47 protein-coding genes (2 of these 47 cut by a window edge) are annotated in these 57,671 nt (G+C 69.0%); 22 read left to right on the top strand and 25 right to left on the bottom strand.

Annotated features, from left to right (window positions below):
- Positions 1 to 812, top strand: partial view of a helix-turn-helix domain-containing protein gene (locus tag ACLJQ7_RS15655; RefSeq protein WP_410648933.1) — the 3' portion only. The gene continues 163 nt to the left of window position 1, outside the view; 812 of the gene's 975 nt are visible here — the last part of the coding sequence; the start codon falls outside the window, past its left edge; the stop codon is at positions 810 to 812.
- Between the two features lie 424 nt (positions 813 to 1,236).
- Positions 1,237 to 1,644, top strand: coding sequence for a hypothetical protein (locus ACLJQ7_RS15650; protein WP_410648932.1), 408 nt, complete (start codon positions 1,237 to 1,239; stop codon positions 1,642 to 1,644).
- 127 nt (positions 1,645 to 1,771) lie between these two features.
- Here ACLJQ7_RS15650 and ACLJQ7_RS15645 read toward each other — a convergent pair whose 3' ends face one another.
- The 3 genes from ACLJQ7_RS15645 to ACLJQ7_RS15635 are packed head-to-tail and all read right to left on the bottom strand — an operon-like array spanning position 1,772 to position 4,331.
- Positions 1,772 to 2,248: a hypothetical protein gene (locus ACLJQ7_RS15645; protein ID WP_410648931.1), complete on the bottom strand. Its 477-nt coding sequence runs from the start codon at positions 2,246 to 2,248 to the stop codon at positions 1,772 to 1,774.
- Entirely contained in the window at positions 2,245 to 3,660 is a 1,416-nt protein-coding gene (locus ACLJQ7_RS15640) for an ATP-binding protein (RefSeq protein ID WP_410648930.1), read from the bottom strand. Before ACLJQ7_RS15640 ends, ACLJQ7_RS15645 begins: the two co-directional genes overlap by 4 nt.
- Positions 3,657 to 4,331, bottom strand: a complete 675-nt coding sequence (locus tag ACLJQ7_RS15635) for a response regulator (protein WP_410648929.1) — start codon at positions 4,329 to 4,331, stop codon at positions 3,657 to 3,659. The genes ACLJQ7_RS15640 and ACLJQ7_RS15635 overlap by 4 nt, the downstream gene beginning before the upstream one ends.
- A gap of 141 nt (positions 4,332 to 4,472) precedes the next feature.
- On the opposite strand from ACLJQ7_RS15635, the gene ACLJQ7_RS15630 reads away from it, so the two are divergent.
- Positions 4,473 to 5,648, top strand: a complete 1,176-nt coding sequence (locus ACLJQ7_RS15630) for a DUF418 domain-containing protein (RefSeq protein ID WP_410648928.1) — start codon at positions 4,473 to 4,475, stop codon at positions 5,646 to 5,648.
- Between the two features lie 375 nt (positions 5,649 to 6,023).
- On the opposite strand, the gene ACLJQ7_RS15625 is transcribed toward ACLJQ7_RS15630, so the two are convergent.
- Both ACLJQ7_RS15625 and ACLJQ7_RS15620 read right to left on the bottom strand, forming a co-directional pair.
- Complete coding sequence (locus ACLJQ7_RS15625) at positions 6,024 to 6,230, bottom strand: amidohydrolase family protein (RefSeq protein ID WP_410648927.1); 207 nt, start codon at positions 6,228 to 6,230, stop codon at positions 6,024 to 6,026.
- Between the two features lie 145 nt (positions 6,231 to 6,375).
- Entirely contained in the window at positions 6,376 to 13,026 is a 6,651-nt protein-coding gene (locus ACLJQ7_RS15620) for a LamG-like jellyroll fold domain-containing protein (protein WP_410648926.1), read from the bottom strand.
- A 727-nt stretch (positions 13,027 to 13,753) separates the two neighbouring features.
- On the opposite strand from ACLJQ7_RS15620, the gene ACLJQ7_RS15615 reads away from it, so the two are divergent.
- From ACLJQ7_RS15615 to ACLJQ7_RS15605, 3 genes are all read left to right on the top strand, one after another.
- A complete protein-coding gene (locus tag ACLJQ7_RS15615) occupies positions 13,754 to 14,869 on the top strand; it encodes an FAD-dependent monooxygenase (RefSeq protein ID WP_410648925.1) in 1,116 nt (371 codons plus the stop codon).
- Positions 14,870 to 14,918: 49 nt separating this feature from the next.
- Positions 14,919 to 15,353 carry a nuclear transport factor 2 family protein gene (locus tag ACLJQ7_RS15610; protein WP_410648924.1) on the top strand — a complete coding sequence of 145 codons (435 nt, stop codon included), beginning with the start codon at positions 14,919 to 14,921 and terminating at the stop codon, positions 15,351 to 15,353.
- 101 nt (positions 15,354 to 15,454) lie between these two features.
- Entirely contained in the window at positions 15,455 to 16,081 is a 627-nt protein-coding gene (locus tag ACLJQ7_RS15605) for a TetR/AcrR family transcriptional regulator C-terminal ligand-binding domain-containing protein (protein ID WP_410648923.1), read from the top strand.
- Between the two features lie 141 nt (positions 16,082 to 16,222).
- On the opposite strand, the gene ACLJQ7_RS15600 is transcribed toward ACLJQ7_RS15605, so the two are convergent.
- Together ACLJQ7_RS15600 and ACLJQ7_RS15595 are read right to left on the bottom strand one after the other, a co-directional pair.
- Complete coding sequence (locus ACLJQ7_RS15600) at positions 16,223 to 16,534, bottom strand: hypothetical protein (RefSeq protein ID WP_410648922.1); 312 nt, start codon at positions 16,532 to 16,534, stop codon at positions 16,223 to 16,225.
- 300 nt (positions 16,535 to 16,834) lie between these two features.
- Positions 16,835 to 17,692 carry a DUF4394 domain-containing protein gene (locus ACLJQ7_RS15595; protein WP_410648921.1) on the bottom strand — a complete coding sequence of 286 codons (858 nt, stop codon included), beginning with the start codon at positions 17,690 to 17,692 and terminating at the stop codon, positions 16,835 to 16,837.
- Positions 17,693 to 17,837: 145 nt separating this feature from the next.
- On the opposite strand from ACLJQ7_RS15595, the gene ACLJQ7_RS15590 reads away from it, so the two are divergent.
- Together ACLJQ7_RS15590 and ACLJQ7_RS15585 are read left to right on the top strand one after the other, a co-directional pair.
- Positions 17,838 to 18,368, top strand: coding sequence for a sigma-70 family RNA polymerase sigma factor (locus ACLJQ7_RS15590; RefSeq protein WP_410648920.1), 531 nt, complete (start codon positions 17,838 to 17,840; stop codon positions 18,366 to 18,368).
- Positions 18,365 to 19,024, top strand: coding sequence for an anti-sigma factor family protein (locus tag ACLJQ7_RS15585; RefSeq protein ID WP_410648919.1), 660 nt, complete (start codon positions 18,365 to 18,367; stop codon positions 19,022 to 19,024). Before ACLJQ7_RS15590 ends, ACLJQ7_RS15585 begins: the two co-directional genes overlap by 4 nt.
- Before the next feature lie 185 nt (positions 19,025 to 19,209).
- On the opposite strand, the gene ACLJQ7_RS15580 is transcribed toward ACLJQ7_RS15585, so the two are convergent.
- The 3 genes from ACLJQ7_RS15580 to ACLJQ7_RS15570 form a co-directional block, all read right to left on the bottom strand.
- Complete coding sequence (locus tag ACLJQ7_RS15580) at positions 19,210 to 19,794, bottom strand: dihydrofolate reductase family protein (protein ID WP_410648918.1); 585 nt, start codon at positions 19,792 to 19,794, stop codon at positions 19,210 to 19,212.
- A 471-nt stretch (positions 19,795 to 20,265) separates the two neighbouring features.
- On the bottom strand, positions 20,266 to 21,195 hold the full coding sequence (locus ACLJQ7_RS15575; protein WP_410648917.1) for a phosphotransferase: 930 nt from the start codon (positions 21,193 to 21,195) through the stop codon (positions 20,266 to 20,268).
- A 34-nt stretch (positions 21,196 to 21,229) separates the two neighbouring features.
- Positions 21,230 to 21,829 (bottom strand): helix-turn-helix domain-containing protein, encoded by a 600-nt coding sequence (locus ACLJQ7_RS15570; RefSeq protein WP_410648916.1) that lies wholly within the window; start codon positions 21,827 to 21,829, stop codon positions 21,230 to 21,232.
- Positions 21,830 to 21,851: 22 nt separating this feature from the next.
- Here ACLJQ7_RS15570 and ACLJQ7_RS15565 point away from each other — a divergent pair, with 22 nt between their 5' ends.
- Positions 21,852 to 22,856 carry an FG-GAP repeat domain-containing protein gene (locus ACLJQ7_RS15565; protein WP_410648915.1) on the top strand — a complete coding sequence of 335 codons (1,005 nt, stop codon included), beginning with the start codon at positions 21,852 to 21,854 and terminating at the stop codon, positions 22,854 to 22,856.
- A gap of 48 nt (positions 22,857 to 22,904) precedes the next feature.
- Here ACLJQ7_RS15565 and ACLJQ7_RS15560 read toward each other — a convergent pair whose 3' ends face one another.
- Positions 22,905 to 25,601: an ATP-binding protein gene (locus ACLJQ7_RS15560; RefSeq protein WP_410648914.1), complete on the bottom strand. Its 2,697-nt coding sequence runs from the start codon at positions 25,599 to 25,601 to the stop codon at positions 22,905 to 22,907.
- A 76-nt stretch (positions 25,602 to 25,677) separates the two neighbouring features.
- Here ACLJQ7_RS15560 and ACLJQ7_RS15555 point away from each other — a divergent pair, with 76 nt between their 5' ends.
- The 4 genes from ACLJQ7_RS15555 to ACLJQ7_RS15540 all read left to right on the top strand — a co-directional run bounded on the left by ACLJQ7_RS15555 (position 25,678) and on the right by ACLJQ7_RS15540 (position 29,973).
- Positions 25,678 to 27,042, top strand: a complete 1,365-nt coding sequence (locus tag ACLJQ7_RS15555) for an MFS transporter (RefSeq protein ID WP_410648913.1) — start codon at positions 25,678 to 25,680, stop codon at positions 27,040 to 27,042.
- A 26-nt stretch (positions 27,043 to 27,068) separates the two neighbouring features.
- Positions 27,069 to 27,917 carry an SDR family oxidoreductase gene (locus ACLJQ7_RS15550; RefSeq protein ID WP_410648912.1) on the top strand — a complete coding sequence of 283 codons (849 nt, stop codon included), beginning with the start codon at positions 27,069 to 27,071 and terminating at the stop codon, positions 27,915 to 27,917.
- A 12-nt stretch (positions 27,918 to 27,929) separates the two neighbouring features.
- A complete protein-coding gene (locus ACLJQ7_RS15545) occupies positions 27,930 to 28,379 on the top strand; it encodes a Dabb family protein (RefSeq protein WP_410648911.1) in 450 nt (149 codons plus the stop codon).
- 340 nt (positions 28,380 to 28,719) lie between these two features.
- On the top strand, positions 28,720 to 29,973 hold the full coding sequence (locus ACLJQ7_RS15540) for a DUF222 domain-containing protein (protein WP_410648910.1): 1,254 nt from the start codon (positions 28,720 to 28,722) through the stop codon (positions 29,971 to 29,973).
- 734 nt (positions 29,974 to 30,707) lie between these two features.
- Here the strand turns inward: ACLJQ7_RS15540 and ACLJQ7_RS15535 are convergent.
- Positions 30,708 to 33,095 (bottom strand): ATP-binding protein, encoded by a 2,388-nt coding sequence (locus ACLJQ7_RS15535; protein WP_410648909.1) that lies wholly within the window; start codon positions 33,093 to 33,095, stop codon positions 30,708 to 30,710.
- 24 nt (positions 33,096 to 33,119) lie between these two features.
- The gene (locus tag ACLJQ7_RS15530) at positions 33,120 to 34,091 is read right to left on the bottom strand and encodes a helix-turn-helix transcriptional regulator (protein WP_410648908.1); all 972 of its coding nucleotides are present in this window, start codon (positions 34,089 to 34,091) and stop codon (positions 33,120 to 33,122) included.
- Between the two features lie 77 nt (positions 34,092 to 34,168).
- Between ACLJQ7_RS15530 and ACLJQ7_RS15525 the strand changes: the two genes are divergently transcribed.
- Entirely contained in the window at positions 34,169 to 34,507 is a 339-nt protein-coding gene (locus tag ACLJQ7_RS15525; RefSeq protein ID WP_410649205.1) for a YybH family protein, read from the top strand.
- 55 nt (positions 34,508 to 34,562) lie between these two features.
- On the opposite strand, the gene ACLJQ7_RS15520 is transcribed toward ACLJQ7_RS15525, so the two are convergent.
- From ACLJQ7_RS15520 to ACLJQ7_RS15510, 3 genes are all read right to left on the bottom strand, one after another.
- Positions 34,563 to 35,297 carry a hypothetical protein gene (locus ACLJQ7_RS15520; protein WP_410648907.1) on the bottom strand — a complete coding sequence of 245 codons (735 nt, stop codon included), beginning with the start codon at positions 35,295 to 35,297 and terminating at the stop codon, positions 34,563 to 34,565.
- A 293-nt stretch (positions 35,298 to 35,590) separates the two neighbouring features.
- Positions 35,591 to 37,012, bottom strand: coding sequence for an amino acid permease (locus ACLJQ7_RS15515; RefSeq protein ID WP_410648906.1), 1,422 nt, complete (start codon positions 37,010 to 37,012; stop codon positions 35,591 to 35,593).
- Positions 37,013 to 37,101: 89 nt separating this feature from the next.
- Positions 37,102 to 38,217, bottom strand: a complete 1,116-nt coding sequence (locus ACLJQ7_RS15510) for a BTAD domain-containing putative transcriptional regulator (RefSeq protein WP_410648905.1) — start codon at positions 38,215 to 38,217, stop codon at positions 37,102 to 37,104.
- A gap of 70 nt (positions 38,218 to 38,287) precedes the next feature.
- Here ACLJQ7_RS15510 and ACLJQ7_RS15505 point away from each other — a divergent pair, with 70 nt between their 5' ends.
- Together ACLJQ7_RS15505 and ACLJQ7_RS15500 are read left to right on the top strand one after the other, a co-directional pair.
- The gene (locus tag ACLJQ7_RS15505; RefSeq protein WP_410648904.1) at positions 38,288 to 39,304 is read left to right on the top strand and encodes a hypothetical protein; all 1,017 of its coding nucleotides are present in this window, start codon (positions 38,288 to 38,290) and stop codon (positions 39,302 to 39,304) included.
- Positions 39,304 to 40,497, top strand: a complete 1,194-nt coding sequence (locus ACLJQ7_RS15500; RefSeq protein WP_410648903.1) for a hypothetical protein — start codon at positions 39,304 to 39,306, stop codon at positions 40,495 to 40,497. Before ACLJQ7_RS15505 ends, ACLJQ7_RS15500 begins: the two co-directional genes overlap by 1 nt.
- Position 40,498: 1 nt before the next feature.
- Here the strand turns inward: ACLJQ7_RS15500 and ACLJQ7_RS15495 are convergent, their stop codons facing one another.
- The 3 genes from ACLJQ7_RS15495 to ACLJQ7_RS15485 are packed head-to-tail and all read right to left on the bottom strand — an operon-like array spanning position 40,499 to position 43,345.
- The gene (locus ACLJQ7_RS15495; RefSeq protein ID WP_410648902.1) at positions 40,499 to 41,881 is read right to left on the bottom strand and encodes a serine/threonine-protein kinase; all 1,383 of its coding nucleotides are present in this window, start codon (positions 41,879 to 41,881) and stop codon (positions 40,499 to 40,501) included.
- A gap of 26 nt (positions 41,882 to 41,907) precedes the next feature.
- Complete coding sequence (locus ACLJQ7_RS15490; RefSeq protein ID WP_410648901.1) at positions 41,908 to 42,531, bottom strand: DUF2238 domain-containing protein; 624 nt, start codon at positions 42,529 to 42,531, stop codon at positions 41,908 to 41,910.
- Between the two features lie 34 nt (positions 42,532 to 42,565).
- Entirely contained in the window at positions 42,566 to 43,345 is a 780-nt protein-coding gene (locus ACLJQ7_RS15485) for an isocitrate lyase/phosphoenolpyruvate mutase family protein (RefSeq protein WP_410648900.1), read from the bottom strand.
- A gap of 99 nt (positions 43,346 to 43,444) precedes the next feature.
- On the opposite strand from ACLJQ7_RS15485, the gene ACLJQ7_RS15480 reads away from it, so the two are divergent.
- Positions 43,445 to 43,759 (top strand): effector-associated constant component EACC1, encoded by a 315-nt coding sequence (locus tag ACLJQ7_RS15480; RefSeq protein WP_410648899.1) that lies wholly within the window; start codon positions 43,445 to 43,447, stop codon positions 43,757 to 43,759.
- A 3-nt stretch (positions 43,760 to 43,762) separates the two neighbouring features.
- On the opposite strand, the gene ACLJQ7_RS15475 is transcribed toward ACLJQ7_RS15480, so the two are convergent.
- Positions 43,763 to 45,007 (bottom strand): PucR family transcriptional regulator, encoded by a 1,245-nt coding sequence (locus ACLJQ7_RS15475; RefSeq protein WP_410648898.1) that lies wholly within the window; start codon positions 45,005 to 45,007, stop codon positions 43,763 to 43,765.
- 89 nt (positions 45,008 to 45,096) lie between these two features.
- Here ACLJQ7_RS15475 and ACLJQ7_RS15470 point away from each other — a divergent pair, with 89 nt between their 5' ends.
- Genes ACLJQ7_RS15470 through ACLJQ7_RS15460 form a run of 3 tightly spaced genes read left to right on the top strand, consistent with a single transcriptional unit; the run spans position 45,097 to position 48,331 of the window.
- Positions 45,097 to 46,590, top strand: coding sequence for a flavin-containing monooxygenase (locus ACLJQ7_RS15470; protein ID WP_410648897.1), 1,494 nt, complete (start codon positions 45,097 to 45,099; stop codon positions 46,588 to 46,590).
- A complete protein-coding gene (locus tag ACLJQ7_RS15465; RefSeq protein WP_410648896.1) occupies positions 46,587 to 47,486 on the top strand; it encodes an alpha/beta fold hydrolase in 900 nt (299 codons plus the stop codon). Before ACLJQ7_RS15470 ends, ACLJQ7_RS15465 begins: the two co-directional genes overlap by 4 nt.
- Positions 47,483 to 48,331 (top strand): SDR family NAD(P)-dependent oxidoreductase, encoded by an 849-nt coding sequence (locus tag ACLJQ7_RS15460; RefSeq protein ID WP_410648895.1) that lies wholly within the window; start codon positions 47,483 to 47,485, stop codon positions 48,329 to 48,331. The genes ACLJQ7_RS15465 and ACLJQ7_RS15460 overlap by 4 nt, the downstream gene beginning before the upstream one ends.
- On the opposite strand, the gene ACLJQ7_RS15455 is transcribed toward ACLJQ7_RS15460, so the two are convergent.
- From ACLJQ7_RS15455 to ACLJQ7_RS15445, 3 genes are all read right to left on the bottom strand, one after another.
- Positions 48,328 to 48,972, bottom strand: a complete 645-nt coding sequence (locus ACLJQ7_RS15455) for a TetR/AcrR family transcriptional regulator (protein WP_410648894.1) — start codon at positions 48,970 to 48,972, stop codon at positions 48,328 to 48,330. The genes ACLJQ7_RS15460 and ACLJQ7_RS15455 overlap by 4 nt on opposite strands.
- Positions 48,973 to 49,059: 87 nt before the next feature.
- Positions 49,060 to 50,370: a lipase family protein gene (locus ACLJQ7_RS15450; RefSeq protein WP_410648893.1), complete on the bottom strand. Its 1,311-nt coding sequence runs from the start codon at positions 50,368 to 50,370 to the stop codon at positions 49,060 to 49,062.
- An 87-nt stretch (positions 50,371 to 50,457) separates the two neighbouring features.
- Positions 50,458 to 51,633 carry an MFS transporter gene (locus tag ACLJQ7_RS15445; RefSeq protein ID WP_410648892.1) on the bottom strand — a complete coding sequence of 392 codons (1,176 nt, stop codon included), beginning with the start codon at positions 51,631 to 51,633 and terminating at the stop codon, positions 50,458 to 50,460.
- Positions 51,634 to 51,686: 53 nt separating this feature from the next.
- On the opposite strand from ACLJQ7_RS15445, the gene ACLJQ7_RS15440 reads away from it, so the two are divergent.
- Positions 51,687 to 52,430, top strand: a complete 744-nt coding sequence (locus tag ACLJQ7_RS15440; RefSeq protein WP_410648891.1) for an AraC family transcriptional regulator — start codon at positions 51,687 to 51,689, stop codon at positions 52,428 to 52,430.
- 54 nt (positions 52,431 to 52,484) lie between these two features.
- Here ACLJQ7_RS15440 and ACLJQ7_RS15435 read toward each other — a convergent pair whose 3' ends face one another.
- Entirely contained in the window at positions 52,485 to 53,645 is a 1,161-nt protein-coding gene (locus ACLJQ7_RS15435; RefSeq protein WP_410648890.1) for a Cys-Gln thioester bond-forming surface protein, read from the bottom strand.
- Positions 53,646 to 54,447: 802 nt separating this feature from the next.
- Here ACLJQ7_RS15435 and ACLJQ7_RS15430 point away from each other — a divergent pair.
- The gene (locus ACLJQ7_RS15430; protein ID WP_410648889.1) at positions 54,448 to 56,526 is read left to right on the top strand and encodes a tetratricopeptide repeat protein; all 2,079 of its coding nucleotides are present in this window, start codon (positions 54,448 to 54,450) and stop codon (positions 56,524 to 56,526) included.
- A gap of 299 nt (positions 56,527 to 56,825) precedes the next feature.
- Here the strand turns inward: ACLJQ7_RS15430 and ACLJQ7_RS15425 are convergent, their stop codons facing one another.
- Positions 56,826 to 57,671, bottom strand: the 3' portion of a protein-coding gene (locus tag ACLJQ7_RS15425; RefSeq protein WP_410648888.1) for a hypothetical protein. The gene runs 372 nt beyond the window's last position; 846 of the gene's 1,218 nt are visible here — the last part of the coding sequence; its start codon lies off the right edge, out of view; its stop codon occupies positions 56,826 to 56,828.

Below are 57,671 nucleotides of genomic sequence, written 5' to 3'. Positions count from 1 at the left end.
TGTCGACGATGACCGGCACGGTGCCGTCGATGCTCCTTCGGCGTACGCCGGCCATCGTCGCACGCGCTGAGACGGAAGAGATTCGGCTGTCCTTCTCCGTGGAATCCCGGAGCATCGGGATCGGGAAGGACGAGGTCGTCCTCCGCCCGGGCGACTGGTCGGTCGTGGATTCCGCTCTGCTCTACGACATCCCGGTGGCAGGCGGAACCCACACCGAAACGTCAATAGGGGTGCCCTATGGTCGGATCCCCGTGCGACGGCGCCGGATAGAGCAGTTGGTCGGCCACCCGATGGACGGAAAATCCGGGTACGGCGCTCTCCTGGCCGAAGTGCTGACCCAGATCGTGCGGGACGCCGCCTCGTATCGCCCCGAGGACGCGTCACAGCTGGAGACAACGGTCGTGGACCTGGTGACCGCGCTCTGCTGCCGGACTTTGGACAGTGGCTCGTCCGTGCCGGCCGAGAGCAGGCGCCGCAATCTCGTCTTTCGGATCCGGAACTTCGTGCGAGAGAACCTGCACGACCCCGGGTTGACACCCGGCTCGATCGCCGCGGCTCACCACATCTCCCGCAGCCACCTGCACAACCTCTTCAAGGACCAGGAAGAGACAGTCGCGGCCTGGATCAGACGACAGCGTCTGGAACGGGCCGCCCACGATCTGGCCGACCCCGCCCTGCTCGACACACCCGTGCACACGATCGCGGCCCGCTGGGGATTTCCCCGGTCGGCCGACTTCACCCGAGCGTTCCGAGCCAACCTCGGAATCACTCCCCGCGAACACCGTCGGCGGCACATTCTTCCGCCCGGATAAACCAGCGGCACAACCGGCCAGCGCCCGCGATCCCCATCAGCCGAGCGTTTGCTCTTGATAGCAACACACTGCACAGTCGGGGTGAGTAGTTGAGCACTGCTCGAGTGGTTCGACGTCGTTGAGTGCGGCTGTGATCGACGTTGTGCTCCAGATCTGCGGCAGCAAGAGCCGCCGCAAAGGAACACAGCACCTGACTGCTGGAAGGTGCGGAGGCGACGTGCCGGGCTGGTTAGCCGCGCTCTAGGTGGCTGGCATGGGTTCTGGACAGTGTCCGTTCATGTTGAGATGAGAGTGTGTCCCTGTGCCCAGGTCCGACGCTCTTCAGGGGAGAGATCGGTGATCGCCCCGATGTGGCGCGGTTCGGAGGGTAGTAGTTTCGGCAATTGCCGGACCCCGACGAGGGGACTGTGCGTTCGATGTGACCATGGGGGTCGAGATGGCGGATGTTCGTCGGTGGGCAGCTGGTGCTGCCGCGTTATATGTGCTGTGGGGCCTGCTGCACATGGGGCTCGGTGTCTCGATGGTGATCGGTGGTCTCGCCGACGGTGGGCCCGGTACCGAATTGGCAGCTGAGAGCCTTCTCTTCTTCCTCTGCGTGACCGTGCTGGGTGCGCAGGCCATCTTCGTCGCGGTGGCCATGAATCGCGTCAACAGCCGTTCGGGGTATTGGCTCAATGTCGTCGTGCTCGGTGTGGTCGACGTGGCGTTCCTAATCTTTCTCGTGGTTCCCGGTCATGTCGACCTCATCGGCGGAATCGCGGGACCTGTCATCTGGCTGCTCGCCACCGTGTGCGCCACGCTGGCATTTCGCCGTGAGCCGATGAGCGTCTAGCTCACGGATCATCGAGCGCGCTCCGGACCTGGTGGCAGACAAGCGGGGGAGCACAAGCCCAGGCCTGATGGCCTGTGTCCGGGGGCTATTCAGTGTCGATTTGACGTCTGCCCACGCGCTGATCGGCTTACTTGATCAAGGGGCACGTCCGCGACGTGTCCGCTTCGGTGGTCCCGATGGTGAATCCGAGCCGCACTTTCGCTGTGCGCGCACCGCCGCCCTGCACGTGGACGCCGAGCGCGGTGCAGACGATCTGATCGATCCCCAACGGCGAGACCTCTCTGCGCGCCAGGGGCAGCGTGAGCTGGATGAGTTCGAGTTCGGTCGTCACCGTGACCCGGGGGAGCGCGGACAGCGCGATCTCGGTGTGCAGGCCCCGGCTGGGAGCGACTCCGCTGAACAGCAGCGCGAGCGCGTCGGCGATCGAACCCAGTCTGCCGCTCTTCCGTTCGTCAGGCTGCAATCGCTGCTGGGCGTCGACGAAGTACAGCGTTACGCCGGGTGCGACTCCGGTCGGGGCGTCACCGCCGGGTGTCGGCCCGTCCGGGCTCACGCCGCAGCTCGTGAGCAGCAAGCAGACGGCCAATGCTCGAAGGAGTTTCACCTGGCCTCCGGATTCCTGGGCAGCTCGAGGACGAAGCGGGCGCCGGCGCCCGGGATGTCGTCCGCGTCGAGTTCGCCACCGTGCGCGCGGGCGTTCTCCTTGGCGATCGCCAAGCCGAGCCCGTTGCCAGGGGTACGGGCGCGCCCGGTGTCGGCCTTGTAGAAGCGATCGAATACGTGCGGCAAAACCTCTTCGGAGAGCCCGGGGCCGTGGTCGGTCACCTCGACGAACACCCTGGCGGCGGACGTGGAGACGCGCACGCGGACGGGTTGCGCGCCGTGGCGCAGGGCATTGCCGACGAGGTTGGCGACGATGACGTCGAAACGGCGACGGTCGGCGAGCAGACGGATTCCGTCCGGTGCTTCGAGTTCGACCTCACCGAGCCAGGCGCGAGCACGTAGGCAGCGGCGCACGGCGTCGGCGACGTCGAATTCCTCCAGCCGTAGCTGAGCCGTTCCGGCGTCGAACTGGGAGATCCCCATCAGGTCTTCGACGAGGTTCACGAGCCGGTGGGTTTCGGTGATGGCCAGTTGCGCGGATTCCCTGGCGTCGGGCTCCATCCCGTCCGCGGTGGTCGCGAGCACTTCCACCACCGCGGTGAGGGTGCTCAGCGGGGTACGCAATTCGTGGGAAACGTCCGCGGCGAACCTCTTGGCGTCATTGCGCATCCGCTCCATCGTGGTCATCGACGTCTGCACGGACTCGGCCATGTCGTTGACGGTCATGGTGAGTTCGGCCAGTTCGTCGGCGCCCTTCGGTTCGGTGCGCGCCCCGAGGTCACCGCGGGCCAGCCTGCGCGCGGTGTCGCGAAGCTGCCGGACCGGGCGCAGGACACCGCCCGCGGCCAGCAGGGCGAGCAGGATCGACAGCGGGAGCGTGGCCGCGGCGGCGATCGCCGCGGCCCGGGTCAGGGCGTCGGTTTGCTGCCGCACACCGGTGAGATCGTGGGCGGAGTAGACCTCGATCCCCGACGGGGTGCGGGTTCCGTCCAGGGCGGTGATCACGATGGGGGTGCCGATCACCAGCCACGGGACGCCGTCCACGCTCAGCCGCTGGGTGACGAGCCGCTGTCGCGACCGGACCTCGGTGTGCAACGCTTCGGTGGCCAGGCGAGAGGCGGTCCCGTTTTCGGACCGCAGGGCCGCGTAGGTCACCAGGGTGTCCGGACCCAAAGCCGACCGCAGCCGGTCGAGTGCGTCCTGGTCCGGTGGATAGTCCAGCTGTGACGTGAGCGCGCCGAGCTGATCGGTGACGGTCTTGGTGAGCCGCTGCTGGGCGGCGTCGACCAGTGAGCTGCTCGCCGACCCGGCACTCGCCGCGCCCGCCGCCGCGGCCACCAGCACCGTGGTCAGCACGAAGGCGAGGAGCAGCCGCGCCCGCAGCCCGCGTGGCCACAGCCGCCACGCGGTCACAACGGCCCGAACCGGTAGCCGAACCCACGCACCGTCTGGACGTAGACGGGGGTGGCCGGATCCGTCTCGATCTTCGCCCGCAGCCGCTGCACACAGTTGTCGACCAGCCGCGAGTCGCCCAGGTAGTCGTGTTCCCAGACCTCCTCCAGCAGTTGCGTGCGGGTGAAGACCCGGCCGGGCGTGCGCGACAGGGTCAGCAGCAGACGCAGTTCGGTCGGGGTCAACCGCAGCGGGTCCCCACGCACGGTCACGGTCAGCGCGGCGGCGTCGATACGCAGGTCGTCGTGCACCCGTACGTCGTCGTCGGCACCAGTGCCGCGCCGCAGCACCGCCCGGATCCGCGCGTCGAGCACCGCCGGCCGCGCCGGCTTGACGACATAGTCGTCCGCGCCGACCGCCAGCCCGGTGACGACGTCGAAATCATCGCCGCGGGCGGTGAGCATGATGACCGGCACCTGGCCGTCCGCCCGGACCCGGCGGCACACCTCGAACCCGTCGATACCGGGCAGCATCACGTCGAGCACCACCAGGTCGGGCGAGGACGCGCGGAACTCCGCCAGCCCTTTCTCACCGGTCTCCGCGACGCGCACGTCATGCCCGTGCTTGGTCAGCGCCAGCTGAAGACCGCGTCGGACCAGCGGATCGTCCTCGATCAGCAATATCGACACCACCTGTCCATTATGGATACGCCGTCGACGCGCGGCGACCCCGGCGAAGTTCTGCGACAGAACTGCGACACGATTTCCACTGTCCCCGGATGTCCGGTCCGCAGCATGAAATCCATGATTCCAGCCACTCCCGAAAATCCCATAGTGTCCACAGTGCACACGGCCGACCACGGGCACCGGGTGCCGAGGGGGCGCCTGCTCGGTATCGACGTCGTGCGCGCACTGGCGCTCCTCGGTGTGTTCGTCGAGCACTTTCGGACGAACGGATGGTTCCGGGCGGGACCGGTTCACGACACCGGTCCGGCGCTGCTGAACTGGGTGAACGTCGAAACCTCCTCGCGGGCGATGAGCCTGTTCGTCCTCCTCGCCGGGGTCTCGCTGGCGCTGATGACGGGAGGATCCCGCCCCTATCAAGGGAAGCAGGCGCACACGGCCGCACTGAGAGTGGTCGTCCGCGCGGTGACGCTCTGGTTGATCAGCCTCTGCATCGACGAATTCGCTCCGTCCGTCATCGCCGTCTACGCTGTACTGCTGGTGTTCCTGCTGCCATTCACGCGCCTGCGGCCGAGGACGCTGTTCATCCTCTCCGCCGTTTCCATACCGCTTGTCACCGGTTATGCGATGTGGGTGCTTTCGGCGCATATGGATTGGATGCGGGCCGATACTCCGGAGGGTCTCGCGTTGCTGGCGCATCCGGGCAGCTGGGGCGAATACTTCGTCATGCTCGTGTCGGTCGGAAGCGGTTTCCAGTTCAGCTACGGAATTCCGCTCGTGCTGGCGGGGCTGGCGATCGGCAGGCTCGATCTGTACAGCCGGTCGGTCCGGATCAGGATGCTGGTCACCGGGCCGTGCGTCGCGCTCGGCGCCGTCGCCCTCTACCTTGTGGCGTCGAAGCTCTTCGGCGTCGACAAGCTGCTCGAACGGAGGTCGCCGGGTGATCTGGTCTGGCAAGAGGTGTTCGCGATGCCGGGCCCCGATTCCGGGTACGCCACCAGTATCGTCGGGATCGTTTTCATGATCGGTGTGGCGCTGGGATTGCTCGGCGGTTTCCTGATGCTGACGGACCGACGGATCTGGCAACGGCTCCTGTGGCCGCTCGCGGCGGCCGGTGGTATGACGATGACGTGGTACGCGGGGCATTTCCTCTACAAGGCGGCGATCGGCCAGCCGAAGACCTACTCGTTCGTGTACTTCTGCGCGATAGTGATGGTGACGCTCGCGGCATCGGTACTCTGGCGGCGCTGGATCCGGCGCGGCCCACTGGAATGGCTGGTGCACAAGGTGATCATGACCGTCGTCCCCCGTCCGAAACTGCCGTGACCCGGTCGCGCTCGGGCGTCATTCCGGCAGTCCTGGGCATCTGGAGCGGGTGAGGCAGAGGTGACGTGTTGTGAAAGCCACTTTCGCAACCTTCAACGTTGCGAAAGTGGCTTTCGCAACACATCGGCGAGGTCGCGGAGACTTACGCCTCGACAGAATCCGAAGTACCCCACGGTGGCAAGGGGGTCGAAAGCGTCCGGCTTCCACGACCCGAAGTTTGTGACCGAGCGGTCGGTCGCTGCTCGGAGCTGTCGCGACGACCGGCCGGTCACCGTGCGGTTCCTTGATGGTGACAGCCGGCCCGGTGGTAGCAGGTCCTTCGGAGGTGAGGTCCTGGTCCGCACCTGAGGGCCCGCGCGGAAGCTCGTGGTGGGGTCACAGGTGTGTGTTTTCGACACCGCCGCACCAGACGCGGCGGATGTGGCGAGTGGCACGGATGTCGGCGAGCGGGTCGCCGTCGATCAGTACCAGGTCGGCGCGCAGGCCTGGCGCAATGGCCCCTCGGTCGGCCGGCTCGAACGTGCGGGCTGCTGAGATCGCGGCTGCTCGCAGCGCTTCCGCGGTGCTCAATCCGTCGTCCACGAGGAGTTCGAGTTCGTGATGCAGGCCGGCTCCCGGCTCGGGGACTGGCGCTCCTTCGTCGAAGGTTCGGCACTGCTGCTGGAGGTGCGCGCCCGGCGGGGAGCACAGAGTTCCTCCACGAAAACCCAGGCCTCGGGTTCAAGCTCTAAGGGCGATTCAGTGTCGATTTCGACGCCTGCCCAGTGCGCGACCGACGCGTTGTCTGCGTAACCCGCACGGGAGCCGGTGTGCTCGCCGTTTCCGACGTTCGCGGTGCCGGGACGAGGTGCCCGCCGGGACGGCTTTCCGGCCGGGGCAACAGCCCGGAGGCGTATCCGGCTTGGAAGTACGCCACGGTGTCGGTCAGGATCCGGTTCAGCAGCGCCACTTTCACCGGATCCGGCTTCGGCCGCCGGGTCGCGGCGAGGAAGGCCGCCCACCACGGCACGAGATTCCCGAGCTTCGACGCCGTCCGGCCGTCCAGCGGCGCCAGGACATTCGCCACCCCCGTCCCGATGTCGGCGGGGGAAGGAGTCCCGGTGGTCACTTCGTCCTCGACCAGTTCGATCAGCAACGGGTTGTCGGCGAGGTCGATCACCTGTGCGGGCTCCGGGGCGACCGTCTGGTCGGGATTGGTGTCGAACAGCGGTGGTACCCGGCTGACGTAGGTGACCCGGTGCAGCAGCCGCCACACGCCCTGCCCGGTCAGCTGGACGTTGCGCAGGGCCACCGCGTCCGGGTCACTGCTGGAAGTCAGCCATTCCCGGTCGATCACCTGGTTGTGGAACGTGTCGCCGTTGTCCACCGAAGGCGGAAGATAGATCGACATGAACCGGTAGGCGTCGACTTTGCCGGGGCAGTATTCGGGGGTGTAGCCGGTGCCCGCGTGGTATCCCTGCAGCATCGGATCACCAGTGCAGGTCACCGCCAGGGAGAAGTCCAGCGATTCGCTCTCCGACTTGCCGACCTGGACCTTGACGTGGCCGCCGAACAACGCGTCGATAGCGCCGTACAGACCGTACTGGGCGGTGAAAGCGATCTCGCCGGTGAGGCCGGTCAGATGCGTGTAGTCGCTGAATCCCGTGTAGACACGTTCGTGGGTGGCGGAGAACTGCTCGGTTTCGGTGTGCAGGCCGCCGGACGCGGTCCAGACGTACCGGTTGGCGATCCCGCGCGCCGGGACGTCCCGGCCGAAGTCGTAGTACTGCTTGTCCTTGATGCCGTCCAGATCGGCGCTGCCTCTTTCACCGAGACTCTCCGCCTTGAACTGGTTGTACCTGCTTCGCATGTCCGTGTCGGACTTCGCTATCTTCGCGGCCAGCCGGTAGGCCTCGTCCGGCTTGAAGTAACTGCCTCTGGCGACGTCTGCCCGTGGGTAGTCGGGGTCGTTGACCAGACCGACCTTCCCGTCCAGCGTCCCGTTCTTCACGTAACGCGGGTCGATCTGGAAGGTGATGATGTTGCGGTCGGGCGGGATGCCCAAATCGGGCAGCACCACCTTGCCGACCATCGCCCCGGTGGCGTGCAACCGCATCGCGTACAGATCGGCCGTCATCGACTCGACGAGCGCGTACCCGACGTTCAGCGGCTGGTAGCGGCGGCCGACCACCGGGTTGAGGTAGTCCGACCGGTCGGTCCGCGCCTGCTCCCACATTCCCCGCAGCCCCAAAGTGTCCGTCGTGGTGCGGGTCCACGCCGACAGGTACGTTTCATCCCGCTGCCGGGCGATTTCCAGGTTCGACTTGTGCCGGGCGCCGATCTTCCCGGTACCGGCCGTGAGCAGATGTGTCCACGCCAGCACGGACGCGCTGTCCGCCCATTTCGCGGCGACCCCGGCCTTCGTGTCGATCTCCATCTTCAGCGCGGTCTTGTAGTCCGACGAGGTGAACTTGACCGACGTGCTTTCCCCGGACCGCAAGGTGACCGTGGAGGCGTCCTGATAGGAGTTGTAGCCGAACGGGCTGTCGTAGAGCGGACGGGACAGGTTCTCGCTCGGCACCGGCGGCGCACCCTCGATGTAACCGATCAGCCTCGGCTGGGTCTGTACCTGGCCCAGGTACACCAGGTCCGTCTCGCCCATGCCATAGCCGGTGGACAACGTGAGGGCGTTGTCCACGAAGAAGTAGGCCCGCCGCATCACCGCGTAGGGTGTGCCGTCCCCATGGTTCTCCATCTCCGGGTATTCGACGACGGCGGCTCTGCCGGAAAGCGGGCGCTGGAACCGGGTCCGCGGGCCTTGGTAGACGTTGGTGAGCTGAGGTCCCTCATTCGTGACCGGTGCGGTGGAGGCGACATAGCCGGGGGAGCCGACGAGATGCCCGTTCGCGCCCCGGCCGGTCAAGTCCGCGCTGGTGTTGTCCAGGGACCAGTAGCCCGCCAGGTCCGTCTCATCGCCCTTCAGCTTTCGGTACAGGGTCGACGTGACCTGGGAGCGGGTGCGTGCGGAGCGCCAGATCCGTACCTCGGCCAACGATCCGTTGAGGTTGCCCTGGTATTTTCCCGCTTCCTGTTCGTAGGCACCGACGGTGCACTGGTCGTACCCGCGATAGCCGACGACCTCGCCGGCGGGCGCGGGTATCACCGACCCGATCGGCTGACCGTCGTGGTAACACTCATACCGGCCGACGCTGTTGAGCACGCCCCACAAGTCCGTGTCGGTGAGCAGGAAGTCGTTGTCGTTCACCGAATCCGCGGCGACATTGCCGGAACCTTCGGTGAACCACCACGCTGAAACCACGCCGTCGTCGGCGTCGGCGGCCTGGTCGCGTCGCATCACCGACCGAACCTGATCGAGCGGCAGACCGATCGACCAGAATCGCAGCCCGCTCAAGGCACCCGCGAATCGCCCTTGTGCTTCCAGTGCCACCCGTCCGGCCTTCGACGGCAGGCTGCCGATGCCGAGCGTCAGCGGTGCCGAGGTATCGACGGAGGTCACCGTTTTCGTGCCGGTCAGGGTCGCCTGCGCTGTTCCGCTCGCGAAGCCGTTGACGTAGATCGTGAGGGTGCACCGCAACGCTTGCTTGCCGCTCACCTTGACCTGGGCCGAAGTCAGCGTCACCGCGATGTGGGTGGCCATGCCGTCCGGGGCGGTCGCCTTGCCCCGTACGGTCAGCCGGGTCCGGGCACCACTCGCCGGGTCGACGAGCCCGACCGTGCAGAACGGATAGCCGTCGGCGTCCAGTGCGAGCCGGAACGATTGGTCCTTCGCGGATTCTCCCCACTGCGAAAGGATGGTCTGCCACAGGCCGGTAGTGCCGACCACCTGCACCCAGCAGTCGATGCTGAACTGGCCGTCGAACGTGAGGTCGCCGGGTTCGGGGCAGACGCCGTAGGCCGGTGGACCCGAGGTGGCGCCCGCGAGGTTCAATTTCAGGGCACGGGCAGCCTGATAGCTGACGGCCACGTGGTTCCACTCGCCGGGACGCAGGCGCGCGCGGGCGCGAACCGGTGCCGTCCCGCCGACTCCCGCGACGATGCCGATGAACGGGTCGTCGTCGCTCGAGCCGACCGCCTGGGACTTGGTGAGCTTCAGTTGTGCGTCGAGCGCGGATCCGGTCGCGGTCGCGTGATTGGCGAACACCGATTTGGCCGCGGTGTGCGCCTCGGCCAACGACCAGGCTCCTTCCAGTCCTGGTTCACTCCCGGTCAGCGCGGCGGTGTTCGTGTACCGCAGTTCCGCGGGGGTCCTCGCGAACGACCAGAGACGCACATCCGACAGCGCGCCGAACATGCTGACGTGCGGGCCGATCGCCGCGCCGATCGCCAGCGTCGGTGAGGTCGACTTCGACGGTGGTTGAAGCTTGACGTTCCGCACCGTCTTGGCCAGCACGGCGCCGACGTAGATACTCAGCGTCCAGGTCCCGTTCTGCCAGGAACCGGTCGCCGCGACATGCGACCACACGCCGGCAGGCAGGGCGGTCGCCGCCGTGAGGTACTCCGACTTCGGCTCGTGGCTCTGCGGCCGGTAGCCCAGTGTCAGGTGGCGCCCGAAGTCGAGACCGAGGTTGAGCAGCGGCTTGCTTTTGCTCTTCGTGTCACAGACCTGCAGGATGCTGCCGAGCCGGTTCGTCTTGGGGCACGGTCTCGCGTCCGGTTTGATCCACGCCTCCCAGGTGAAACCGGTGGGGCCCGCGGTGAACGCCGGGTTCGAAGGCACCGCGAGGTAGGAGCTCTTGGCGTTGTTCTTCTGGATGAAGGCACCGAAGCGCACCGTGGGCAGTCCTGCGACACCGAGGTAGTAGGACGGGGTGAGCTCGCCCAGCCCTTTCGCCGGACCGTTGTCATAGGTGAACACCGTCGCCGGGTCGCTGCCCTTCGGCCGAATCCAGGCTTCCATCGTCCAGGTCGGCCGTGGTGCCAGCTGGGTGTTGGTGAGCGCGACGCTCATCGCCTGATGGCCGTTCAGCGCGAGCGCCTTCGCCTGGTGCGCGGCCAGCCACTTGCCGTTGTCACCCGTCACCGTCCGGGTGCTCGTACAGTCCGCCGCCCGCGGCTCCCGACCGAACAGCGGGCTTTCCGGTGGGAGCGCGGCCATGGCGATCATCGCCCGGCCAACGGTGCCGTCCGGTGGCGTGGGGGTCAGCGAACGTCCTTGCCAGTCCGCCGCGTCGACCTGCCCGGGCGCGAGATCGCCGACGTCGGCCGGGGTGAGCACATCGAACAGCACCGAGCCGCCGCGCAGATCCAGGGGTGTGGTGAAGGACTGGTCGGCGACCGGCCCGGGTTTCGAGTCCTCGGAGATGGCGGCGAACACCGCGTCGGCCGCGCTCCAGGCACGCAACCGGGCGACGAAACCCGCCTGCTCACGCGGAACGTTCTCGAGTTCCACGGCGGCGTGCGTCCCGATGGTGAGGGAAACCGTGCAGTGGGCCGGATCGCCGTCCGCCGGTGAGATCGTCAGCGACAGGTCCTCGGCCGCCTTGCCGAACAGCAGGATGCTGCCGCCATGGGTGCTCAACGCGTAGACGGGTGTGTCGGTCGCCGCCCGTTGATAGGAGTAGGTCGCCGGGTCCGCGTCACCGCTCAGAATCGGCGTCGCGTTGGCGGTGCCGACCGGCACCGCTCGCCAGGTCTGCACCGCGGTCGCACCGGTGTCGGAGGTGTAGCGCACGGTCAGATCCACCGTTCCGTTCGCCGCCGCGGTGATTTCGACCCGGGAGAGCGGCATGTCGGGGCGGTGGGAGACGAGTACGAGCCTGCCCGCCGAGGCCAGGGGCAACCGTGCCGAGGGCTGGTGACCGAGGAAGTCGTAGAACGGCCGTGCGCCGGACAGGACCGCCTTGTCGGCGGGATCTTCGGAGAAGGCTCCGTTGAGGATCGAGACCATGGTCCGGACGTCTCGCGGAACCCCGCCCCAGCTCTCACGCGGCAGGCCCGCGCCGGTGCCGTAGTCGATCGTCACGTCGCAGAGGTCCGGTGCGGTGACACCGCCACGGACACAGGGCGCCACGGTCGCCACCACGTTGTCGAACGTGCTGCCACTGCGCAGGGCGATCAGCGTGAACGTGCCGGTGAGGTCGTCGTCCGCCTTCCAGGGCAACGTGATCTGGGTCCTGGTCACCGTGGGGTCGAACTGGGCGACCGCGAAGGCTTCGGTGTCCGTCGAGCCGGACGGCTGGGGGAAGTAGCAGTGCACGAGCCCGTCGGCACTGTCGATGACGGTGGGTGTGGCGGCCGGTCTCGGCGTGCCCAGCAGAACCGCGCTGACCGTGCCGGCATCGGCCGAGCGGACCGCCTTGCCGGGGACGGAATGGTCGCCGGTGCTCGCGGTGAACCGGCCGTCGTGCAGCGTGCCGTCGATCAACACACAGCCGATTCCCGCCGGGAACACCGGGATGGTTCCGTCCGGCAGCACGCCGAAGTCGTAGACCGCCAGTGCCCCCGGCAGCCCGGCCCCGGTGACCGGGACGGTGACGCTCAGCCGGACCGCCCGGCGCAGGCTCGCTTCCGTGCCGGTTCTTTCCTGCTCGGCGTACAGGCTGACACCGGCGCCGGCGGTCGGCGTCAGCGCGGTGCTCTCGCCCGAGTTCCACAGCGTCGGGGTGATCGTGAAGGTGCGTGCCAGCGCAGGATCGACTGCCATGCCGCCTGTGCCGTCCTGCGGATACGAGACGAAGGTGAGGACTTCGCCGGTGACGGCGACGATGTGCCAGCGGCTGATTTCGGCATCCGAAGTGGGCGCGAGGAGGACGTCGAACCGGCCGCCGGTGATACCGGACAGAACCGGCAGCTCGATGGTGGGTTCGTGGAAGGGCTCGTCGATCATGTTGCGGAACCCGAGTTCGTCGCCGGGACCGGCCGGCGCGTCGCGGCGCTCACTGCGCCGGTACCGCACCTCCCACACCCGCTCCATCCGCCAGCCGTCAAGGGTTTCGCCGTCACGCGAGCCACTGGTCTGCTGTGGCGGAGTCCGCACCAGCGCGAAGCGATCCATGTAGAGGCTGCCGGTGGCGGACTGGCGAAAGCACGAAATGTACCTGCCGTCGGTCACGGCGCGAAAAGGCGCGTTCGCGGGCTTGGGCGCGGCGACGGCCGAGTCGACGGTGATCAGGTCCATGCCCGCGATCCGCAACAGCGGGCGGTCGTCCGCCGACGCGGTGGTATTCCCGTCAAGACGAAGTTCGTTCCAGCCCGCCCATTCCTGCGGAACGCCGGGATCCGCCCCGGAGATACGCACGTTGTAGTACAGCGTGTCGACCACGGCGGCGGCTTTTCGGGCAAGTACCACCACTGTTCCCGCCAAGGTGAGACCGATGGGATCGACGAGCGTAATACCGTTGCAGTCGGTCGAGGGCCAGGTCTGTTCCGATGTCGTCATAACCATCCCTCGGTTCGCATCCGCCTTTGTGGAATGTCGGCGACTCTTGATGCTATTGACGGCCACCCACGCGGACACCCCCCTGGAATAGTGAAAGAAGGTGACGCAAAGTTCTTTCGGGCGGTGGTCGTTGGGCTGTTCGGGATGATGGCTTTCCGACAGTGTGTTTCTCGAGGTTTCCATCCGGGAACAGGGGAAGCGAAGACGACAGCGTTCTCGGCGCGGCCGCCTCCGGATCCGCCGTATGGCGCCTGGCCCGCGGTTAGGAGTCTGTCCGGCTCACTCGTTTCCCATGCCCGGTCGCGCCGACGGCTGCGGTGGCGATTGTGCGGAAACCAGGAGCCCACGGTTTCCGTAGCCGGTGGACGAGTTCACCACCACACCGCGGGCGGACCGCTACGCGGGATCTTTCTCCGAACTTGGCCGTGATCTTCGACCGGTCGGCCTCGGTGGTCAGGAATCTGTTGTGAGGGTGGGCATTCCTTCGCGTTCGGGCCGGCCTGACCGCAGCGGGAAGCGACGAGCTTCAGCCGCGTTGGGGTCAGCGGAAGTCGGGCGGCCAAGCAGTTCGCGTGCGTTCCTCGAACCGCGGCGGCCGAGGATGATCAAGAAGTCGACGACGGTCCCCACCCAAGTGACCTGCCTCGGCTGCCCGTCCATATTCTGTCGCGGCCCAACGCTAAAGCAACATTTTGTTGCTATAGTGGGGGGCGACCCGAGGGGAGACATGATGAAGATCCTGATCAGTGGCGCGGGAGCGGCTGGGCTGTGCGCGGGCACCAACCTCGCGCGGGCCGGGCACACGGTGGAGATCGTGGAGCGGGCGGCCCATCTGCGCGTCAACGGCTCACCCATCGACGTTCGCGGCGACGCGCTCGAGACCGCGCGCGACATGGGCATCCTGGACGCGGTACGCGAACACCGGATCCCGATGACCGAGCAGACCAGGTTCGTCGACCGGTCCGGCGCGGCCGTCGCCCCTTTGGCAGGGCAGGAGATCAACGATTCCCCCGAGGACATCGAGCTCCCTCGCGAAGATCTGATGACCATCCTGCGGCAGGTCCTGCCCGAGCAGGTGGACCTGCGCTTCGAGGAGTCCATCGTGACGCTGGCCGACGACGGGAAACGGGTCGCGGTCACCTTCGCCTCCGGCCGTGAGGGTGCCTACGAACTCGTCGTCGGCGCCGACGGAGTGCACTCCGCGGTGCGCCGGATGGTGTTCGGCCCGGAGAAGGAGTTCACCGAGCACCTCGGGGTGTACGTCGCGATCGGGGACGCGCCCGGCCAGGCGACGCCCGGCCATCGCACGACGGAGATCCTCAACCTGCCGGGGCGCTTCGCCGGCGTGGCCCGCTACCGTGACAAGGCGCTGGGAATCTTCGAGTTCCGGTCCGGGCCGATCGACTACGACCACCGCGACTTGGGCGCGCAGAAGCGCATCCTGGCCGAGGCCTTCGCCGGCATCGAGGACTGGAAGGTCCCCGAGCTGCTCAAGGCCGCCCAGGACGACCCCGAGCTCTACTTCGACGCGATCGCCCTGATCCACCTGCCTGCCTGGCACCGGGGCCGGGTCGTGCTGATCGGGGACGCCGCGCACTGCGCGACCCCGATGGCCGGGCGCGGCACTTCGCTGGCCCTGCTCGGGGCGTGGACGCTCGCCGAAGAGCTCGATCGCCACGGCGACGACCTCGCGGCGGCCTTCAGCGCCTACGAACAACGCCAACGCCCGTACGCCGCGGCGGCCCAGGAGTTCGCGCGCGGCGGGGCCGACCTCATGGTTCCCGCCACCTGGGAAGCCATCGAAGCGCGTGACACCCGGCTGCGCTTGGCCTGGCCGCGGTAGCCGACGTGGCTTCCTCACCGGTGATTCGCCGTAATACGAAGGAGTGGTCATGCGACGCAGTCCCCGCGAAATGATCGAAGAGGTCCGCCGGATGATCGCCGGTGACGGGCCCGAGTTCTCCAGCCTGTTCGCGACCGACGGGGTGGTCCGGTATCCCTTTGCCCCGCCCGGAAAACCCGCCGAATTGCGCGGACGCGAGGCGATCCGGGAGTACTACCGGGCGGGCGAGTCGAGCAAAGGGCTGCTCGACATGGCCGACGTGGAGGTGGTGGTGCACCAGACCGACGACCCGGAAGTGGTGATGGCCGAGTTCAGCCACCATGGTTGGTCACATGCGACCAAAGCGCCGTACGAGTTCCGGGCGCTGGCCGTGGTCCGGGTGCGGGACGGCCGGATCGTAAGCTACGACGACTACATCGACTCGATCGCGATGGCGCGGATGCTGGGCCGGACCCAGGAGCTGGCCGACGCGCTGACCGAGTAGCCCGCTCGAGACGACAAAGTGAGGAGCCAGGCCGACCTCATGGTCATCGCCATCCGGAAAGCCGTCGAGACGCGCGGCGCAACCGCTTCGGGCTGCCGTCCGTGACCGACGACGGCCCCACGCCAGAACCGGCCCGCCGCCCGGGCGGGCGCACCGCCCGGGTGCGGCGCCGGATTCTCGAGGCCGCCGCCGAGCTGATCGCCCGCGACGGGACCGGCGGCCTGCGCTACGACCAGGTCGCCGAACTCGCCGAGGTCAACAAGACCAGCGTCTACCGCAACTGGCCCGACCGCACCACGCTGGTCGCCGACGCGCTCGCCACCTTCGGCGCCGACGCCGCACCCTTGCACGACACCGGCGACATCGACGCCGACCTCGTCGACTTCCTCGAAGTCCTCGCCGCCGCCACCGCGAGCCCGCAGGGCCGGGCGCTGCTGACCGTGGTGGCCTCGGCGCGGGAGGACCCCGATTTACGCGCCATCGTCGACGAGGTCTTCGACCAGCGGCAGGCGACCCTGCGAGCCCGCCTGCGAACCGCGGTCGAACGCGGCGAGCTGCCCGCCGTGGACCTGTCCCTTCTCGGCGCGATCCTCACCGGGCCCGTCCAGCTGTTCGTCAGCCGCGGTTCCCGCACGTTCACCCGAGCCGACGCGCACCAGGTGAGCGCGATCGTGCTCGCCGGCGTGCGCGCCGCCGCCCCGGGCAAGCTCGACATCGAAGAAGCCTGACGCCGTCCGGGCCCCTGGCTCCGATCGGCGAACTCCTGCATATTTCCGGCAAGACCGCCGCGCCATTATCGCTTTAGCGCGTTGAATACTTGCGGGTGGTGAAGGCGGTCGAACCGCCTTCACCACCCCTCGGATTCCGGGCTAGCGGAGCTGAATTCCGCCCTTTGCCACATTGCCCCGGTTCGTGCAGTCGGCCACGGAACCGATGTACACACTCTTCGGCACCGTCGTCCAGATCCCATAGGTGGTGGTGCCGTTGCCGCACTGCGCGACCGCACGGTACTCCCCGTATCCCGCGGGCAGGCGGGAGCACTTGACGTGGAAGTTCACCCCGCTGGCACTGGTGTTGTAGGTGCAATCTGCGGTGACGGTGGCGCCGGCCACGCCGGGCAGCACCGTCATCGCGCCGCCGACGAGAACGGCCAGGGTCAGCAGCGAGTTACGAATTTTCATCTGTTTCCTTCCCCAGAAAACGACTTCGCCGAAAAGCGAGCCTCCATGTCCATCGGTGGCGCTACGCGAAGCCGCTCGATTGACATTACGTGCCGAAGCGTAGCAGGCACTGATCATCTCGTGTCAAGGAAAGGAAATTGCCCGCACTGTCGAACCGTTCAGTTTCGAATGTCTTGGGAATGGCATGACAAAACAGGCCTCACCCGATCGGAGTCGAGCGGCGATGACCAAGCGGGCCGTCGCTGGCTTGCTGTTTTCGTGCTCGCTGCCCGGCCGGCTTGGTCATGTCACTGGATGGGCTCAACTCCTCAGTGCGATCCCTACCGGGCGGGTCAGCAGCAGCGACAACGTGTGCGCGCGTCCGGACGCGAGGTCGATCCGGGCCAGGAACGGCACACCGTGGACTCGAACGGCCGCGACGGCCTTGTAGTCGGCGGGGTCGTACCCGCCGGATTTCGCCGTTCCGGCGATGTCGAAGCCGTTGACGGAGCCGATGTCCAGGCCGAGTCCGCCGATCGTGGTGAGCGTGCCGGTGTTGGGGGAGACCACCGGGGTCTCGCCGGGAAGACTGCCCTGTTTGACGAGGGTGTCCTGGTGGGAGTCGAGCCCGTACAGCGCGGTCGACGTCGCTCCGGCGACGCTGTTGGTGTAGCCGGAAGCGGCCACGCGCGGGGTCTTCGCCGCGTCCGGGTAGCTCAACGGTGTGTCGGTGGCGGCGATCGCGCCGGTGTCGGGATGCAGCCGAAGGTTGACGCCGTTGTCGGTCACGACCCTGATCCGGTCGACGACCGGGTTGAAGTCGAAGCCGATCGCCTTGCCGCCCAAGGCGATCCTCGAACCGACCGGGGTGGCCTCGGCTGTCTTGGCGTCGATCCGGTACAGCTGTCCGGAACCGGAGAGCGCATAGAGGGCGCCGGTGGCGGGGCGGGTGTCGAGGCCGATCAGCCGGTCGCCCTTGGCCAGGCCGCTGACCCGCTTGGACCACGTGGGCAGCAAGGGCCGCGCGCAATCGTGTCTGCTCAGCTTTCCGTTTTCGCTCAAGATCAGGACTTCACAGCGATCGTGCTTCCCGGTCGGCGACGCGAAGGCGGCGGTGCCGCTCGCCATGAGGGCCAGCGTCACGCCTCCGGTCACCAGCGCGCGGGTGGTTCTGCGCATGTCAGCTCCTGTCGTCGAGAAGGGATCTACGGCCGGTGCATACGGCCGCGGCGCTCCCGGCGTTCACCTGTTCCGGAGAAAATCCGCGATCCGGTGAACTTCCGCCGCTTCTGCTCCGAACACAGTCGGGCAGGAGGGACGCGGGATGGGTGGATCGGCAGGTGGCGGCCTCGGTCTGACCGGGGAGCAGGCGCTCCGCGCGGTGTACAACGCGCACGGACCGGAGCTGTACCGGTTCGCGATGCGGCAGCTGAACGACGACGGCGCGGCCCAGGACGTCGTGCAGGAGGTGTTCTTGCGCGCGTGGCGAGCGGCGGAAAGGTTCGACCCCGAGGTGGCGAGCCTGCGGGTGTGGTTGTTCGCCATCGCGCGGAACGTGATCGTCGACGAGATGCGCCGCCGGTCGGTGCGCCCGGCGAACCGGTTCGGGCTGGCCGAAGAACCCGCGGAGGCGGGGTTTGACGAACGGCGGATCAACGCCTGGCTGGTGGAGGAGGCGCTGCGCCGGATCTCCCCGGATCATCGGGTTTGCCTGGTCGAGACGCACCTGCGGGGCAGACCGTACGCGGAGGTCGCCGCGGAGCTGGGCATCCCGATCGGCACACTGCGGACCAGGCTCTTCTACGGGTTGCGGGCACTGCGCGTCGCGATGGAGGAAATGGGGGTCGAGCTGTGAAACCCGACGATCATCGCGTCCTGCGGGAAACCTTGGGCGCCTACGCGCTCGACCAGCTCGGCGAGCACGAACGGCTCAAGCTCGACGCGCATCTGTCCGGCTGCGCGGAATGCCGGTCGGAGCTGCGGAGCCTGAGCCCGGTCGTGCACGCGCTGAGCCTGGCCGAAGCCGGACATATCAGTGATCAGGAGCAGGTGACCGTCCCACCCGGTCTCGGCGACGCGGTCGTGCGCCGGATCGCCGCGGAGCGGCGCCATCGCCGCCGTCGGCCGCCGCGCTGGGCGGCGGCCGCGGTGTTCGCGTTGGTCTGCGGTTTCGGGGCAGGCTGGCTCATCCACCCGGGCACCCCCGCGCCGGGTCCGTTCGAAGCCGTGCAGGTGACCACCTCGGTGCCGGCGATCCACGCCTCCGCCGGCCTGGTGCCCCACACCTGGGGGGTCGAGATCAAACTGACCGGCACGGGCTTCGACGCGGACAAGCGCTATCGCGTCGTGGTCGTCGACGAGACCGGATCCCAGGCGGACGCGGGCGAGTTCATCGGGACGGGCACGGTGGAGATGCGCTGCAACCTCAACAGTTCCGTGCTGCGTGCCGGCGCGGACGGGTTCCGGGTGCTCGACTCCCAGGGGCAGGTGGTGCTCGCCTCCGACTTCTGACGTCCCGGCGGCCGCTGTCGGTTCGTCGGCGGAACCGGGCTTCGTGGAGGGATCGACGGCCATGACCGACGCTGGACCGCTGGGCCCGGCGAGGCCGCGTTCATGGCCGCGGCCCGGTCCGGCGATCGGCGCGGTTCGACGCCGCCGGCAAACCATGGCTGGACCTGCCGCCGACGCTGTGACCCCTAGCGCCTCGTCTCGTATCGGGTCAGCAGCACGCCGCCGGGAAACGTGCGGGTCTCCACCAGGGTCAGGTTCACCCAGCTGTCCAGCGCGGTGAAGAACGGTGTGCCGCCGCCCACCAGGACCGGCACGGTGACCAGCACGTACTCGTCGATCAGCCCGGCCCGCATGGCCGCCCCGGCGAGTGTCGCGCCGCCGATGTCCATCGGATCACCGTCCTCGGCCTTGAGCCGGGTGATCTCGGTGACCGCGTCGCCGGTGACCAGGCGGGTGTTCCAGCCGACCGTGCCGGCCGTCGAGGAGAACACCACCTTCGGCATGTCCCGCCAGCGGCGGGCGTACTCGATCTCCGCCGGGGTGGCGCCGGGCCGCTGGTCGGCGGTCGGCCAGTGGGAACTCATCGTCTCCCACAGCTTGCGCCCGTACAGCGCCAGGCCGGTCGCCGCCACCCGGTCGGACCACCACCGGAACAGCTCGTCGCCCGGTGACGAGTCCGGCCCCTCACCCCCGCTCCAGCCGAGGTCGTCGCCCGGCGCGGCGATGTAGCCGTCCAGGGTCACATTCATGCCGAAGGTCAGTTTCCGCATGGCGTCAGTCTCCTGTGAGTTGATCCCACACGTACAGACGGTCGCGGCGCGAAAACCTCATCGGTGGGGAGCAGGGAGGAGGCATGGCCCGAACGCCCGGAATCGGCACGACCCGGCGTCGGCGGCCGGTATGGTCACCGCGCGAGGTTTGCCGGGTTCGACGGTTGGCGAGGTAACGGGTGGCGAGGGAAGCCGGGCGGTTGCTGACCGGTTTCGGGCACCTGCTCGTCGCGATCCTGACCGTGGATGTCCTCGGCTCGAGCAATCTGGTGCGGGGCCTCGAATCCCACGACCTGCCCGCCGCCCAGTTCGCCGCGCTGGCCGCGCTGACCGCGGTGCTGGCCGTCGAAGTGGTGCTGGTCGTCCGGCGGCGGCCGTGGGGCGTGGCGCGGTGCCCCGCCGTCGCCGTCGTGCTGGCCGCGTCCGCGCTGGCGTACCTGGCCCTGCCGGACGGCAAGACGGCGACGACGGTCAGGTGTTCGCCCGGCGGAGGCGTTCGGCCACCTGCGCGCGGACGGTGTCCGGTGAACCCGGGGGAGCGCCGTGCAGCGCTTCCCAGCGGACGTCGTGCGCCGCCGGCCAGAGGCTCGCCGCCCACGCGACCTCCTGCTCCTCGGCGGTGAACCGGCGGCCCCGGATGTCCTGATAGGCCGCCAAGAACGCCTCGGAGCTTTCGATCGGCGGCAGCAAAGCGGGCCCGGTCTTGGGAAAGACCGCGCTCGCCGCTCCCGCCAGCGCCGCTTCCGGTTGCCACGCCAGGCTGTCCCAGTCGTGCACCGCCCAGATGCGGCCGTCGTGCCAGCGGAGGTTCTGCGCTTCGAAGTCGGCGTGGCCGAGCACGCGGGGCAGGTCGGCGGCGCGCAGACGTTCGCGGATCCGTTGGGCCGTCTCGACGACGTACGCGGGCACGGCGTCCTGATCCCGGTGATCGAGGTCCTCGATGGACGGCCACAATCCGGGATCCGTGTGGTCCCACCGTATCCAGCGGGGATTCGGTAGCGGCGGAGGGATGGTCACGTCGGCCAGCCCGGTCATCAGCCGGGCGAACACCGCCGCGTAGCGCACGGCGACGTCCGGGGAGTCGCCACGCAGCAGTTCACCGCCGGGCCTGGATTCCTCGGCGTGCACGGCCAGCGTCCCCACCCCCGTCGCGGGCGTGAGCGGCCGGGCGCACGGAAAACCCCGGTCGGCCAACCGGGCCTGCGCGGCGACACACGACGCGGCGCGGCCGTCGTCCTCCCGCGCCTTCACCACGACGTCGCGCCCGGTGGCCAACCGCAGCCCGAACACCGCCGATATCGACCGTGCCTCGAACAGCACGGCGACCGGCTCGGCTCCCAGATGTTCCGCACACCAGGCCGGCAGCCAGTCCGGCGTCTCCTCCAGTTCGGCCCCGGTCACGTAGGGGACCGTAGCGCGAGACCGCACACGTCGCTCAGTTCGCCAGCGCCGCGCCGAGGGTGCGCGCGGCGCGGGCGACGGTGTCGGACATCGTGACGGGCGACTGCGGCGGCGCGAGCACGATCGCGATCGAGCCGACCGTCCGGCCCGTCGGCAGCCGGACGGACGCTTCGACGGCGACGCGTTCGTGTTCCGCTTGCCAGGTGGGGCAGAAGCGGCCGGTGCGCTGGGGCACGGTCGATCCGGGCCGGAGAAGGACGCCGTCCTCCGGCCGGGTGAGGCTGGCGGCGGCGATCAGGATACGGCCGTCGCAGGGGACGGCGAGCACCGAACTGGCCCGGGTGGCCGCGGCCAGGCGCCGGAGTTCGCCGCGCGCGAGTTCCAGCAGCCGCGGATAGGGCTGCCACGATTGGCCGAGCCGGAATGCCTGCGCGCCGACGCGATAGCGGTTTTCGCTGCGCTGGACAACCTCCAGTGCGGTCAATTGCTCGAGTAATCGGTATGCCGTCGATTTCGGTAACGAACAGGAATTGGCCAGCTGGGTCAATCCCGCTTCACCTTGATGTCGTACCAAGGCATCCAATAGGGTGAAGGCGCCTTCGAGGACGCTTCTGGGTCTTCTCCTGGTCTCCACTTAAATCCCCTCGCGCGGTCCGTTGGGCGGAATCCTTGCTGACAAGGCCATGCCGCCGGTGTCAGGCTGGAAGCACCCCGGTCCGTATCTTCGGTCAAAAAGCGCGGACTGGGAAGAGTACGTCCACCGAACGGAAAGAGGTTCCGGCAAAATGCGAAGATCCATTCGGCTGGGGATGGCATTGGCGGGTCTGCTTGCGGGTCTGCTCGTAATGCCACCGGCCGCGGGTGCGGACGATATCGGTGTCGCCGCCTCGCCATCGTCTCAGAAGCCCGCCGCGGATTTCGACGGCGACGGGTTCGCCGACAAGGCGGTTTGGCGTCCCGGTAACGGTGTCTGGTACGTGATCCGCAGCAGCAACGGCAGTGTCGTGACCCAGCAATGGGGTGTCTCCGGCGACGTGCCGGTGGCCGCGGACTACGACGGCGACCATCGGGCCGACTTCGCCGTGTGGCGGCCGAGCAACGGTATTTGGTACATCATCCAGAGCAGCACCGGCGCGGTGGTGACCCAGCAGTGGGGCGTGTCCGGCGACGTTCCGCTGACCGGCGATTTCAATGGTGACGGCCGCTCCGATTTCGCGGTGTGGCGACCGAGTAATGGCACCTGGTACGTGCTCGGTATCGCCACGGTGCAATGGGGTGTGGCCGGCGACGTTCCGGTCGCCGGCGATTTCAACGCCGACGGGCGCGCCGACTTCACGGTTTGGCGGCCGAGCGACGGCGTCTGGTACGTGCGGGGAATCGCGACCCAGCAATGGGGCGTCGCGGGCGATATTCCGGTGGCCGGTGATTTCAATGCGGATGGCCGCTCGGATTTCGCCGTTTGGCGACCGGGTAACGGTGTCTGGTACGTGCTCGGTATCGCGACCCAGCAATGGGGCGTCGCCGGTGACGTGCCCATGGCGGGCGATTTCGGCGGCGATCCGCGGGCGGACTTCGTGGTGTGGCGGCCGTCGAACGGCACCTGGTACGGCCTTGGCCTGTTCACCACCCAGTGGGGGACACCGGGCGACATCCCGGTCTGAGCCGTGAACGGATACTCCGTCTTCCGCTCGTGGAAGGCGGAGTATCCGTCAAGAACCGACTCTCGTGTCGCGGAGGTCGGGCATGTCCCTCAATTGCCTGCGCGAAGTGATGTCGAGCTTGCGGAAGATGTTGCGGAGATGCGCGTCCACCGTGCGGGGGCTGAGGAACAGGCGGGTGGCGACTTCCTTCGAGGTCGCGCCCGCCGCGACCTGGCGCGCGATATGCGTCTCCTGCATGGTCAGGTGGTCGTAGGAACGCCCGGAGCGGCCGCGCGCGATCTCCCCGGTCGCGCGCAGCTCGTCGGCGGCCCGCCGGGTGAACGCTTCCAGCCCGATCTCCGACAGCTGTTCGTGCGCGGCGCGCAGGTGTTCGCGCGCCTCGCGGCGGCGTCCCGCGCGGCGCAGCCACTCGCCGTACCGCAGCCGCGCCCGCGCGAGGTGCACCGCGAGCGGGCCGTCCACCAGGTACCGGAGTGCTTCCAGGTGGTCGGATTCCGCGTCACTGACCATGGCCCGCGCGCTCGCCGCGATGCCGAGGGCGAAAGCGGTTCCGGCGGGTTCCGTGCGGTCGGTCAAGGAATCCAGCGCCGACCGGGCGACGGAATCCTTCCCGCACCGCACCGCGGCTTCCACGAGTTCGGGCAGCGCGATGCCGGTGAGGAAAAGGTCGCCGCTCGCCACGGCCCGGGTCGCCGCGTCCAGCGCGGCCGGGTATTCGGCGAGTCCGTTGTACAGCACGGCCGTCGCCCAGTGGGCGTTCGCGGTCAGCTGCCCGTTGCCGCGAGTCGTCGCTTCGGCGAACAGGTCGAGTACTTCCCGGCGGCGGCCGCGCATCGCCGCCAAGTGCACGCGCGGGTACAGCTGCGGCGGATCGCCGACGGCGTCCGCGATCGCCTCCTCTTCCGCGATCGCGGCCATCGCCCGCCCGAAGTTACCGGTGAGCACCGCGTGCAGCGCCACCTGGGACAGGCCGAGCCGGATGGTCATCGGCGATCCCGTGTCCCGTCCGGTCCGCACCAGCCAGTCGACGATCGTCGCGTGCAGGCCGATGTCCCACAGTTCGCCCGCGAGCACGGTGGCCAAGGCCGGTGTCCTGGTCCAGCCCGCGTCGTCGCCGGTGAGAACCCGGCGGAGCGCCGGCACACCGGCATGGTGACCTTCGGTGGTCAACCGCATCAACGCGTTGAGGAGATCCGGCGGTCCTGACGACGGCGGCGCCGAGCGGGCCGCGTCGAGAACCCGGTCCAGCACTCCCGCGGCCCGGCCGACCACGAGCCCCATTTCCAGTGCCGTGATGAAGGATTCGCGTGACCGCGCCGGATCGACGGCGGCGAGCCGCTCCGCCGCCCGCAGGATGAGTTCCGGCCCGCGGACGGCCCCTTCCGCGCCTTGGACGAAGGCGATCCGCCCGCGCAGCAGATCGACCGAGGCGTGCTGGCGGACGCCCAAGGTCTCGGTGTCGACGCTGGCCAGCAGCTCCGCCGCCGCGTCCGTGGCGCCCGCCTCCAGCGTGGTCCGCGCGGCCGCGAGTGTGCGCTCGGTCTGCTTGTCAGGATCGAGGGAAAGCGCCGCCGCGCGTTCGAGGAAAGCGGCGGCGGCCGCCACACCTCCGCGTGCCTGCGCGCGCGACGCCGACAACTCCAGCTCCACCGCCACCTCTTCGTCCGGCCCGGAGGTGGCCTGGGCCCGGTGCCAGGCCCGGCGGTCTCCGGCGGTTTCGGGGTCGGTGACCTCGGCCAAGGCCCGATGGGCCGTGTGGCGCTGCTCCGGTTCGGCCGCGCGGTACGCGGCGGAGCGCGCCAGCGGATGGCAGAAGCGCGCCCGCGTGTCGAATCGGATCAGCCCGGAGGCCTCGGCCGCGGCGCTCGCGGCGGGCACGTCGATGTCCAGCCGCCGCGCGGCCGCCCACAGCAGGCCGGGATCGCCGGTGGGATCGGCGCTCGCGAGAGTCAGCAGCCGCCGCGCGTCCACGGGCAGCTCCGCCATCCTGGCGCGGAAACTCCGTTCGATCCGGCTCGCGATCGGCGACGGCTCCGGCGGTGCGAAACCGCCCGCCTTCGGCAGCTCGATGAGCGCGAGCGGGTTGCCGCGCGCCTCGGCGAGCAGGCGATCGCGCACGCGCTCGTCCAGCGTCACGGTCTTCTCCCCGGCCAGCAGGGCACGCGCGTGCGTATCGCTCAAGCCACCGACCGTCAGTCCCGGCAGGTCGTCCAGCCCGCGAACCGGGTCCTGGTCACGCGCGGCGAACACCATCGCGATCGGTTCGGCCGCGATCCGCCTCGCCAGGAACGTCAACGCCCGCGCCGACGCGGTGTCCAGCCAGTGCGCGTCGTCGACGACGCACAGCATCGGACGCGTCCCCGCGGCGGTCGACAGGAGTTCGAGCGCGGCGAGACCCACCCGGAACGGGTCCGGCGCGCCGTCGGCCAGCCCGAAGGCGACGAGGAGGGATTCGCGGTAAGGCGCCGACAGCGTGTCGAGGTGCGCCAGCGCCGGGACGCACAGCTGATGCAGTGCCGCGAACGGCAGTTCACCCTCGAACTCCGACCCCGACGCGCGGATGAGCTGGAACTCCTCCGCCGTCACTCGTTCGACGTGCTCCAGCAGCGCGCTCTTGCCGATACCCGGCTCGCCACGGAGGACGAGCACCCCGCCCTCGCCCCGGCCCGCCGCGTGGACCAGGGCGAGGAGGCGATCGATCTCGGCTCGTCTGCCGACGAGCGAACGGGGGGACGTCGTGGGCATGGCCTGAACCCTAGCGAGGCGAGCTAGGTGATTGTCACCGACGCGAGCGGACGGACGCCCGCGGGATCGTTGCGGCATGACAGTACGAGCGACGAAACGGATCCCACGCGGGGTGGCGATGCTCGGCCTCGCGAGCGCCATGTTCCTGGTCATCCTCGACGCCGCGATGGTGAACCTGGCCGGATCCACGATCCGGCAGGGCCTGGCGCTCAGCGCCGCCGAACTGACGGTGGTCGTGGACAGCTATCTGGTGACGTTCGCGGGGCTGCTGCTGCTCGGCGGCCGTCTCGCCGATGTGCTCGGGGCCAGGAGGGTGTTCCTCACCGGAATGGCCGTCTACCTCGCGGCGTCGGCCTTCTGCGCGCTGGTCACCAGCGGCGAACTGCTGATCGCCGGGCGGATCGGGCAGGGGATCGGGGCGGCGATCCTGATGCCGGCCGCGCTCTCGCTCGTACTCGGCCTCTACTCGTCGCCCGCGGAACGCACCCGGGCGATGGGGATCTGGGGCGCGGTCGCGGGAGCGGGCAGTCTCGTCGGCGTCTTCCTCGGCGGAACGCTGACCGAACTGCTCGGCTGGCAGTCGGTGTTCGTGGCCCCGGTGCCGTTCGGCGCCGTCGGGGCGATCGTCGTGTGGCGTGCCGTGCCGCCGGTGCCCGGCAGGCCTGGCCGGTTCGACGCGCTGGGCGCCGTCACGATCACCCTCGGGATCTCCGGGCTCGCGCTGGGCATGGTCTCGGCTTCCGACGCCGGCTGGACCGCGCCCGGCACGATCGCCGGTCTCGTGACGGGACTGGTCTCCCTGACGGCGTTCGTGTTCGTCGAGCGGCGCTCCTCGCGTCCCCTGGTCCCGCTGGGCGTGTTCCGCCGGAAGCCGGTGGTCACCGCGAACCTGGTGATGGTGCTGATCGGCGGAACCCTGACCAGCCTGTTCTTCTTCCTGCCTCAATACCAGCAGGACGTACTCGGGATGAGCCCGCTGGCGACCGGCATGGCCCAGCTCCCGCTCGCCGTCATGATCATCGTGGGCAGTGTGCTCGCGCCGATGCTGGCGAAACGGATCGGCCCCGCCCGCGCCCTGCCGTCCGCCCTCGCCGTACTGCTGGCGGGATTCCTTTGGCTGGCCTTCGATCCGACGACCAGCGGCTTCTCCGTCAGCCTGCTGGGCGCGTTCCTGCTGATCGGCGCCGGGCTCGGGCTGGGCGCCGTGAACGCCACCGCGATGGCGGTCCGCGACAGCGCGGACGGTGAAGCGGGCCTGCTCAGCGGCCTGGTGAACGCCGCGCAGCAACTGGGCGGCGCGGTCGGGCTGGCCGCGCTCGCCGGAATCGCCATCGGCGCCGCGGGAACACACGGGGACATCTCGTTCACGACCGCTTTCCTCGGCGAAGCCGCGCTCGTCGTCATCGCCCTCGCGGTATCGCTCTTCTCCGCCCGCCGTTGATCTCTGTCGAGAAAGGACAATCCACAATGGACACAATCCTGGTGACCGGCGCGACCGGAACCATCGGATCCGCCCTGATTCCCGCCCTGCGAGCCCGTGGGGTCGCCGTCCGCGCGACGACCCGGGACCCCGCCCGTTCCGTTCCCGGCGCCGAGACCGTCGTCGCCGACCTGCGTGACCCGGAAGCGGTCGGCGCGGCGCTGAAAGGCGTCGACGTGGCCTTCCTCAACAGCCCTTCCGCGCCCGACGCCGCCTCGCTCCAGATCCGGTTCGCCGACCTCGCCAAGGACGCCGGTGTGCACCGGCTCGTGCTGCTCTCGCAGTACGCGGCGCGCGCCGACTCGCCGGTGCGGTTCCTGCGCTGGCACGCCGAAGTCGAGGCGCACGTCCGATCGCTCGGGATCGAGTACACCGTGCTGCGTCCCAACCTCTACTTGCAGGCGTTGCGCGCCTTCGCCGGCACCATCGCACAGGGGTTCTTCGCCGCACCCATCGGCGACGCCGCCGTCAGCGCCATAGACACCAGGGACATCGCGGACGCCGCCGCGGCCGTGCTCACCGGCACGGGGCACAGCGGCCGGACCTACACGCTGACCGGACCGCGTGCCGTGACCCACGGCCAGATCGCCGAGGCGCTCTCGGCCGCCACGGGGCGGAACGTCACCTTCCACGACACCTCCGCCGAGCAGTTCGCCGCGGCGCTGAGCGGTTTGCTCCCGCCGTGGCAGATCGACGGCCTCCTCGAGGACTACGCGCACTACGCCAGGGGTGAAGCCGCCGAAGTGCACACCGCCGTCGCCGACCTGACCGGAAATCCCGCGCGCGACGTCACCGACTTCACCCGCGACCACGCCGCCGATTTCCGTTCTGTGTGAAAGGGAACCCCGATGATCTACCACTGCATCCGGTTCACGCTCAAGGCAGGCATCTCCGAAGAGGAAAAGACCGCGGGATTGGCGCGGATGGGAGAGCACATCCACGCTATTCCCGCGATCAAAGCTCGGGTCGTCGGCCCTGACTTCGGGGGCGAATTCGACTACGGCGCCGTCACCGTGCTCGAAGACATCGAGGCTTACGAGGAGTACATGAATCACCCGGCGCATCTCGAAATGGACCGGGCCGGACTTCCGCTCGTCGACGCGTTCGTGTCTTACGACATCACCAATGACCCGGATCCGGAGATCGGTGCGAAGATCGCCGACGTGCACCGGCGCCGGTTCGAGAACGTGCCCGACGTGGCCGGGCTGGTCGCCGATCTCAACGAGTACAGCGGCAGTGCCGCACCGGGCAGGCATGGGCCGCCTACCATCCCGTCCGGCGATCCTCGCCGCGATTAGTCGACTAATTGCTTCAGGGTAGTCGTCGGCTCGGGCTTCGGGGTGGCTTGAGCCCTCGCATTTAGTCGACTAATTGCGAGGAGTTTCGGGGCGTCCCTCTCGAGGCGATCCATCCATCGGTGTTGCGTGTTCGGTCCGGCTGGTCGCTAGCCCGTACGCCTGCTGTCATTATGCGGTTGCTTGAGCCCGCAGTTAGTCGGCTAATTGCGAGGGGTCTTGGCACGTCGCTCAAGGTGATTCAGGTCGGCGACTGATTCACCCGTCGGTGTTGTGCGTTCGAATTGGCTGGTTGCTTAAAATTACGAACACGTGTTCGATTGTTTTGGGGTATTATGGAGGGGTGTCCGAGACCTTCCTTCCCGAGTTGCCGCAAGATCTGTGGCGCGCTGGCAAGCTGGAGCTTGCGCATGGTGTGCAGCAGTCTTTGCGGGTGATTCGGATGGCTACCGCCGGGTTGGGGCAGTATCTGGCGGAGGTCGAGTCTCGGGGCGTCAAAGGCTTGTACGGGTATGGGTCGACGGCTGCTTGGTTCGCGGATGTGGCGGGACTGTCGCGTGGTGAGGCTCAGCCTGTGGTGAACCGCGCGCTCGCGTTGAACCCGACCCACGCGTTGGACGGAACCGAAGTTCCGCCTGTCGCGCCCGCGACCGCGGCTGTCGCCGCTGAAGGTTTGGTCGGGGATGAGCGGATCGATCAGATTCTGGAGTTCTTGAAGAAGCTCCCGGTCGACACCTCAACTGAGGACCGCGTCAATGCCGAGAAGATCCTCGCGACTCTCGCCCGCGAGGCTGGTCCTCGGCAGCTGGGGAAGGCTGAAGCGAATCTGCTCGGGTTGCTGGATCCGGACGGGAACGAGCCGAAGGATCCGGAGCCGAAGGAGCCGCGTCGGGAGATCACGCTGGAGCGGCGTAAGGACGGGTTCTGGAAACTGACCGGTCTGCTCGATGACGAGACCGGTGCCCGCACCGCCGCTGCTCTGGAGGCGTATGCCCAGCCGCGGCCGGTGGACGAGTTCGGCCAAGCGGATCTGCGGATGAAGTGTGAGCGCATGGGAGATGCGTGGGTCGACATCCTCGACCTCGCGATCGCCTGCCCCGACCAACCCGGCACCAGCGGGTATCGCACCTTGGTGCATGTCACCATCGGACTCGACGAACTCAAAACCGGCCTCGGCACCGCCTGCCTGGACTTCGTCGGAACGATGACCGCCCGCGAAGCCCGCCTCGCCGCCTGCGACTGCCTGATGCTGCCGGTCGTGATGAGCGCCGCTGGGGAACCGCTCGATGTGGGGCGGCTGCGGCGCTTCGTCACACCAGGCCAACGCCGTGCGCTCAACATTCGTGACGGTGGCTGCGCCTTCCCCGGGTGTCATCGGAAACCCAAGAACTGCCACGCCCACCACATTCACCACTGGGCAGACGGTGGCCCGACGGATCTTCGGAATCTGGTGCTGCTGTGCGGTTTCCACCATCGATTGATTCATCATGGTGATTGGGAAGTCCGGATGGCGGCCGATGGGTTACCGGAGTTCATTCCGCCCCAATACCGGGATCCGCTCCGACAACCCCGCCGTAACACCCTGCATCACGTCTGAGCCCCGAGGAGCCCGTCGGTCACACCGGCGACGGGCCCCTCGGCATGCCCGCTCCGTGAAGGGCTCCTTCCCTACCCTGAGAGTAGGCAAGGAGCCCTTCACTACCGTCGATTCTTCCTGCAGCACGATGACCCCGGCGGGATGGTTGGCGGACAACACCGCGATCTTGCCGCGTTCGACGTACGTGAAGGCCCCCTTTCCTCGGCTCAGCCGAGGAAAGGGGGCCTTCACGCGCTCGGCAAGGTGTGAAGGCCGCATGGCGGCCGATGGGTTGCCGGAGTTCACCCGCCCCAATGCTGAGATCCGCTCCGGCAACCCTGCCGCAAAACACTCACCACGTCTGATCACCGAGCAGCCCCTCGGCATGCCCGCTCCGTGAAGCCCTCCTTGTCACTCACGACCCCTTCATAAAACGCCCAGATCGGGCACGACTACTCCAAAGTGTCCCTTGTGGACAGTCGTGAAGGTCGCTGTGACGAACTCTTCCACTTCGCCGGGCCCCCGAGGTAGTGAAGGAGCCCTTCACTACCACCACGATGCGCTCGCGCCCGAACCGCCCGTTCTGCCGGTAAGCCTTCCTGAACCGGGGTGTCGTACCACCTTGAATTCACGCCGGCAGACCACCGGGCTTCGAACCCGAACCACCCCTGGCGACCCGCGCACGCCGAGGCCATCGAGGATACCGGCCTCGCGGCGATCGGCCGGTGTCCCATCCCGAGCCGGCGCGCCACCGCCTAGGAACCGGAGCCGTAGGCCGCTTCGGAACGACCGAGCCGGTCACGGAGACCCGCCGCGCGTTCCCGGTCCGTGTGGGCCGCCGCCGGGTCGCCCATCTCCTCGGACAGTGCCGCCCGTTCGTGGAGCGTGTCGATCTGGGCCTGGGTCAGCCCGATGCGTTCGTAGAGTTCCCCGGCTTCGGACAGACGGCGGCGCGCGTTCGCGTGGTCGCCCTGGCGTCGCATGAACCGTCCGGTCTCCTGGAGCGCGCGGGCCTGGCCCATGGCCGCGCCGTGACGACGGAAGAGGGCGAGTGCCGTCTCGCACTGGGTGAGTGCCCGATCGGCCGAGTCGAGCGCGGCCAGGTTCCGGGCCGAACGCAACAACACGTACGCGTAGTTGGTGTCGTCCACCGGAGTGCGCGAGCCGCCGTCTTCCGGCGCGAAGTAGCGGACGCAGGCGTCGAACTCTTCGGCCGCCTCGCCGAACCGGCCCTCCCGGTACCAGTACGAGGCCCGCATGGTCCGTGCCACGTGGACTCCGAGCGGATAGTCCGCGTCTTCGAACAGGCGTACCGCCTCGTCGAAGAGCTCGGGCGATGTTTCGCGGCCATGGGCGCTCGTCAAGTACACCCGTGCCCAGCCCTGTTCGCGCCGGTCGCCCGCTTTCACCGCGGCGTCCCAGGCCAGCTGGGCCATCCGGACGGCCTCGTCCGCCTGATCGCACAGCGAGGCCTGCACCCAGGACAGATAGTTCCGGTGGACCGCCTCCTCCCGGTCGCTGCCGAGCGCGATGGCGGCGGTCACGGCGAGCTCGAACACGTCGTACCAGGTGCTCGCGGTCCCGCCGATCTCCGAATACCAATGCATGGACTCGGCCAGGTCGAGCACCGGCCGGTGGTCACCGCGCGCGGCGACGCTCTTGACCGCGGCGTGCCAGTTCTTCAGTTCGACCTCGAGCCACCTGCCCGCTCCGGAGTGGTCGCCGAACGACGGCGTCGCGGCAGGGAGGGGGCTGACACCGTCGGTCGGGTGGAAGTAGCGGCCCGCCGCCGTCGCGGTACGCACCAGCCAATCGGCCAGCCGGGTTTCCGCCGCTTCGACGACCTCAGGCGTCTCCTCGCGGGCCAGCCGTTCGGTCGCGAAGACCCGTAGGAGGTCGTGGAACTGGTACCGGCCGTTCTCCTGGGACGTCTGCAGCAGACTCGCGTCGGTCAGTTCCTCCAGGAAGACGGCGGCGTCGTCCTCGTCGGCCGCTTCGATGAGCGTCATCGCGGCCCCCACGGAGAAATCCGCCGCCGGGACGAGCGACAGCCGCCGGAACACGGCGGCGGCGTTCGGGCTGAGCTGGCGGTACGACAGTTCGAACACGCTGCGCACGTCGAGATCGCCGGCGGTGAGCGTGGTCAGCCGCCTGCCGCGGTCCCGGAGCTGATCCAGCAGACGCGACAGCGGCCAGGTCGGGCGGCTCGCCAGCCGGTTGCCCGCGATCCGCAGGGCCAGCGGCAGCCGCCCGCACAGTTCGACCAGTTCGAGCGCCTCCCGCGGTTCCCGCGCGACCCTGTCGGCGCCGATGATCGTCGACAGCAGGGCGACCGCGTCGTCCTCGCCGAACACGTCGAGGGCGTGCCTGCTCGCGCCTTCCAGCCCCACCAGCATCTGACGGCTGGTGACCAAGGTGAGACACCGCGGCCCGCCGACCAGCAGCGGGCGGACCTGCGCTTCGTCGGCCGCGTCGTCCAGGACGATCAGGGCGGCACGGTCTTGCAAAAGGGAGCGGCACAGGCTCACCCGGTCCTCCTGATCCGCCGGGATGCGGACGGCGTCGACGCCCAGCGAGCGCAGGATCAGATGCAGCACGTCCGCCGGATTCGCCTGCTCGGCGGACATTCCGCGCAGCTTCAGGAAAAGCCTGCCGTCGGGGAACTCCCCGGCGAGGTTGTGCGCCACGCGGACCGCGAGGGTGGTCTTGCCGGTCCCGGGAGGCCCGCTCAGGATCGCGACCCGCCCGGACCTGCGGCGACCGCCGCCCAGATCCGCGGAAAGGCCACACAACGCGTCGAGGTCGCTTTCGCGACCGGTGAGGTCGTCGACGTCCGCCGGCAGGATGCCGATCAGGTGCGCACCGTTGATCCCGGCCGGTGCGGGTGCGGGGGTGCGGCCCTGCCGCGCGACCTTCTGCAGGCCGGTCAGCTCTTCGTCGGTCAGGGACAACGGCGCGGCGAGCGCTTCGATCGTCCGGCGTTGCGGGCTCTTGGCGATCCCGCGCTCCATGTCGCTGATGGCGCGGACGCTCACTCCGGACCCCTCGGCGAGTTCCTCCTGCGTGAGACCGGCTCGGACGCGGTAACCCTTCAGCAGCGCCTTGAACGTCGTGGCTGCCCCGCCCAGGGCGGCGTTCGTCATGGCCGGATTATCCCGCCCCAACCCTCACCCGCCGCCATAGCGGGCGGTGATCGCCTCGGCCCGGCCCCGCAGGGAAGCGCGTAGCCAAGGCGGGTCGAGGGCCTCCGCGTCCGTGGCGAGTTGCCACAACGCCCATTCGGCGTGGCGCACGTCCTGGAAGGCCACCTCCATGCGCAGACGGCCGTCCTCGGCGGCTTCTTCCGTGAGCACGGCCAGGGCGGTACCTGCCAGTTCGTCCCGCCGCGCCGGAGTCACCAGCACCGACACGGCGACCTGGTCCCCGCCGGTCCGGAACCGCGTGCTGCGTTCCTGCCAGGTCCGGTCCAGGTCCACCCGGTCCGGGCGTTGCGCCGGTTCGGGGAGCTCCTCGGCGGCCCGGACCCGGGACAGCCGGTAGGTGCGGTCCTCACCGGACCTCGTGGCCAGCAGGTAGCCGCGATCCCGGACGGTGACCAGGCCGATCGGATCCACCGTGCGCCACCGCGGTGCCCCGCCCTCGGCCGCGTAGTGGATGCGCAGCTTGTGTCCCGCGAACACCGCGCGCCGGACCTCGGAGACGACCGCGTCCGGCACCTCTTCGGCGGCCACGCGGCGCGAGAGCAGATCGGTCTCCGGGTCGATGAGCAGACGCCGGGCCGCGCCCGCCGCGGTGTCCCGCTGGCCTTCCGGCAGCGCGTCGACCACCTTGAGCATGGCCGACGCGAGCGCCGAGCCGAGCCCGAAAGCCTGCGCGCCGCGCCGTGATCCGGCGATCAGCAACGCGAGCGCCTCGTCGTGGTTCAGCCCGGTGAGTTCGGTCCGGAACCCGGGCAGCAGCCCGAAACCGCCGTGCCTGCCGCGTTCGGCGTACACCGGGACACCCGCCGCCGACAACGCCTCGACGTCGCGCAACACGGTGCGGGTGGAGACCTCCAGTTCGCGCGCGAGCGTGGTCGCGGACAGGCGGCCGCGGTGCCGCAACAGCAACACCAGTGAGACCAACCGGTCGGCGCGCATGGCCGGAACTCTAGCGGAATACACGACACAGGTTGTCGTGATTCGCTGCGAGGCTCATCCCCATGACAAGCAGGACTGTGGCCACCGAGCCGAACGATCTGGGCAAGCTGTTCATCGAACGAGGCAACGCGGGCGATGTCGACGGGCTGGTGGCGTTGTACGAACCGGACGCCGTACTGGCGTTCCCGCCGGGCACCATCGCGACCGGGCACGCGGAGATCCGCAAGGTGTACGAGGAGTTCGTCGCGGCCGCGCCGGAACTCCTGCCGGGCAGGCAACATCCGGCGCTGGTGGGCGGCGGCCTGGCGCTCACGGCGTCCACGCTCACCACCGGTGAGGCGACCATCGAGGTCGCCCGCCGTCAGCCGGACGGAACCTGGCTCTGGGTGCTGGACCAGCCGGTGTTCGTGCCGTGACGGGACGGCTCGCCGGTGGCGGACCCGTGTCCGTCCACCGGCGAGCCGTGCGGTGTCAGAGCGTGCAGTTCCGGGCCGAACCCGTGTTCACCTTGGCTCCGGTGAACTCCTCGATGATCGCGACGTTCTCCGGGGCGTAGTTCTTGGCGACGATCTTGGCCACGTCCGCACTGCCGAGTTTCGCGGCGTGGGGCGCGGATTGATCCAGCCAGTAGGCGGTCCGGAGGAATTCGATGAGCACGAAGTCGCGCAATTCGGGCTGGGCCTTGATCTTGGCCCAGTAATCGGGATGTTTCGTCTTGGCGACCCGAAGATAGAGCTGAAGGTAGCGCATGTTCGTGGCCGCGATGTCGCGGGAATTGCTCGCGCCGACGCCCTGGATGTACTCCGCGACGACGGTCGCCGCGGGCAATCCCATGAGCCCGGCGTTGAGTTCGGCGATGACCCCTTGCATCCGGTACGACCCCTGCTGCTGGTCCCGCAGGTAGATGTCGTCCATCGAACGCGTGAGATCGTCGGTGATCAGCGGCAGGATCTCACGGCGCGGGAATCCGCCGTGGATCGGGACCTTCATCGCCTTGCGGGAAGCGTCGATCCACGCGGAGACGTACACGTCCCATGATGTTCTCGACGGATCCAGATCCCACATGTGGGTCTCTTCGTGGATCGCCACCATCAGTGACTCGGCGAGCGCGTTGAAACTGGTCTTGTTGACGAACTGGCTGAAGTACTTGTCCTTGGCCTGGGCGATCGCGAGGCCTTCGCCACTCGGCCAGCGCCGCTTGTACACGGCTTGGATCGTCTGCAACCACTTCGTGGACTGAAAACCGGCTTTTATGTCACTTACATCGGCTTTCGGTTGTACGGGTTCTTCGTAGCAGAAGGGAGCGCGGGCGGTCGCCGTCTCTTGGGCGGAGACGGGGAATGGGGTGAGGGACAGGGCGAGGCACGCGGTCAGCACGGTAATGCCATATCGGCGCATAAGGACCTCGGTTCACGGTAGGGTTTTCCGTGGGTCGGACGGAAGTGTCCCCTACCGATCACCGTCATTCAATGATCGGGCCCGGACTGCGGCTGTACAGGCTAGGAATTATGGCGGCGAACGGGCGAATCCGCGGCCAGCCGGGATCGGCGCATGCTGTAACCGAAGTAGATGAGCAGGCCGAGCGCCATCCAGCCGGCGAAGACGATCCAGGTCGCGCCGTCGAGGCTGAGCATCATGTAGCCGCAGCACAGCACCCCGAGGATCGGCGTGACCGGGGAGAACGGCACCCGGAACGAGCGAGGCGCCTCCGGTTGCCGCTTGCGCAGCAGCAGGACGGCGACGTTCACCAGCCCGAAGGCGAACAGCGTGCCGATGCTGGTGGCGTCCGCCAGTTTCCCGAGCGGGATGAACGCGGCCAGCGTCGCGACGAAACCGGAGACCACCAGGGTGTTGATCCTCGGCGTGCCGGTCTTTGAGTCCACTTTGGACAGCGAGGCCGGGACCAAGCCGTCGCGGGACATCGAGAACAGGATGCGCGTCTGTCCGTAGAGGACGGTCAGCACGACACTGGAGATCGCCACGATCGCGCCGACGGCGAGCAGCCCGGCCCACAGCGGATTGGCGGACACGGCGCCGAGCACGTGCGACAGCGCGGCCTCCTGGCCGTCGAAGTCCTGCCACGGCAGGGCGCCGACCGCGGCGACGGCGACGAGGCAGTACAGCACGGTGACGATCGCGAGCGAGAGCAGGATCGCCCTCGGCAGGTCACGCTGCGGGTTCTTCGCCTCCTCGCCCGCGGTCGAGGCCGCGTCGAAACCGATGTAGGAGAAGAAGAGCTTCGCGGCACCGGCGCTCAGCCCGGCAAGGCCGAGCGGCAGGAACGGGGTGAAGTTCGCCGCCCGCACCGCCGAGAACGCGATCGCGCAGAATAGCACCAGCGTGCCGACCTTGACCACGACCATGATCGCGTTGGCCCGCGCGCTCTCCTTCGCGCCGGACAGCAACAGGAACATGGCGAGCAGCACGACCACGATGGCCGGGACGTTGACGATCCCGCCCGAGCCCGGTGGCTGGCTGAACGCGTCGGGGATGGCGAAACCGAACGCCAGCCGCAGCAGTTCGTTGAGGTACTGCCCCCAGCCGACGGCCACCGACGCCACCGAGACGCCGTACTCGAGCACCAGGCACCAGCCGCAGACCCAGGCGACCAGCTCACCCAGCGTGGCGTAGGCGTAGGAGTAGGACGAACCGGACACCGGGATCATTCCGGCGAGTTCGGCGTAGGAGAGCGCGGAGAACAGCGCGGTGATGCCGGCGAGCACGAACGACAGCACGACGGCGGGGCCCGCCACGGGAACCGCTTCGCCGAGCACGACGAAGATCCCGCTGCCCAGCGTCGCGCCGATGCTGAGCATGGTCAGCTGCCCGAGGCCGAGGGACCGCTTCAGCGTGCCGTGATCACTGTCGGCGATCAGATCGGCGACCGGTTTCCGCCGCATCGTCGCGGCTCGCAAAGTCATGCCGAGGACCGTATCTGCCGTGCCGGACCCGCAGAACAGGAGATCGTTGCTTGGTTACCTGGATTACAGGCGATTCGTGAAGAACCGTTCTACCGGGTGGTCCCGTCGACCGGGCTGACCGCCGCGCCGCCGCTCGTCACCGCCAGTACCGTGTCGCCGCAGCGTACGACGTCGCCGGGAGCGAGCGGGACCGGCCCCGCGATCCGCTCGCCGTTGTGGAAGGTCCCGTTGCGCGAGCCGAGATCCGCCAGGAAGGTGCCGCCCTCACCGACGGTGATCTCGGCGTGGGCGCGGGAGACGGCGCCGTCGTGCCGGAGCGCGACGTCGGCACTCGCGTCCCGGCCGATGGCCAGCCGCCCCAGCGCGGGCAGTTCCCGCAGGCGCGCCCGCCCCGCACCGTCGACCCAGGTCAGCGTCGGCCGCCCGGCCCCGGCGGCGCCAGGGGCGGCCACCCGCAGCAGGGTCGCCGTCCCGGCGTGGGCGAGGACCGCGCGTTCCAGCTCCCGCAACGCCGGCCCCGGATCGACGCCCGCTTCCTCGGCCAGCACCCGCCGCGCCTGCCGGAACCGGTCCAGCGCCTCCGCCTGGCGTTCTTCCTGGTAGAGCGCGACCATCAGCTGACCCCAGAAGCGTTCGCGCAGCGGATGCTCGGTGACCAGGTCCTCGAGTTCCCGCACCAGACCGGGAACGTCACCCGCGCGCAGATCCGCGGCGATCCGCGCCTCCAGCGCCTCCCAGCGCATTTCCGCGTAGAGGCCGCGCGCGGGGTCGAAAGCGGCGTGATCCGGCAGGTCGGCGCAGAACGGCCCCCGCCACACTTCGAGCGCCCGCCGGTATCCCGCCGCGGCACCGCCGCCGTCGCGTGCCCGTTCGGCGGCCCTCGCCCGGCCGATCGCGTCCTCCGCCTCGCGGATGTCGGCGTGGACGCCGAGCAGCCGGTAACCCGCCGGGCCGTGGAGCAGGGATCCCCCGTGCGGGCCCAGGTTCTGCCGCAGATTGTGCACGTGTACCTGCACGGTGGCACGGGACGCGGGTTTGCCGGTGTCGGAGTAGATCGCCTCCGCCAGCCTGTCCGCGTTCACGGGCGCCTCCCCGGAGGCGGCGAGCACGGCGAGGACAGCGCGCGGCCGCAGGCCACCAGGAGTGGCGGGCACGCCGTCGACGACCAGTTCCACCGGTCCCAGCAGCCGCACTTCCACCGTCACGGGCCGATCATTCCAGGTTGCTCCGGAAGCTTGAAGCGAGCTTGAAGCGGGATGGGCTTAACTGACCGGCATGACCACATTGACCGCACTCGAAGACGTGGTGGACCGGCACGGGCGCGACGCGCTGTCCGACCCGATCGTCCTCACCGGCGCTCTGCGCAGTCTTCCCGACCCGCCTCCCGACGCCGAGATCAACGCGCTCGCCGCGGCGGCGGGGGCGGGTGCGGCCCAGCGGATGCGCTCCGTGCTCGAAGACGGGGGCAGCCCCGCCGCCGCCCACCGGGCCGCGGTAGAGGCTTGCGGCGGCGACGCCGGTGCGAAATGGGCGTGCGCGCAACTGGGCACGGCACTCGGCTATCTTCCGAGGGACGCCGCCACCGACGAGCCGACCGCCGTCCTGGCCGGGGAAAAGCCGAAGCGCGCCAAAGGTTTCGCCGTGATCGCCGCCGCCGTCGCGGCGGCGGTCCTCGTCACGACCGTGGCGAATCTCGTGCTGGTCGACGGCGACGAACCGAGGCGGCCCGCCGATCCGCCGACGGTGCCGTCGTCGTGGTCTGAGACCACCACGTTGCCGATGGGCTCGGCACCCCAGCGTGAATCCTCGCCGCCGCCGGTTCCCGAGGAGGCGGCCGCGGCCTTCAAGGATCCGGAGTTGCTCGCCGCGGCGAAGCCGTATCTCGATCATCCGGACGTCCGCTGCGAGGCGGCGAAATCCATCGTGAGTGTCCGGGAAACCGTCAACTGCGAGCTGGGTTCCGGCATCATCGCCAGCTTCCGCGTGCTGTTCTTCCCCGGTCAGCTCACCAATCTGCGCAAGGTGCTGCAGACCGACAACGACGGCGCGCGGCCGGGGTCGATCCGGACGCTGCGCTGGGAGTACGTGCCGGGACAGCCGGGTATCCGCGCGGGTATCCCGGCCGGCACCCCGCGTACCGGCGACGGCACCCGGATCCGTTTCCTGGAGCCGGAAAACGGCTACGCACGGCTCTACTTCGACGAGGACGCCACCGGGGTCGCCGTCTACATGCAGGCGAGTACCGACGATCAGCAGGTGCTCCGCAAGTTCTGGGCGGACCCGGACGCGTGATGGACGACCAGGATCCCCGGCTCGCCGAAGTCGTCCGCCGCTTCGGACGCCACGCGCTGACCGACCCGGTCGCGCTCCGGTCCGCCCTGGAGCAGTCCGGAAACGCCTTCACCCCGGCCGAAATCGACGCGCTCGTCGCCGCGCTGAACGATCCCGGAGAGACCGGGCCGCCGCTGAACCCCACCCGCGCGGAGAACCGGCTCGCCTGGGGCGGCCGCGAGAACCGCACGACACGAGCGCTTCCCTCGCGCGTACGCAAGAAGTGGCTCCTCGGCGGGGCGGTGCTGCTGGTGGCCGCGGTCGCGATCGGAGTGGTGCTCTTCGTCCAGGGCAAGGAAAAGCCCGCACCGCCTCCGCCGGACCGCTACGCGCTCGACCAGGTCGCCGGCCGCTACCGCGCACTCGGTGCCCGCCTGCTCGACGGCGCGGTCCGGTGCGCCCAGCAGCCCGCGAAACCCGGTGAGATGGAGCGTGTCGGCTGCGACGCCGGGCTCTACGCCCTCACCTTGGTCACCTACGACGTGCCGGGCAGGCTCACCGAATCCAGGGCGCTCGCGAGCGCGGCCGGAGCGGTGCGTTCGGCGGGCAACCTCGGCCAGGGCGCGGCCTTCTCGATGCGGGAACTCCCTTCCGGGGAGTCGACGGTCTACTGGGACGTCGACAGTCCGCGTCCGGTCAGCGCGACACTGACGGCACAGAAGACCGGGCTTCCCGCCTTGGTGGAGTTCTACGACGCGCGGCAATTCGGGGTGCTCGAACGCCCGGAGGTACCGGGGGCCGCGTTCTCTTCCGGCGCGCTGTGGGATTTCGCGCAGGCGCACGTGCTCAACGAGCAGTCCGCGAAGTGCCAGGCGGTTCCCGCCTCGACCGGCACGGCCGAAACGGTCAAATGCCCACTGGCCGACGGCGCGATGCTGGTGTTCAGTTCGGCGTCCGACCACGACGCGCTGATCAAGCTGCGTTCGGAGAACTCGGCGAACGGCGGGGTGGTGCCCGGGAGCGTCGAGGTGCGGACCTGGAACCGCCTCGGCGGCCCGGTCGTCGGCCAGTTCATCCGGTTCGTCACGGCGGACGACCGCAGCCCGGCCATCTATTTCGACGACGACGCGAAACTGATCTACGGCTGGTTCTTCGGCGCACCGGGCTCTTCGCCGGAGGCGCTGCTGGAACGCTGGCAGCGCGGCTCGCGGTGACTCAGCCGAACCGGATCGCCGCGAAGAAGTCCTCGACGGCGCGCAGGTCGGCGGGATAAGGCGTGCCGAGGCGGCCGTCGAGCACCGACACGGTGGCGTGCTCGTCGTCGGTCCAGGCGTACCGGGTGGTCGTGCCGAGCACCGTGCACACAAGGGTGCCGCGGTGCCCGTCGCGTGACCACGACTGCTTGGCGGGCAGGTCGGTGGGGCATTTGCCGGCGGTGAGCCCGGCCGGATCCGTCCCCGCGCCGGTGCGCAGGTAGGCGGTGGCCGCGTCGACGTCGTCGAGGGCGGCGATCCGGAGTTCGCCGGTCTCACCGCCGGTCTGGCAGACGACCTGCGCGCGGACACCCTCGTCGGCCGACGCCACCGGTGCGCAGGCGAGCCCGGACGGCGTGCTGCGGCCGATCCGGTCGGCGGCGGGCGGCCCCGGCGACATCAGGAAGACCGCCGCGAGCACGATCGCGACCAGCAGCGCGGCGCCGGCCACCAGGCCCGCCACCAACCCGGTCCGGCGGCGGCGAGGCTGCTCGACGACGACACCGGCGGGCAGCGCCTCGGCACGGATGGCCCGGATCCGGTCGCGTACTTCTCGCACCGTCGGACGGTTACGGGAATCCTTGGCCAGCAACGACTTCAGCAGATCGTTGACCGCAACGGTGCGCGGATCGCCGACCACGAGCTGCGGGATCGGTGCCCTGTCGTGTGCCACGATCACCTCGGGCTGGCTGCCGTTGTAAGGCAACTCCCCGGTCAGGGTCACCCACAGCAGACAGCCCACCGCGTAGATGTCCGAAGCGGCGGTGGCGGGTTCGCCGCGAAGACGTTCGGGCGCCATGTAACCGACGGTGCCGATCACGCCGCTGGTCTCCGCGCCGCGGTCGATTTCGGCCGACCGTGCGATGCCGAAGTCGCACAGATAGGCGAAATCCTCGTCGTGGTGCGCGGCACGGGGCCGCAGCAGGACGTTGGCCGCCTTGACGTCACGGTGCACGACGCCGATCGCGTGCGCGTCGCCGAGGGCGGAGACCACCTGGTCCACCACCGCCAGCGCGCGGTCCGGGTCCATCGGCCCGCCTTCGAGCACCTTGGCCAGATCGGGCCCGTCGACCAGCTGCATCGCCAGGTACAGGCAGCCGTCCACCTCGCCGTGGTCGTACACCGCGACGACATGCGGCGAATCGAGCCTGGCCAGCGCAGCCGCCTCACGGCCGAACCGCTCGCGGTACACCGGGTCTTCGGCGTAGTGGGGCGGCAGGACCTTCAGCGCCACCGGCCGCCGCATGCGGTGCTGCCACGCGCGATAGACGACGCCCATCCCGCCGCGGCCGAGGATCCCGTCGATCCGGAATCCCCCGAAGTCCTCACCGACGCGCGGCGTCACGCGGTTCCCCCTGTCACGCGAGCACTCTAACCCGCGCGATCACCCGAAAGTTGCCGATCGTGCACCCTGCGCCAGATCAGCAGGGAAAGCACCGCGCCGCACAGGCAGAGGAACATGTCCCACTGCGTGTCCCAGACGTCTCCCTGGGTGCCGAGGAAATCGTCCGCGCCCGCGCCGGCGATCATCGCGCTGAGCCATTCCACGAACTCGAAACCGGCGGCGATCGTCACGCAGACGCAGACGGTCAGGAACGCGACCCAGGCACCGGGACGCAGCGGGGTCCGGCGCAGCAGCACCTCGCGCACGGCGATCGCCGGGACGAAACCCTGGACGACGTGGGCGAACCGGTCGTAGTTGTTCCGCTGGGTGCCCAGCCAGCCCTGCACCCATTCCCCGGCCGGGGTTTCCGCGTAGGTGTACTGCCCGCCGTAACACAGCACGATCGCGTGCAGCACCAGCAGCCAGCACAGCAACCGAGTCAAGGGGAAGCGTTTGCGCAGCGCCACCACCAGTGGCAGCCCGATCAGCACCCAGACGACTTCCAGCAGCCAGGTGCCGGGGGACCTGGCGAGGACACCGGTCACCACGAGCACGGCGACCACGGAGCCGGCCAGCAGGATGCCTTCCGTCCGGCCGACTCCGCGCACCATGCGTGGGACCCTACTGGGACGGGCCCCGGCTCGCTCAGTTCAGCTTGCGCATGTCGGCGGGCAGGCCGCCGCCGGCGTAGACGTCCTCGGCGAGCTTCGCCAGCGCGGTGAGCGCGACGTTCTGGCTGAACGGCCCGTAGGACACCCGGGAGACGCCGAGCTTCTGGGCGGTGGCCAGCGGGATCGAGCCCGGGACGCCGATCAGGTTCACCTTGCGCTCGCCCAGCGCCTCGACGAGCCTGCCGACCTGGGTCTCGTCGAGCTTGCCCGGCACGAAGACGTTCGACGCGCCGGCGTCCAGGTAGGCGCGGCCCCGGGTGATCGCGTCGGCCAGCACCTCCTCGGGGTCACGGTCGCCCGCCCGGAGAAAGGCGTCGGTGCGGGCGTTGAGCACGAAGCCGACCCCGGCGGACTGGGCGGCGGCGACCGCTGCCTCGACGGCCTTGACCGACTCGGCCAGCGGTTTCATCTGGTCTTCGAGGTTGCAACCGGCCGCGCCCACCTCGATCGCCCTGGCGACCGTGCCGCCCGGGTCGCCGTAGCCCGCTTCCAGATCCGCGGTGACCGGCAGATCACCCGCCACCCGGACGATCAGGGCGACCTCGGCGATCATCTCGTCGCGGGGGATCACCTCGCCGTCGGGGTAGCCGCGGGCGGCGGCGATACCGTGACTCGGGGTGGCGAGGGCCTGCGTACCAGGGGTTTCGGCGACGACCTTGGCGGTGATCGCGTCCCAGACGTTGACGACGAGCAAGAGTTCGGGGGCGGCGTGCAATTCCTGCAGCCGCGTGGCCTTCTCGGCGGTGGAAACCATGCCGTCAATCTAGAGGTTTTCGCCCGGCGGCACCGATTCCTGTTACGCGCCGGGCCGGGGCGGCGACTGGTAGGGATATCGCGTTTCGAGGAGGTCCCCGTGGAGCTGACGATCAACGCCGCCGGCGACGAACAAGCGCTGACCGAGTTCTACGGCTGGCTCCGCGACGACGCCGACGTGACGCGGTCCGCGACGATCAGCCTCGCGGGGTCCCGGAGCACGGGGGAGATGGGGACCTTCGAGGTGATCTGCATGTCCGTCGGCTCCCTGACCGGCCTGGCGAATCTGGGCATCGCCTGGAGCAACTTCCTCCGCTCCCGCAAGGAACCGCCCCCGTTCACCATCACGGTCGAGGGCGAGCTGACCGCCGAACAACGCGCCATGCTCCGGAACCTGGACCTGCCGCTTTCGTGACCGTCACGCGCCGCTTCCCAGCCACCGCAACGTTTCCAGGGCGACGGCCACGTCCACCGCGTTCTCCGCCAGCGGCCGGGGCAGCAGCTCGTCGGCCCGCGCCAGCCGCCGGACGACGGTGTTCCGATGGGTGTAGAGCCGTTCCGCGGTCCGGGTCGTGTTGCCCAGTTCGTGCACGTAGGCCCGCACGGTCTCCCGCGTCTCGGCGTCGGCGTGCCGGAGTTCGCCGAGGGTGTCGGCGACGAACTCGCCCGCCTGCGCCGGATCGCCGGTGAGCAGGGCGAGCAGCTGGATGTCCTGATACCGCGCGATCTGCTGCGGCGAGGTGAGCCGGGCGAGCATCCGCTGGGTGGCGGCGGCGTCCAGATGGCTGCGGCGGAACCCGTCGATCCCGCTGCCGGGCCGTCCCAAGGCGACCCGGACGTCGGGATGCGGCGCGAGCTCATCGGCGAGCCGGTCCGCGCGCGGCGGCGTTCGGCCGGGCAGCCAGACCCATAGGGCGGCGGCGCTGGCGACGACGGTCAGCCGGTGCGAAGCGCCACTCGCCCGCATGAGCGTTTCCGCGGCGGTTTCGAGCTCCTGGGACGACGGGGTCGCCGAGCCGCTCCAGACGATCGCGGCCGTATGCGGTCCGGCGAGCGGGTAGCCGAGCTGGGCCTCGGCCCGCGAACGGCTGATGGGCGCGCCTTCCAGCAGCAGCGTGACCGTGGCCCGCCGTTCGGCGTGGGCGCCGCGGGTCAGTTCCGAGCGTTCGGTGGCCATCCGTTCGGACACGGCGGCGACGGTGTCCTCGATGAACGTGGTGATCGACAACGACGAGACGTCCAGCAGTTCGCGGAGCAGCACCGGATCCGACGTGAGGTCGAAACAGATCTCGATCCACCGGCGCCACGCCACCCCCTGCGCCCGCCGGTAGGCGTCGAGGCCGCCGGAGTCGAAGCCGCGGCGCACCATGTCGCGAGCGCCGTCGAGCACTTCCTGGTTCAGGTTGGCGGCGACCCGTTCACCGGGGCGCTGCACGTTGGCGGCCGCCCAGTGCAGCAGATTCGCCAGATTGGCGCGTTTGGTCCCCTCGGTGAGCACGGGGTCCTCGGCGACCGCGCGCATACTGTCCCCGCCGAGCGAGGCCTCGTGCAGCTCCTCGATCCATTCGGCACGCGGATGCAGCACGATCTCCGCGCCCCGCCGGAAGAGGTCACGCGCCTCGGGTGACAGGGTCGGCCACGGCGATGCGGCACTTTGCACCATCCGTACATCATGATGGTGCAGATAGCGCTAGCGCAATTCCCCGCCGGACCCGCATCGTGGAGGGAACCGAGACGAGGCTGGAGTACCGCATGACGACGAGCACACCCGTCGAGCACCTCGACGTGGTCATCATCGGTGCCGGGATTTCCGGGATCGGGGCCGCGCGCTACCTGAAGACCGAGAACCCGGGCAAGACGTTTGCCATCCTGGAGGCACGCGGCGCGTCCGGCGGCACCTGGGACCTGTTCCGCTACCCGGGCATCCGGTCGGACTCCGATCTCCACACCTTCGGCTACGAGTTCAAGCCGTGGCGGGACAAGCAGTCCATCGCCGACGCGCCCCGGATCCTGTCGTACCTGCGCGAGACGGTCGCCGAGAACGGCCTCGAACCCAGCATCCGCTACCACCACAAGCTGCTCTCGGCCGCCTGGTCGAGCGACGAAGCCCGCTGGCTGCTCGAGATCGAGCGGACCGACACCGGCGAGCGCACCAGCCTCAGCGCGGGCTGGATGTTCAACGCGGGCGGCTACTACCGCTACGACGAGGGCTTCACCCCGCGCTTCGAGGGCCGGGACCGGTTCACCGGCACGATCGTGCACCCGCAGCACTGGCCCGAGGACCTCGACTACGCGGGCAAGCGGGTCGTCGTGATCGGCAGCGGCGCCACCGCGGTCACCCTGATCCCGGCGATGGCGGGCACCGCGGCGCACGTGACGATGCTGCAGCGCACCCCGACCTACGTCATGCCGGTGCCGCGCGAGGACAAGATCGCCAACGGCCTGCGCAAGATCCTCGGCGAGGAGCGGGCGTACGCGCTCACCCGGCGCAAGAACATCCGCAAGGGGCTGGCGGTCTGGCAGTTCTGCCAGAAGTTCCCGAAGACCGCCCGCGGCCTGATCCGCTACGTCAACAAGAAGCAGCTTTCCAAGGACTATCCGGTCGACGAACACTTCAACCCGCCGTACGACCCGTGGGACCAGCGGCTGTGCGCCGTACCCGGCGGTGATCTGTTCGCCGCCATCCGCAAGGGCAAGGCCGACGTCGTCACCGACAAGATCGCGACCTTCACCGAAAAGGGGATCCTGCTCGAATCCGGGCGTGAGCTGGAGGCGGACATCATCGTCACCGCCACCGGCCTGAACCTCCAGGTGTTCGGCGGGGCGAAGCTCAGCGTCGACGGGAAGCCGGTGATCCTGCCGGAAACCGTTGCGTACAAGGGAATGATGCTTTCGGACGTGCCGAACGCCGCGTTCGCGATCGGCTACACGAACTCGTCGTGGACGCTCAAGATCGGCCTGCTGTGCGAGCATTTCTGCCGTCTGCTGGCGCATATGGACGCCCACGGCTATGCCGTCTGCCGTCCCGTCGTCGCCGACCCGGACATGCCGACGAAGCCGTTCCTGGACTTCGCCGCCGGATACGTCCAGCGCGCTCTCGACCAGCTCCCGCGCCAAGGCGACCGCATGCCGTGGCTGACGTCGATGAGCTACCACTCGGACATCAAGCTGCTGCGCGCGGACGACATCACCGACCCCGAGCTGCACTTTTCCCACGCCAATGTCCGGGAAGCGGTGAGCTCGTGACCGACAGCTTCGCCGACCTGCCCGGCGGCCCGAAGATCTGTTACCGCGAAGACGGCCCGGCCGACGGTGTGCCGCTGGTGCTGATCGCCGGTCTCGGCCTGGATCTCACGTCGTGGCCGCGGGAAATGATCGATGGTTTCACCCGCCGCAGCTTCCGTGTCATCCGGTTCGACAACCGCGACGCGGGCTGCTCGGATCGCATCAAGGCGCCGAATCCCGGCAAGGTCCGGCAACTGCTGGCCAGGCCGCTCCCGGATGCCTACGACCTGGGCGACATGGCGGCGGACACCGTCGGCCTGCTCGACCACCTCGGCGTCGAGCAGGCGCATCTGGTCGGTATGTCGATGGGCGGCATGATCGCGCAGACCGTCGCCGCCAGGAACCCCGGCCGCGTCCTTTCGCTGACGTCGATCTTCTCCACCACCGGACATCGCCGCGTCGGGCAGCCGGCGAAGTCGACGTTGGTGCGCATGGCGAGGCGGCCCGCCCAGACGGTCGAGGAATCCGTGGTCGGGCACCTGTCGCTGATGGGACACCTCGGCTCCGCCACGTTCCCGCTGGACAAGGACGTCGAAACGGCCTGGGCCGAGGAACTGTGGGAACGGGCCGGGGGACGGCGCGCCCGCAGCGGCATCGCGCGCCAGATCGGCGCCATCCAGGCCAGCGGCGACCGCACCGCCGAACTCGCGCGCATCACCTGTCCGACGGTCGTGGTCCACGGCGACACCGACCGCATGGTCCACCACAGCGGTGGGCGGGCGACCGCCGAGGCCATCGCCGGCGCCCGCTACGTCGAGATCCCCGGAATGGGGCACCACATCGCCCTGGACCTGGTCGAGCGGCTCGTCGGGCTCACCGCCGAACTGGCCCTCGACCCGGCGGGGGAGACCCGATGAGCGGCGTTCGCGGCAAGGTCGCCGTCGTCACCGGTGCCGGTTCCGGCATCGGCCGTCAGCTGGCCCTCGAACTCGCGCGGCGCGGAGCCCGGCTCGCGGTGTCCGATGTGGACGAAACCGGGCTGGCCGGAACCGTCACCGAGGTCAAGGCACTGGGTGCGGAAGTGCAGGGCGCCGCGCTGGACGTCAGCGACCGGGCGGCCGTGCTGGAGTACGCGACCGCCGTCGCCACGCAGTTCGGTGTGGTGCACCAGATCTACAACAACGCCGGGGTCGCGGGCGGCGGGCAGACCGTGCTCGACGCGGACTGGGAGCTGTACGACCGCACGCTCGCGGTCAACCTCTTCGGCGTCATCAACGGCACCAAGGCCTTCCTGCCGCATCTGATCGATTCCGGCGACGGCCAGGTCGTGAACATCTCCAGCCTCAACGGTTTCATGGCCCAGCCGACGCTCAGCGCCTACTGTGCCAGCAAGTTCGGTGTCCGCGGGTTCACCGAGGCGCTGCGCACCGAGATGATCGCGGGCGGGCATCCGGTGCGGGTGACGGTCGTCCATCCTGGCGGGGTCAAGACCGGCATCGCCTCGGCGGCGTTGAAGGAAGCGGAGGCCCGCGGTATCGAGCCCACCGCCGAACAGCGGGAACGCGTCCGGGTGTACAACGAAAAGCTGCTGAGGATGCCGGCCGACCAGGCCGCCCGCATCATCGTCGACGGGGTCGAGGCCGGAAAGCCGCGGGTGCTCGTCGGGAACGACGCGAAACTGGTCGACCGGCTCGTCCGGCTGCTCCCGCGCCGGTACCCGAAGCTGATCGTCGAGTTCGAGCGGCGCCGCCTAGCACGTTAGGCATCGACGCTCTGGTGCCCGAACAAGCCGAGCAGCCAGGTGTAGCGGACCGCTTCGCGCGCCTGGCTGTAGGCGTCTTCGGTGCCGATCCAGATGGCCTGCGTGATCAGTTCGATGGTGGCGGCGACGACCGTGCGCGCGGTGAACGGCGGCGGTGACGGCAGCGCGGGATCGATGGCACGCAGCCATCTCGCCGTCCGGTCGAAGACGGCTTCCCCGGCACGCAAGGTGTTCTCCCGTACTTCGAGGCCCGCGTCGCCGAGCGCGTAGATCTCCAGCAGGACGGCACGGACGGCGATGGGGCGCCGGTGCACGTAGTCGACGAGGAAGTCGCAGCAGGCGGCGACGGCGTCCAGCGGGGTCGCGGCCTCGGCGCCCGCGGCGACGCCCTGTGCGATGAACTCGGTGGTGATCTCGCGGTAGGCGGCGAGGAACGCGTCCTGTTTGCCGGTGAACTGTTCGTAGAACGAGGTCCGGGACACGCCGGCCGTGGCGGTGATGTGGCCGACGGTGGTGGCGACGTAGCCGCGCTTGCCGGTGTTCTCCAGTACCGCGTCGATCAGCCGGGCGCGCTGGGTCCCGGCGACCTCGTCGCGGCTGAGGTTGTGCGGCCCCTTCGGCAGCTTGCGGTGCTCGGTCACGTGCGGCACCGTACCGGCTCGGAAATCCGTGAAGGCCTCCTTCCCTACTGTCAGGGTAGGGAAGGAGGCCTTCACGGACCCGCGGGATCAGCTGACCGGCACCTCCGGGGCAAGGGAGTTGCCGGGCGCGATCTTCCCGCAGCTGGACGGCGCGGCCTTGCCCGCGAACCGGTCGTTGAGCCAGCCGATGGCCTGCGGCGCCCAGGCGACGGCCGCCCCGACGTGGCTCAGCGTGTTGTACTGGTCGTACCTGATCGACTTGTTGCCGGTGTCGCAATACTGCCGCGCGAGGGCCCGCACATCACCGGCGACCATCACCCCGTCACCGGTCCCGATGCCCGGGGGATTGCCGAAGGTACCTTCCACGACACCGTTGTTGCCCTGCGCGATGTAGCCGGGCACGGTGGGCGTCGGCGCGGAACCGAGGTTGATCTTGTTCACGGCCTCGACGTACGGCAGCACCTTGTTCGGGTTGACGTACTCGGGTTTGACGAATTTCTCCCACGTCAGCCCGGGATACCGGCCGAGCGCGTCGACGATCGACGCCTTTTCCATGTCCTTGAGCACCTGAAGGCCGTAAGAATTCGCGTACGGCTTGAGATCGATGCCGAAGGAACGCGAGACACCGATGAGCGCCATCGGAATGACCCCGGTCCACGCGACGCTGCCGTTGACGTACTTGAGATTGTGCGACGGCTTGACGAGCACTCCGCCTTCGGTGAAACCGACGAGATTCTTGTTGACCTCGGGCGCGTAATCCGGCGCGAGCGCGGCGGCCCAGCCCGTCGCGATGGCGCCCCCCGAATACCCGATGAGACCGAACCGGGTCTTGTCGTTCAATCCCGTTCCCGGAGCCCGCGTCGCGGCACGGATCGAATCCAGGGTGTTCGTCCCGTATTCGGGCCCGGCGGCGAAGTTCGCCTTCTGGCCTTCGGTGTCGGGAATGACGACGTTGTAGCCCAGCAGCAGAGCGGGCGCGATGAACAGCGACTCCGCGTTGGCGATCAGGCCGCCGAGCGAGACGTCACCGGCGATCGCCCTCGACGGGCCGTGCTCGGGATCGAGCGAATCGTAGAACGATTGGTACGAAACGGCTTTCGTGCTGTCGCCGGTGAGGCTTCGCAGCACCGAAGTGACGTTGGCGGACGGCTTTCCCCGGGCGTCGGTGGACCGGTACAGCAACTGGGTCACCTTGAGCGGCGTGGAAATGCCGAGGACGTGATAGTTGAGCGTCCGGGTCTTCAACACGGTCCCGGGACTGTACGACGACAACGGTTCGCTGCCGTCGTAGCTGTAGAACGCATCGGTGGCGGGGGCGGCGGAGGCGGCGGGCGCGGCGGCGAAACCGACGAAGACGGCGATCGCGAGGGCCAGCAGACGGGCGGGCTTTCGGGTCATGACTCCCCTTTGAATCATGAAGTGGATCACGTTTGGATGCTCGGAACCTACCAGCCGGTAACTGATGGTGTACAGGGTCGTACATCATTAATCGCGCGATATTGACGTTTCTTTCGCTCGCGTTGGGACGGAACACGGCTCGGACAGGGTGCGGGTTGTGATCCAGCACAAAAACGGCAGTGCGATCAACGGGATCAAGGCCGTCCGCAAGGAGGTGTGGTCGGCGACGGTGCCGAGGACGGGGCTCGCGAGACCGCCGATGCTGACCGTCAGCCCGAGGGTGACACCACTGGCGGTGCCGACCCGCGTGGGGAGGTAGTCCTGGGCGAGCGTGATCTGCAGGGAGAACGGGATGTACAGGCCTACCGCCGCCAGCAGGACGAAGGGGAAGAACGCCGGGCCCGGCACGAGAACGACGCCCGCGACCGCGCCGACGGTGGCCAGGTACGACCGCCGCACCACGGTGACGCGATCCCAGCGTCCGGCCAGTCTGCTGCCCAGCAACGTGCCGGCGGCGCCGCCCACGTAGAGCAGGAACAACGCGACGCTCCCCGTCGTCGTGCCGCCCCCGGCCCGCTGCTGGGCGTAGAGCGAGACGAACGTGCTCAACCCGACGAACACGATCGAACGGGAGACGACGGCCGCCGACAGCTTCTTGAACGCGCTCCAGTCGTCGACCCCCGTCACCTCGGTCGACGAGCCGCCGGCGCGGGCGCTCCTGGCGAGGGCGCGCAGTACGGGCAGGCATAGCACGGAACCGGCCAGCGCCGGGGCGACGAGCAGTGGCGACATCCGCAGCCCGCCGAGTGCCATGACCGCGGCGACGAGGACGGGCGCGGCGGCGAACCCGATGTTCCCGCCGAGGGAGAACCAGCCCATGGCGGTATGCCTGCCACCGCCGGCGATCCTCGCGATCCGTGCGGCCTCGGGGTGGTACGCGGCCACCCCGATTCCCGACACGGCGACGAAAGCCAGCGTCAGCGCGTAGGAGTCGGTCAGGCCGCCGAGGGCGATGCCGAGCCCGCCGAGGAGGGTGGCGGACGGCAGCAACCACGGCATCGCCCATCGGTCGGTCAGCGCGCCGAACAACGGCTGCGCCACCGAAGACAGCAACGAAGCGGCGAGCACGATGCCGGACACCGCCGCGTATCCGTAGGCACGCTCGGCGCCGAAGAACGGCACCAGAGCGGCGACCGAACCCTGGTACACGTCAACGCACGCGTGCCCGGCCGACAGCAGGGCGATCGCTTTGTTCTTCGACACCTCGCCATGCTCGTCGCGGCCGCGGTGTCGCGCTTCCGATAAAATGCCAATCGATGACGGAAATCCGCCACCTGCCCGCGGCGCCGGCACAGGTCCGGTCCCTGGCCTCCGGTACGACGATCGACGCGCACCGCCATGACGATCACCAGGTCGTCTACGCAGCGCGTGGCGTACTGGCCATCACCACCGACAAGGGCTCCTGGGTCGCGCCCGCGACAAGGGCTATCTGGGTCCCCGCCGAGACCGTGCACGCCCATCAGGCGCACGGCGAACTCGATCTCCGACTCGTCGGCCTGCCCGCCACCGTGAACCCGTTGCGGCTGAACGAACCGAGCGTGCTGGCCGTCGGACCGCTCCTGCGCGAACTCATCCGCGCCTACACCGATCCGCCACACGACGACACCCCGGAACGACGGCGGCTCCGCGCGGTCCTGCTCGATCGGCTTCGCGCCTCGCCTCAGCAACCCCTGCACCTGCCGACGCCCGCCGACCCGCGGCTGCGCGCTTTGTGCGAGATCCTCAGCACCGATCCTGCCGACAACCGGACGCTGGCGGCACTCGGCGCGCGGGTGGGCGCGAGCGATCGCACCCTGGCGCGGCTCTTCAAAGCCGATCTCGGCATGTCCTTCCCGCAATGGCGCACGCAGTTGAGGCTCTACCGCGCCTTGGTCCTCCTGGCCGAGGACACCCCGGTGACCGCGGTGGCGCATGCCTGCGGCTGGTCGTCCGCCAGTGCGTTCATCGACGTCTTCCGCCGCGCCTTCGGGCATACGCCGGGCACGCACTACGACCGGTGAACGCGAAAGCGGGGCCGGTCCACAAAGGACCGGCCCCGCTCTTCGTTCGGTTTCTTACGCCTCGCTACGGCGACGGCGCACCAGCAGCACCATCAGCACACCCGCGCCGAGGAGCGCGCCGCCGATGATCAGCGGCATGGTCGCGGAAGCACCGGTGTTGGCCAGCTCGTCGCCGCCACCCGATTCGGCGCCACCGGGGGTGGTGGGGGCCGGGGTTTCGGTGACGGGCGCGCCGCCCTGCTTCCAGGTCGCGATCGCGTTCGCGGCGACCGAGGTCTTCTCGGACTCCGCGACGATCAGGGACTGGGCGGGCACCTTGTCGTAGTTCTCGCCCACGAACAGGCGGCCGGTGTCGAGGTGGCCGCTGACCTTCAGCGAGAAGGTGCCGGAGCCGTCCTTGGCGTCCTTGGGGACGTCGACGTAGATCTTGGTGCCGTCCTTGACGTCGGAGGCCTTGATCGCCTTGCCGTCGGCGTCGGTGACCTTGACGCCCTCGGGCAGCTTGCTCGTCAGCTCGGTGATGTCACCGCTGGTGGCGATGCTGAACGGGCCGATCCGGGTGCCGGTGGCGCCCGAGGCCTTGGCCGGGCCGATGTCGAGGGTCGGCTTCGGCTGCTGGCCGATGCCGACGTTGTCCTTGCCCACGAGGTAGTCGTAGACCGCCAGCACGTCGGCGGTGGACTCTCCGGCGGCCTCGCCCGAAATCGGGTTGGCGCGCTTCAGGTCCTTGCCGTCACTGAAGTGCCACACCGCGGCCTGCGTCGCGGTGATGGCCTCCTTGACGGACAGGCCACCGTTGAACTTGACGTCGCCCTTGCCGAGCTTGCCTTCGAGCGCCTTCACCGACGCCGCCGGGTAGCCGTGGTGCAGCACCCAGTTGAGCTTCGCGCTGTTCTTGTTGAACGGCGACTTGGTGTCCGGGTACTTGTTCCACGGACGCTCGATCATGTCCTGATCGGTCCGCATTTTGACCTCGACCTGCACGCAGTACATCTTGAGCTTGCTGCCGTCGGACAGCTTGAGCGTGAACAGCACCGCGCCGGCGGGGTCCCCGCTCTCGAAGTTGATGCCGAACCCGCGTTCGCCTTCCTTTTCGATGACCCGGCCGCGCGCCGCGCCGTCGTCGGCGAGGGCGGCCGGAGCGGCCATCGTCAACGCGACGGCCGCGGAGGCCACCGCGATCCCGCCGCGAACCAGAACTGACCTGCCGTGCATGTGTCTCCTATCCGGATACGGACCACGAATGCCAGTGCCGTGTGCGACCACAGGCCCCGACCGCAACGGCTCGCCCGATCGGGGTATGACTAATCCCATCGAGCGAGAGCGGAGCATACAGAGGTCTCACGGGTGGCTACTCAGGGGTATGCTCATGTCCGAATTGCCCGCTGAGACGGGTGAACGGCAGGGAAACGATCTTGAACGAGTAGAGGACCCGTCGCGCGTGAGCTCCGCGGGCGCTGCGGCCGGCGGCGCGAGGCCGGCTTCGGGCCGGGTGTGCGGGGGAGCCGCTCGAAAGGGAATTGTCCCCGCGGGTCATCGAGCGGCTTGTCGAATCGAATCCGGTACCATTCTTCTCCGCCGCGGATCTTCTTTCCGTCGTGTTCGCACTTTCACTCGGCGGCGGGCGTGGAAATGATCGACGGCGGCCTGAAGTGTCGGATATCACAGTATGTGGCGATAGGCCCCGAGCCACCTGCGTTCAGGTGTATCACGGGTTCGCGGTGGGCACCCACCTTGGTTCTTTCGGGTAGATGTACCGGCCATGCCGGGAGGGATACCGCGCGGCGAGGTAGACAGGGAGGTTCGGGGATTCCCGGGTGTACGTGGCAGTGCCGCGCGATGACGATCCGTGTCCGGTCATTGCGCGGACAAAAGAATATGGCCGTGTGGGGAGACACGAGCATGCGATCTTTGACGCGTGACCCACGACTTTTCACGTCGTGGAATTCTGTTCTCGAAGGTGAAAAATCGCGCCTGCGCAATTCGCGCTCGAATTGCCGCCGGTCGGGGTGCGGTCATGGGAGATGAGGGCGCCTCGGTGACCGTCACGCGGTCGCCGATTCCCCGGCAGTTGCCGCCTGTCCCCGCGCATTTCACCAGCAGGACCGCTGAACTCGAAGCGCTCGACGCCGCCGCGGCGGGCCCGGAGGACGACTCGGTCGACCGGTCGCCCGCGGTGACGGTGGTGGTCGGGCCCGGCGGGGTGGGCAAGACCGCGCTCGCGGTCGCCTGGGCGGTCCGGAACGCCGGGCGCTTCCCGTCGAGGCAACTGTATGCGGATCTGCGCGGGTTCTCGCCGGAGACGGCCGTGCCGCCCGAAGACGCGCTCGGAGCGTTCTTGCGGGCACTCGGGGTCCCGCCGGAGCGAGTGCCGGTCGAACTGGCCGAACAAGCGGCGTTGTTCCGGACCGTCACCGCGGGAATGCGCCTGCTGCTGGTGGTGGACAACGCCATCTCGGCTGCCCAGGTTCGACCGTTGATCCCGGCTTCGTCGGGTTGCGTCGTGGTGGTCACCAGCAGGCTGAGACTGGACGGCCTGCACGCCGATGGCGCTCGGTTCGTCGACATGGCGCCCCTGCCGGAGGAACACGCCGTCGAGCTGCTGACGCGCTCGGTGGGCGAGTCGAGGGTCGCAGGCGAACTTCCGGACGTGACGACACTGGTGACCCTGTGCGGCCGGCTGCCGATCGCGCTCCGGGTGGCCGGTGCGAGGTTGGCGTCGCGGCCGAAGTGGCCGGTGGCCAGGATGGTGGCGGAGCTCCGTGACGAACGGCTGCGTTTGACGAAGCTGTCGCCGGTGGGGGAGGCGTCGTTGACCGCAACTTTCGATTCGTCGTATTCGGCGCTGTCGCCGCACGCGGCCAGGCTCTACCGGCTGGTCGGTGAGTACCCGGGCCTGACGGTCGAAGTGGGAGCGGCGGCCGCCGCGCTGCGGGTTTCCGACGCCGAGGCCGCGGACGGGCTCCAAGAGCTGGCGGACGCGAGCCTTCTCGAGGAGATCGGCGAGGACGGCTATCGCTTCCACGATCTGGTGCGGCTGCACGCACGGGCGTTACCCGACGACGAACGGTTCGAAGTCGTTCCGCGGATCGCGGAGTGGTACCTGCACCGGATGACGCGCGCGAACATGGTGGTGATCCCGATGCGCTGGCGGGTCGGCACCGTGCGCGCCCGGTACGAGGATTCGCCGGCGTTGTTCGCCACCGGTGCCGAGGCCCTGACGTGGTTGGACGAACGCCTCGCGGACATCGTCGAACTGCTCGACGAGACCTTCGCGCTGCGGCACGACGAACTCACCTGGCAACTGTGCGAAGCCCTGTGGGAACTTTTCCTCTACCGCAAGCACTATCAGCTATGGATCCGGACCCACGAGGTCGGCATCACCGCGGCACACCGGTGCGCCGACGCGATCGCCGAAGCACGGTTGCGTTGCCAGCTGGCCCGCGCCTATCTGGATCTGGGCCGGTTCGAAGCCGCGGAAAGCGAATGCATCGAGGCGGCGGAACTCGCAAGGGGAGCGGGGAGCCGCCACAACGAGTCCGTGGCCCTGGACCAGCTGGGCATGGCGGCGCAAGGTCGTGGCGACTTCGAGCGGGCGGTCGGGTTCTTCGGCGAAAGCCTCGTGATCGAAGGGGAACTCGGGATCGACCGCGGTGTCGCCCAGCGGCACCGGCGGATCGGCGAGGCGTTGCTGCAGGGGGACCGGACCGCCGACGCCGCCCGGCACCTGCGCCTCGGGCAAGAGCTGTTCAAGGAGATCGGCGATGTGAAGGGCGAGGCCGAGGTCACTTTGTCGCTGGCGCGGATCGACGCGAGGGCGGGAGAGATCACCGCGGCGAAACGCGAACTCGAACGCGCCGCCGCGGTGCTCGACGAGTCAGGTTCGGCCGTCTATCAGTCCGATGTGCTGGTGGCGTTCGCCGAGGTCGCTGAGCTCGAGGGTGATCTCGACGCCGCTCGTGGCCATCTGATCAAGGCGCTGGACCTGTGCGGTCCGATCGGCGGGCTGCGGGTGGAGCGGGCCCGCGCTCGGTTGGCCGCCTTGGACGCCCGGCGCGATCATCCGCAGCAGCCGGAGCCGGCGTCCCGCGAGTGACCACAGATAGGCCCCCGCGCCCGCCAGTTCGGCGGACTCGCACCGGATGACGGCCACGTCTCCCGTGCGGTCGCCGACAAGACAGCGTCCGGGGGAACACGCGACGGCGACGATCGTGAGACCGGGCAGCCGGTCGAAATCGCCGGCGATCACGCCGCGGGCGTCGGCGACCAGGTGCGGCACTGAGTGGACGAGCACGTCGGCGAGGGAGGCGCGGGTCCGGTCGCTCGCACCGGACAAGAGGAACGAGGTTCCCTCGGTGTCGATGCGACAGCACTCGGCAGTGACGCGCAGCCGCGCTACAGAGGCCGGCACGGCAGCACCTCCGCCATCGGCACGGGGGACAGCGGGACGGCCCTGGCGGGTTCGGACAGGCCGAGAAGCCGGTACATCTCGGTGCGCAGGATCGCTCCGGCGCGGCCCGGCCGCGACGACAGCAACCCGCGGACGTGCTCGGCCAGGCCGACGGACTCCGCCTCGCGCAGCAAAGGGCGAAGAGTGCTGCCGGGTATCCAGCGGGGCGCGTGCTCGGCGATGACCGCGCTGGGCGTGCCCGGTAGCAACGGCTCGGTGCCGTCCACGGCCAAGAGCACCGGTCTGCCGATGCCCGCCGCGTAACCGGTCACGGAGCCGTAGTCGCCGATGACGTGATCGGCGGCGATCAAGGCGGCCCGCCAGCTCCCTTCGGGCCGCAAAAGCTCGAGGCCGGACCGCAGGCTGTCGGCCAGCCAGCTGCGGATCTGCCATCGGCTGTGGTGCGCCCAGATCTGGGGATGAAGAACACCGAGCACGCGGAAGTCTTCGGGGGGAAGTTCACCGAGAACTCGTTCGAACAGGTCGTGATGGCGTCCGAAGGCCGAGCGATCGGACCAGGTCGAGGTGACGACCACCAGCCGCCGGTCGTCGGTGACGCCGAGACCTCTCCGGTAGTGCTCGCGAAAGGGAAGGCTGGCGGTGAGCCGATCCAGTGCGATGTCTCCCGCGACGACAGCGGCGGGGACCGCGCGAGGGCAGGTCTCGGCGAGAACCTCCAGTTCGCGGTCGTGGACGAGCACGATCGAGTCGGCGCGCACCCGTCCTTCCCGCATCAGCTGGCCCGCGTCGAGTCCGACCTGGGGGCTCCAGCCGGGCCCGGCGTCCGGGGG

The organism is Amycolatopsis sp. cmx-4-54 (genome assembly GCF_046548895.1).
Taxonomy (GTDB): Bacteria; Actinomycetota; Actinomycetes; order Mycobacteriales; family Pseudonocardiaceae; genus Amycolatopsis.
The sequence above is the reverse complement of the archived record's forward strand: the minus strand, read 5'-3'. Positions and strand labels throughout refer to the sequence as shown.

Bases quoted from the DNA above. Each gene is read 5' to 3' on its own strand.
- ACLJQ7_RS15650 (WP_410648932.1), top strand. From the start codon at position 1,237: ATGGGGGTCGAGATGGCGGATGTTCGTCGGTGGGCAGCTGGTGCTGCC.
- ACLJQ7_RS15620 (WP_410648926.1), bottom strand. From the start codon at position 13,026: ATGACGACATCGGAACAGACCTGGCCCTCGACCGACTGCAACGGTATT.
- ACLJQ7_RS15615 (WP_410648925.1), top strand. From the start codon at position 13,754: ATGATGAAGATCCTGATCAGTGGCGCGGGAGCGGCTGGGCTGTGCGCG.
- ACLJQ7_RS15610 (WP_410648924.1), top strand. From the start codon at position 14,919: ATGCGACGCAGTCCCCGCGAAATGATCGAAGAGGTCCGCCGGATGATC.
- ACLJQ7_RS15600 (WP_410648922.1), bottom strand. From the start codon at position 16,534: ATGAAAATTCGTAACTCGCTGCTGACCCTGGCCGTTCTCGTCGGCGGC.
- ACLJQ7_RS15595 (WP_410648921.1), bottom strand. From the start codon at position 17,692: ATGCGCAGAACCACCCGCGCGCTGGTGACCGGAGGCGTGACGCTGGCC.
- ACLJQ7_RS15590 (WP_410648920.1), top strand. From the start codon at position 17,838: ATGGGTGGATCGGCAGGTGGCGGCCTCGGTCTGACCGGGGAGCAGGCG.
- ACLJQ7_RS15580 (WP_410648918.1), bottom strand. From the start codon at position 19,794: ATGCGGAAACTGACCTTCGGCATGAATGTGACCCTGGACGGCTACATC.
- ACLJQ7_RS15560 (WP_410648914.1), bottom strand. From the start codon at position 25,601: ATGCCCACGACGTCCCCCCGTTCGCTCGTCGGCAGACGAGCCGAGATC.
- ACLJQ7_RS15555 (WP_410648913.1), top strand. From the start codon at position 25,678: ATGACAGTACGAGCGACGAAACGGATCCCACGCGGGGTGGCGATGCTC.
- ACLJQ7_RS15550 (WP_410648912.1), top strand. From the start codon at position 27,069: ATGGACACAATCCTGGTGACCGGCGCGACCGGAACCATCGGATCCGCC.
- ACLJQ7_RS15545 (WP_410648911.1), top strand. From the start codon at position 27,930: ATGATCTACCACTGCATCCGGTTCACGCTCAAGGCAGGCATCTCCGAA.
- ACLJQ7_RS15535 (WP_410648909.1), bottom strand. From the start codon at position 33,095: ATGACGAACGCCGCCCTGGGCGGGGCAGCCACGACGTTCAAGGCGCTG.
- ACLJQ7_RS15530 (WP_410648908.1), bottom strand. From the start codon at position 34,091: ATGCGCGCCGACCGGTTGGTCTCACTGGTGTTGCTGTTGCGGCACCGC.
- ACLJQ7_RS15515 (WP_410648906.1), bottom strand. From the start codon at position 37,012: ATGACTTTGCGAGCCGCGACGATGCGGCGGAAACCGGTCGCCGATCTG.
- ACLJQ7_RS15505 (WP_410648904.1), top strand. From the start codon at position 38,288: ATGACCACATTGACCGCACTCGAAGACGTGGTGGACCGGCACGGGCGC.
- ACLJQ7_RS15500 (WP_410648903.1), top strand. From the start codon at position 39,304: ATGGACGACCAGGATCCCCGGCTCGCCGAAGTCGTCCGCCGCTTCGGA.
- ACLJQ7_RS15490 (WP_410648901.1), bottom strand. From the start codon at position 42,531: ATGGTGCGCGGAGTCGGCCGGACGGAAGGCATCCTGCTGGCCGGCTCC.
- ACLJQ7_RS15485 (WP_410648900.1), bottom strand. From the start codon at position 43,345: ATGGTTTCCACCGCCGAGAAGGCCACGCGGCTGCAGGAATTGCACGCC.
- ACLJQ7_RS15475 (WP_410648898.1), bottom strand. From the start codon at position 45,007: ATGGTGCAAAGTGCCGCATCGCCGTGGCCGACCCTGTCACCCGAGGCG.
- ACLJQ7_RS15470 (WP_410648897.1), top strand. From the start codon at position 45,097: ATGACGACGAGCACACCCGTCGAGCACCTCGACGTGGTCATCATCGGT.
- ACLJQ7_RS15460 (WP_410648895.1), top strand. From the start codon at position 47,483: ATGAGCGGCGTTCGCGGCAAGGTCGCCGTCGTCACCGGTGCCGGTTCC.
- ACLJQ7_RS15450 (WP_410648893.1), bottom strand. From the start codon at position 50,370: ATGACCCGAAAGCCCGCCCGTCTGCTGGCCCTCGCGATCGCCGTCTTC.
- ACLJQ7_RS15440 (WP_410648891.1), top strand. From the start codon at position 51,687: ATGACGGAAATCCGCCACCTGCCCGCGGCGCCGGCACAGGTCCGGTCC.
- ACLJQ7_RS15435 (WP_410648890.1), bottom strand. From the start codon at position 53,645: ATGCACGGCAGGTCAGTTCTGGTTCGCGGCGGGATCGCGGTGGCCTCC.
- ACLJQ7_RS15430 (WP_410648889.1), top strand. From the start codon at position 54,448: ATGGGAGATGAGGGCGCCTCGGTGACCGTCACGCGGTCGCCGATTCCC.